The sequence below is a fragment of the Vibrio sp. 1727 genome (assembly GCF_033344415.1).
Lineage (GTDB): Bacteria > Pseudomonadota > Gammaproteobacteria > Enterobacterales > Vibrionaceae > Vibrio > Vibrio alginolyticus.
This window is the reverse complement of sequence record NZ_JAWPOT010000027.1, coordinates 1-51,143: the sequence shown is the minus strand read 5'-3', so window position 1 is coordinate 51,143 and position 51,143 is coordinate 1. Positions and strand designations below refer to the sequence as shown.

Here is a 51,143-nt window from a genome sequence, read left to right as displayed (position 1 = left end):
GGTGGCTACGACGGGATTCGAACCTGTGACCCCATCATTATGAGTGATGTGCTCTAACCAGCTGAGCTACGTAGCCAAAACCATATTTTTTGTTCTCAACGCTTTGTTGCCTTGTCGTTGGGAACGGCGCGCATTATGCGAAGTTGAGTGAGATCCGTCAACAGTTTTTTTTAATAAATTTCGGAAAAAACCTCGTTCGCTTCCTTTTTAAACAAAGAGGCGTGTTTATGATCTAAAACTGGAAATAAATTAGCTTGCAGTTGCGTAATTTATTTTTGTTTATTTACTTAAGGTATTAAAAAAGCCAGCTTAACAGCTGGCTTTTAGTGTAAATGAAGTGTTTAGAATTCATTCATTTAATTAAACATTGAAGCGGAAGTGTACAACATCACCATCTTTTACGATGTAGTCTTTACCTTCTAGACGCCATTTACCTGCGTCTTTTGCGCCATTTTCACCATTGAATTGGATGAAATCGTCGTAACCGACTACTTCTGCACGAATAAAGCCTTTCTCGAAGTCAGTGTGGATCTTACCTGCCGCCTGAGGCGCAGTTGCACCAACAGGGATTGTCCAAGCACGTACTTCTTTAACACCTGCTGTGAAGTAGGTGTGTAGAGTCAGTAGTTCGTAACCAGAGCGAATTACACGGTTCAGACCCGGCTCTTCGATCCCCATATCTGCTAGGAATTCTTCGCGATCTTCATCTTCTAGTTCAGATAGTTCAGATTCGATAGCTGCACATACAGGTACAACGACATTGTTTTCTTTTTCTGCGAACTCACGAACCGCATCTAGATATGGATTATTTTCGAAGCCATCTTCGTTTACGTTTGCAATGTACATAGTTGGCTTCAGTGTTAGGAAGTTTAGATAGCCGATTGCTGCTAACTCTTCTTTAGATAGCTCAACTGTGCGTGCCATGCCGCCTTCAGTTAGTACTGGTAACAGTTTTTCTAGTACGGTTAGTTCAAATTTTGCGTCTTTATCGCCGCCTTTTGCCTTCTTCGCGTTACGTTGAATCGCTCGCTCACAAGAATCTAGGTCAGCCATTGCAAGTTCGAGGTTGATCACTTCGATATCTTCGATAGGTGAAACTTTACCTGAAACATGAACAATGTTTTCGTTTTCAAAACAACGTACAACGTGGCCAATCGCGTCTGTTTCACGGATGTTAGCTAGGAATTTGTTACCTAAACCTTCACCACGTGATGCACCAGCAACAAGACCAGCGATGTCCACGAACTCCATCGTCGTTGGAAGAACTCTCTGTGGGTTAACGATCTTAGCTAGTGCGTCTAGACGTAGATCTGGCACAGGAACCACACCAGTGTTTGGTTCAATGGTACAGAACGGGAAGTTTGCTGCTTCGATACCCGCTTTAGTTAGTGCGTTGAACAGAGTTGATTTACCTACGTTAGGTAGACCAACGATGCCACATTTAAAACCCATGATAGTAACCTTATTCAGCTTTGAACGTGTGGAGGCGATTTTGTGCTTTAGATAGGCCATCCTTAATCAGGATATCTAGACAACGAACAGCCTCATCAGCTGCTGCATCTAAAAGCTCTTGCTCTTTAGCTGGCGCTTTACCTAATACAAAACCCGCCACTTTATCTTTGTGTCCCGGATGACCAATGCCAATACGAAGACGATAAAAATCTTTGTTATTGCCCAGTTTGCTAATGGTGTCACGCAGACCGTTGTGTCCACCGTGCCCCCCACCTTTTTTAAACTTAGCGACACCTGGCGGTAAGTCTAGCTCGTCATGAGCAACCATGATCTCTTCAGGTTTAATTTGATAAAATTTCGCAAGCGCTGCGATCGATTTACCTGATAGATTCATGAAGGTGGTTGGGATAAGCAAACGGAGATCCTGGCCATTGACCATAATGCGTCCTGTTAGACCAAAAAACTTTGGTTCGTTCTTCAGTGTAACGTTGTGAACGCGTGCTAATTCTTCTACAACCCAAGCGCCCGCATTGTGACGAGTTCTGGCGTATTCTGGTCCTGGATTAGCAAGACCAACAAGAAGTTTGATTTGTTGACTCAAGGTTAGGATCTCTCTGGAATCTCAAAAAGCGCAGTATGATAGCACAGAAAACTCGCGGTGGGCGACCAAGGGATTTTCTAGTTATCAGTACAAATAAAAAAACACCCCAAAGAGGGGTGCTTTTGAAATCAGTGTAACTGAAATGTTCGTATTAGTTGAACATTGCAGAGATTGACTCTTCGTTGCTGATACGACGAATCGCTTCAGCCAGCATGCGAGATAGGCTTAGTGTTGTCACTTTACCTGTTGCAGCCATCTCTTTAGACAGAGAGATAGAGTCAGTTACGATAACTTGGTCAAGAACTGAGTTCTTGATGTTATCCGCAGCGTTGCCTGAGAATACTGCGTGAGTAGCGTAAGCGAATACACGCTTAGCACCGCGCTCTTTTAGTGCTTCAGCTGCTTTACATAGTGTGCCACCTGTGTCGATCATGTCATCAACGATCACACAGTCACGACCTTCAACATCACCGATTAGGTTCATTACTTCAGAAACGTTTGCACGTGGACGACGCTTATCTACGATTGCGATGTCGATGTCGCCTAGTGCTTTTGCTGTTGCGCGAGCACGAACAACGCCACCTAGGTCAGGAGATACCACTACAGGGTTATCTAGACCGCGAGCCTGCATATCTTCAAGTAGCACTGGCGTGCCGAAGATGTTGTCTACAGGTACATCGAAGAAGCCTTGAATTTGCTCTGCGTGTAGGTCGATAGTTAGAACGCGGTCAACACCAACGTTAGATAGGAAATCAGCAACAACTTTTGCAGTAATTGGCACACGCGCAGAACGTACACGACGGTCTTGGCGAGCGTAGCCGAAGTAAGGGATAACTGCAGTGATACGGCCTGCTGAAGCACGGCGCATTGCATCAATCATAACAACCAATTCCATTAGGTTGTCGTTAGTCGGTGCACAAGTGGATTGAATGATGAAAACATCGCTACCACGAACATTCTCATTGATTTGAACTGCAACTTCGCCATCAGAAAAGCGAGAAACAGATGCATCACCAAGAGAGATGTAAAGACGATCAGCAATACGTTGGGCTAGTTCAGGTGTTGCGTTACCAGCAAATAGCTTCATATCAGGCACGGTGGAAACCTCGGGTTTGCGTCCAGTTTAAATAGGTCGGTGTGAGGCTGATTGGTATTCAGCCAAAGTCTCTTTTAATGGCGAAATATTGCGCCCTTGAGCGACAAATGCCGAGACTTTATCAGAGAGTTGTGCAAGGATAGTTTCTGCTTCAGATTTGCTCGAAAATTCAGCAAAAACGCAAGATCCTGTCCCCGTCAATCTTGACGGCGCGTATTGTAGCAGCCAAGAAAGTTGCTTATCAACCTCTGGGTAGAGCATTCGTACAATTTTTTCGCAATCGTTTACGCTTGGCGTATTTAAAAGTGTTTCTAGATCTCGTTTTGGGGTGTTTCGCGTCAAATCTGGATGACAAAAAACGTCGACGGTTGCGATAGATACATTCGGTCTGACGACTAAATACCACTTTTCTTCGGGATAAGCAGGAGAGAGTCTTTCACCAACACCTTCAGCAAAAGCTGCAAATCCGCGCACAAATACGGGCACGTCTGCGCCCAGTTTTAAACCAATTTCAGCCAGTTCGTCGTCAGTTAGATTCAGTTGCCATAAGTAATTCAGTGCCACTAATGCTGTAGCTGCATTCGATGAGCCCCCACCAATGCCTCCACCCATAGGCAGCACTTTCTGTAGCTCAATATGCGCGCCAAAAGGGCAGTTTGAGTAAGCTTGAAGCGCGGTTGCTGCTTTCCAAATTAAATTGTCTTGAAGAGGCAGACCTTCTATCTCTGGAGAAATTGTAATATCACCAGAATAGTTCGCTTGAATAGTGAGCTCATCGCCGTGATCGACGAATTGGAATAAGGTTTGTAACTCGTGGTAGCCATTCTCTGTACGGCCGTTGATATATAGAAAGAGATTCAATTTCGCTGGTGATGGCCAGCGTGTTGAAAGTTCAATCATTGGGTGATGTTCCATTTTGTGATCACTAGATTTATTTTGACATCAGCTGTGGTGAGTTTCAGCTTATTTGGCAGAGGGAGAGACTGTTCATGCCATTGAACGTCGCCATATCGTTGATATGCAATACTCCAATCATTTAAACCAATTTGTTTGTTTAACGCTTGCAGTGTATTGGTTGGAGACAGTTGGAATTTGTCGGCATCGGTCGGTAGACCTAATAGCCAGTCAGGCATGTGTTCGACGGGCATCATCAACCCTGTAAGACGGTAAATCAGCTGGTTAGCACTGCGAGAAGAAAGGACCTGATCGTCGTAAGTTTCTACTGTGGCGCCTTGTGGGGTGATGGTGAGCTTTAATGCCGTTTGTCCGAGAATCGTTGTTAAACGCAACTGGCTTAGTGCTGAAGAATGTTTCCAGTAGAAGTTTAAATTTTGTCTTTGGTCTGGGCCAATATAACCAAGTTTCCCCGTTGCTTGAAAATCTTGGATGGTTTCGAGTCGCTGCTCATGAGCTTGCCATTCAACGCTGGTAACACTTTCAGGAACGGACGAACAACCAGCGAGCAGTAAGCTCGACAAGAAAAAAAGAATAAAGGAGCGTAACGTCATGTTTGATGGCTTATTAATCAGTTTCATCGGGAATCGCTCACAACTATAGCATTGAAAAGTCGCACTTAGGAAAACAAATCCGGCTTACCCTTTCAATAAATGCGTGCTTACAGTAAAATTCTGGACCTATTTTATAACCTATCCCAGAGATACCACGTTAGATGTCCTTGCTTGCTATTGGAATTAATCACAATACAGCGTCTGTCGACTTGCGAGAGAAGGTGGCGTTTGGTCCGGATAAACTCGGCCCTGCACTCGAGCAACTTAGAGAGCACGAAGCAGTTAACGGCAGTGTGATTGTTTCAACCTGTAACCGAACTGAGTTGTACTGCGATGTTAAGCAAGGAGCGCGAAACAAGTTGATCGATTGGCTTGCTCAATTTCATCAAGTGAGCCGCGAAGATTTAATGCCGAGTTTGTATGTTCATGAAGAACAAGCTGCAATAAAGCATTTGATGCGCGTATCGTGCGGTCTTGACTCTCTGGTGTTGGGTGAGCCTCAAATTTTGGGGCAGGTAAAGCAAGCATTTTCTGACTCGCGAGATCATCAAGCTGTCGATGCCTCGATTGATAAACTGTTTCAAAAGACGTTCTCAGTCGCCAAACGGGTGAGAACAGAGACAGATATTGGTGGTAATGCCGTGTCCGTGGCTTATGCGGCATGTACACTGGCAAAACATATTTTTGAGTCGTTATCAGATTCAACCGTGCTTTTAGTTGGTGCGGGTGAGACGATTGAATTGGTCGCGAAGCATTTAGCGTCCAACGGTTGCACAAAAATGATTGTCGCGAACCGCACTAAAGAGCGCGCGCAAGGCTTAGCGGACCAATTTGGCGCAGAAGTGATCAGTTTGAACGAAATTCCTGAACATTTGGCGAAAGCGGATATTGTGATTAGCTCAACGGCGAGCCCATTGCCTATTATTGGCAAAGGTATGGTCGAAACGGCTCTAAAGCAGCGCCGGCATCAACCTATCTTGTTGGTCGATATTGCGGTGCCGCGAGATGTGGAGTCGGAAGTCGGTGAACTGAACGACGCATATCTGTATTCTGTTGATGACTTGCAATCTATCATCGACAGCAACATTGAGCAGCGTAAAGTCGAAGCGATTCAAGCTGAAGCGATTGTTAGTGAAGAAAGCGCTGCATTTATGACATGGTTGCGTTCACTGCAAGCCGTCGATAGTATTCGCGACTATCGCAAATCAGCCAACGAAATTCGTGAAGAGTTACTGAGCAAAAGTTTGCAATCTTTAGCGGCAGGCGCAGATCCGGAGAAAGTGCTGCGCGAGCTGAGTAATAAACTCACCAACAAACTGATTCACGCTCCAACTCGCGCATTGCAAAGTGCAGCAGAGCAAGGCGAACCAGCAAAATTAACGATTATCCGCCAAACACTTGGCTTGGATGATCTATAACTCACGCTTTTTATTAAGAAAACGACACTATGAAAGCCTCTATTCTGACTAAGCTAGAAACGCTAGTAGAACGTTACGAAGAAGTTCAACATCTTCTTGGTGATCCTGATGTAATTGGAAATCAGGACAAATTCCGTGCTCTATCAAGAGAGTACTCTCAGCTAGAAGAAGTAACCAAGTGCTTCCAAGCTTATCAACAAGCACAAGAAGATCTTGTCGCCGCTGAAGAGATGGCAAACGAAGACGACGAAGAAATGCGTGAAATGGCGCAAGAAGAAATCAAAGAAGCGAAAGCGACGATTGAGCGTCTTACTGATGAGTTACAGATTCTTCTTCTGCCAAAAGATCCGAACGATGATCGTAACTGTTTCCTAGAAATTCGTGCAGGTGCGGGTGGCGACGAAGCGGGTATCTTCGCGGGTGATCTATTCCGTATGTACAGCAAGTACGCAGAAAAGCGTGGCTGGCGCATCGAAGTCATGTCTTCAAACGAGGCAGAGCACGGTGGTTACAAAGAGATGATCGCGAAAGTAAGCGGCGACGGTGCATACGGCGTGTTGAAATTTGAGTCAGGCGGTCACCGTGTACAGCGTGTTCCAGCAACAGAGTCTCAAGGTCGTGTGCATACTTCTGCTTGTACAGTAGCAGTAATGGCGGAAATCCCTGAAGCGGATCTGCCAGAAATCAAAGCAGCAGACCTGAAAATCGATACGTTCCGTGCATCTGGCGCGGGTGGTCAGCACGTTAACACCACGGATTCTGCAATCCGTATTACCCACTTACCAACGGGTACGGTAGTAGAGTGTCAGGATGAGCGTTCACAGCACAAGAACAAAGCGAAAGCAATGGCGGTTCTTGCTGCTCGTATCGTTCAAGCGGAAGAAGAGCGTCGTGCCGCAGAAGTGTCTGATACACGTCGTAACCTTCTAGGTTCTGGTGACCGTAGTGACCGTATTCGTACCTACAACTACCCACAAGGTCGTGTGTCTGATCACCGTATCAACCTAACCATCTATCGTTTGAACGAAGTGATGGAAGGTGACCTGCAAAGCTTGATTGATCCTGTGATTCAAGAGCACCAAGCAGACCAACTTGCGGCGCTCGCAGAGAACGGCTAATCGATGAGCCAAGTTCAATCGATTGAGCAAGCACTGAAAAGTGCGACGGCGAAACTGGCAGAAGGCGGCAAAGAGTCGCCTTCTCTCGATGCAGCTGTACTCCTTTGCCATGTCCTTGGCAAACCACGAACTTACCTGCTGACCTGGCCAGAAAAAGCGTTAGAAGCAGAGCAAAAATCTCAGTTTGACGCTCTACTTGAACGACGTTTAACTGGTGAACCCGTCGCTTATATTATTGGTGAGCGAGAGTTTTGGTCTTTACCGTTCAAAGTTTCTCCCTCTACCTTGATCCCAAGACCGGATACAGAACGTTTGGTCGAGGTTGCACTCGATAAGACCTACGAGCAAACTGGGCCTATTTTAGATCTTGGAACGGGGACGGGGGCAATTGCTATCGCACTCGCATCTGAAATGCCAAAACGTCAAGTGATGGGCGTAGATCTCAAACAAGAAGCGAAAGCACTTGCAGAGTACAATGCTGAGCAGCTAAACATCAAAAATGTGACCTTTGCTCAAGGCAGTTGGTTTGAGCCTATTACAGAAGGTACGAAGTTTGCTTTAATTGTCTCCAACCCGCCATATATTGATGAAAAAGATCCACATTTATCCCAAGGTGATGTGCGCTTTGAGCCAAAATCTGCATTAGTTGCTAAAGAGAATGGCTTAGCTGATATTCGTCATATCTCGGATCTTGCTCGTCAGTATCTTGAAGTGGGCGGTTGGCTGGCATTTGAACATGGTTATGATCAAGGTGAGGCGGTGCGTGAGATAATGCGTGGCTTTGGTTACCAACAGGTCGCTACGGAAAAAGATTATGGCGGTAACGATCGAGTAACGCTTGGTTGTCTGGCCAGTTAATCATGGAAGTCAGCAAACACTAACTAAAAAGAGAAGAAAAATGTACGTAGCTCTAAAACACATACACTTAGTGACGATCGCTCTCAGCGCGACGCTACTATCGATCCGATTCGTGTTAATGATGATGAACTCACCGAAGCGAAATAATCGCTTTTTGAAAGTGTTTCCCCACATCGTTGATACTGCATTGCTAGTGTCAGGTATCGCGCTTATTTTCATTACGGGTTTCATCCCGTTTACCGATGCCGCACCGTGGTTAACAAACAAAATCACCTGCGTACTGGCGTACATTGCGCTTGGATTCTTCTCATTGAAACTTGCGAAAAACAACCTACTGAAGATATTTGGCTTTTTCGGCGCATTAGGTTGGTTGGTCATGGCTGCAAACATTGCTGTGTCTAAGAGCCCTACGTTATTTGGATAGACGTCATGTTAGAGTTTTTTGACGAAGATTTTGACAATATACCGTTGGTGGAAGGTGCGCTTGAGCTAAACAAAGCGATTAACCCAGAAACCAAAGTACATTGGGCGAAACAAGAGTTAGAGCGTCTTTACAAAGATGCAGAAGCCACGCTTGTTCATGAAACCGATGAAGAGCAACGATTTGATGCATTCCTACGACTGTTTTTCCACGAGTGGGGATTCAAAGGCGACGAGCAGGAATACTTTATTTCGGACAACAGCTTCATCGATAAAGTGCTGGAGCGTAGAAAAGGTATTCCTGTGAGCTTAGGTTCGATTTTGTTATACCTAGGCAAAAAGCTGGGTTTCCCGTTGAAGGGAGTTACTTTCCCGACTCAGTTCCTGTTAAAAGTCGACTGGATGAATAAGAAGCCAGACTACATCAACCCATTTAATGGTGAGTATGTAGGTGAAAGGATTCTTCAAGCTTGGCTTATTGGCCAGGAAGGACCGCTAGCTCAGCTAAAGCCTGAACATTTTGAGGAAGCTGACAACCCAACAATTATTGGTCGCTGGTTGGCATTGATTAAAAGTGCGATGTTGCGTGAAGAGCATTATACGCTGGCATTACGTTGTACAAATCTTGCTCTAACATTTGTGCCAGATGACCCATACGAAATTCGTGACCGTGGTTTTATTTTCCAACAGCTAGAGTGCCCTCAAGTAGCGGTATCAGATTTTCAGTACTTTATTGACCAATGCCCTGACGATCCGGCTTCTGAGCTACTAAAATCACAAGTTAATGTGATGAGTGAAACGCACGTCACACTTCACTAATTTTATCGATGTGCCGAACTGTGGCGTATCGTGGACAGAAAAAGAGAATCAAAATGGAACAGAAAATCGTTAATATCGGCGACATTCAGGTTGCTAACGACAAGCCATTCACCTTATTTGCAGGTATGAACGTTCTTGAGTCTCGTGATCTTGCGATGCAGATCTGTGAGCACTACGTAAAAGTAACGGAAAAACTTGGTATTCCTTACGTATTTAAGGCGTCGTTTGACAAAGCAAACCGCAGTTCTGTTCATTCATACCGTGGTCCAGGTCTGGAAGAAGGTATGAAAATCTTTCAGGAGCTGAAAGACACTTTTGGTGTAAAGATCATCACGGACGTTCACACTGAAGCGCAAGCTCAACCTGTCGCTGACGTGGTAGACGTTATTCAGCTTCCTGCATTCCTAGCTCGTCAAACTGACCTTGTTGAAGCTATGGCCAAAACCGGTGCGGTTATAAACGTGAAGAAACCTCAATTTATGAGCCCTGGTCAAGTGGGTAACATCGTTGAGAAGTTCGCAGAATGCGGTAACGACAAGATCATCCTATGTGAGCGCGGTTCTTGCCACGGTTACGATAACCTAGTTGTAGACATGCTTGGTTTTGGTGTGATGAAAAATGCTTCGAAAGGTAGCCCAATCATCTTTGACGTAACGCACTCACTACAAATGCGTGACCCATCAGGCGCAGCATCTGGCGGCCGTCGTGAGCAGACAGTTGAACTTGCAAAAGCGGGTCTAGCGACAGGCATCGCAGGTCTATTTATCGAAGCGCACCCAAACCCAGACCAAGCGCGTTGTGATGGCCCATCTGCACTGCCTCTAGACAAGTTAGAGCCATTCTTAGCACAAATGAAATCGCTTGATGATCTGATCAAGAGCTTTGCAGATATCGATATTAAGTAAACGCCAGATGACTGGTGGTAACAAATACTATAGCCAACCGAGTGTTGGCTATTTTTTTATCTGAAAAACTGTAAATTCTCAAACTTGTTACTGATGAATTTGTTATTGCTAAACAATGCATCATAATTATTAAATCAATGTGTTAGGGTGCACGTGGTTTTCAAATAGATCGAATGCTTAAAATGTGCTTCAGTAATCCCAATAAGAAAAAGGTAAATAAATGAATCAGCGTCTGATGATCAAAACTGTTTTGAGTGCCGCTATCTTGGCCTCGTTAGCTGGGTGTGCTACGCAACCTGCACCAGAATGGAATGCCGATACAACCTATAAATTGACCGTATTGCACACTAACGATCATCATGGTCGCTTTTGGCAAAATCGATACGGTGAATATGGCATGGCGGCGCGTAAAACGTTAATCGATGATTTGCGCGAAGAAATACAGGCTGAGGGGGGCAGCGTGTTACTGCTTTCTGGTGGTGACATCAACACAGGAGTACCTGAGTCTGATTTACAAGATGCCGAGCCGGATTTTAAAGGCATGAGCAAAATTGGTTACGATGCGATGGCTCTAGGTAATCATGAGTTTGATAATCCATTGGACGTGCTATTCAAGCAGCAAGAGTGGGCAAACTTTCCGATGTTGTCTGCCAATATTTACGATAAAAATACTGGCAAGCGTTTATTCCAACCATATGCGATGTTTAAAAAGCAGGGCATTAAAATTGCGGTCATTGGCCTTACAACCGAAGACACAGCGAAACTTGGCAACCCTGAATTCATTGAACAAATTGACTTCCGTGACCCAAAAGAAGAAGCCAAGAAGCTGATTGCAGAACTGAAAGAAACAGAGTATCCAGATCTGATTTTTGCTGTCACGCATATGGGACACTATGAAAATGGTAATAGAGGCATCAATGCTCCTGGCGATGTGGCGTTAGCTCGTTATTTGAATGACGGCGATCTCGACATGATCGTTGGAGGACACTCACAAGAACCTGTGTGCATGGAAGGTCCAAACGTTATCAAAAAGAACTTTAAACCAGGTGATGAATGTCAGCCCGATAAACAAAATGGTACCTTTATTGTTCAGGCACATGAGTGGGGGAAATATGTGGGACGCGCCGATTACGAGTTTCGTAATGGCGAACTCTCGATGGTGAGCTACGATCTAATCCCTGTAAACTTGAAAAAGAAAGTTAAAGTTGATGGTCAGTCGCAACGAGTCTTGATCCAAGATGAGATTAAACAAGACGAAATGATGCTTGAGTTTCTTCGTCCTTATCAAGAAAAAGGTCAGGGCAAACTAAACGTGAAGATTGCAGAATCTAACGGTAAGCTTGAGGGTGACCGCAATGTGGTTCGTTACCAGCAAACAAACTTAGGTCGATTAATTGCAACGGCTCACATGGAACGTGCGAAAGCAGATTTCGCCGTAATGAATTCTGGCGGCGTTCGCGATTCGATTGCAGCAGGTGAGATTACCTACAAAGATGTGCTGACTGTTCAGCCATTTGGCAATATGGTCTCTTACGTTGATATGACGGGCAAAGAAGTATTGGATTACCTAAATGTCGTTGCAACTAAACCTGTCGACTCTGGAGCTTACGCGCAGTTTGCCGGCATTGCGATGAGTATCAATAATGGTGAGGTAACCAATGTGTTCATTGGTAATAAGCAACTTCGCTTAGATGGTAATTACCGCTTTACCGTACCAAGCTATAATGCTGCTGGTGGAGATGGTTACCCTAAAATCGACGATCATCCAGGGTATGTAAATACAGGTTTTACCGATGCTGAGGTTTTGAAGGATTATTTAGAAACACATAGCCCTATTGATGTTAATGAGTATGCCCCTTCAGGTGAAATCACGTATTTAGTTGATACGGCGATTGATCAGTAACCCAACAGATAAAAAGCGATTGACTCAAACTCGCTGATATCATTAACTAAAAGCGCAGATCCAATTCAATCTGCGCTTTTTGTTTTTATGAGGAGAATCTTGATGACTCCGGCCATTAATCTTGCGAAAAAGAAAAAAATTCCACACACGATTCATCAGTATGAGCATGACCCTAGAGCCGATAGTTATGGCTTGGAGGCTGCTGAAGTACTGGGGCAGGATCCGAAAACAGTATTTAAAACCTTGCTGTTCTGCTTGAACGGGGAGCCAAAGAACCTTGCGGTTGCGATTATCCCTGTTGATCAAAAGCTGAACCTAAAACTGGCGGCGAAAGCAGCGAAGGGCAAAAAGGCCGATATGGCTGATCCGGAAATCGCCCAAAAGACCACAGGTTATGTCGTTGGTGGAATTAGCCCACTAGGGCAGAAGAAAGCCTTACCTACTTTTTTGCACGAAAGCGCAGCAGAGCAAGACACAATCTGTGTGAGTGCTGGTAAACGTGGTTTAGAAATTGAGTTAGCCCCGAGAGATTTGCTGAGCTTAACTCGCGGTCAGTTTGCACCTCTTTGTTTGTAAACTCATGACAAATAAAAAGGACGCTCATGAGCGTCCTTTTTTGATCTTGCCTGTCAGTGAAGCGTTACTTCTTCAGACTCAATGTACCACCAGTGCGTTTAGCTGGTTTACTTGGTTTCGCGGCATTTGGGTTCATGTAATGCTGCTTGGGCTTACTCGGTGATTGAGGCTTGTTTACTGAATGCGTATTGCTTGATGCATCTGGTTTACGGTGTGATTTACCATGCTCGCCTTGCGGTCTGCTGCGTTCACCTTGTGGTTTCGCTTTGTAATGTTCTTTAGCTGGACGTCCGCCTTCATCATCACACTGACGACGCTTTTGTTGACCTTTTTTCGAGTTTGGTGCATGACGGAATTCATCAGCATTGTTACCACGGAAAGTTCGTGTCTTCTGGTTACGACGAGCAGTAGAATCTTGGTTTTCTTCACGGCTATCAAACAGCTTCGCGTCGGTCGCTTTACGAATGTTGCGACCTCTAGAGTCTGTTTTTGATGCTTCTTCTGTACCTACCGAGCCTTCACACATTGCTAGGATCTCTGCCACTTCTTCGTCACTTAGATAACGCCATTTCCCATTGGGAATACCATCAAGAGAGATATTCATGATGCGTACGCGACGCAGCTTGAATACTTCATAGCCCAGCGCTTCACACATGCGACGGATCTGACGGTTAAGTCCTTGAGTGAGCACAATACGGAAAGAGAATTTAGTTTCTTTCGTTACCTTACAAGGTAGGGTGACTGTGTCGAGAATCTTAACGCCACTCGACATCTGTTTGAGAAACTCGCCTGTAATTGGCTTGTCCACGCGTACGACGTACTCTTTTTCGTGGCTGTTGCCTGCGCGAAGGATTTTGTTCACGATGTCGCCATCGTTGGTCAAAAAGATCAGACCATCAGAGGGTTTGTCTAAGCGGCCGATCGGAAAGATACGTTTTTGGTGGCCGATGAAATCAACGATGTTTCCAGGGACGTCTCTCTCAGTTGTACAGGTGATGCCTGTTGGTTTATTGAGAGCGATATAAATCGGCTTCTCTTTTGCTGCCACTGGCTTACCATCCACACAAACATCATCACCAGGTAGCACTTTTGTCCCCATTTCAGGTTTGTTGCCATTAATGGTGACACGGCCTTGCTCAATCAGTCTGTCTGCTTCACGGCGTGAGCAAAACCCCGTTTCACTGATGAATTTATTTAATCGTTTAGCGTTGTCTTGTGACATTTTTGTCTCCTAACGTTTCACAACGGCGAATGAAGCTCCCTTCCTCTAAGGGGAAGGAAGAATAAGGGCGGGCATTCTAGCATTAGGGTGGAATTTAGCCTAACCGTTTTTGGTGACGTTCGCGGGTTTCTAATTTCTTTTCCGCACTTTTTCTAAGTAGGACGTAAACGGCTCCAGTTCCACCGTGAAAGCGTTGCGCACTATGGACGCATTGGACTTCCTTTATTTGTCGTAGCCAACTGCTAACAAAGCTTTTCATCATTGCAGGTGGATTTGAGCGTTCTCCTCGACCATGGACGATAACGACGGTTCTAATGTCCATTGATAGGCATTGCTTTAAAAACGTCACGACTTCATCACGTGCTTCTTTCAATGTTTTACGGTGCAAATCCAAGCGAGCTTGGATTGGATACTTACCAAGGCGAAGTTTGCGGTAAACCCCGTCCTGTACACCATCACGTTTGAACTCAACAAAGTCCTCTGGCTTGAGCATTTCAGCGTGATCAAGTGATAGGTATTCTGGGTCATCTTCCGTTAACCAGATTGCTGCTTCGCGTTTTGCGAGCTGTGCTTCTGTTACTTGGTGTACTTTTTTGTGTTCGGTGGTGTCTTGAGTGATTGGCTTTACATCGCCCATCATCTGTTGAAATAGATCAAAATCGTCGTCGTGAGACATAGCAGTAATCTCATTAAGAACAGGGAAGAATAATAGGATTATATCAATGAGTGGTGCATTGAGATCAAATAAAAAACCGGAGTAGGCAAGTAACCGACTCCGGTGCAAAGCGTTTCTAGAGCTAAGCGAGATCTAGTGAGGAGATTTGTCGTTCATGATCTTGTATATGAAGAAACCGCCGTAAAATAACATCAGACCAATTGCCCCAAAAATTACTATCATTGACGATAGACCCACTGCATTACCAAATAGGAGATCAAGCCAAAAGTCCATACGTTTCCTCCAAGATGTTCCCGACAGGAATAAACTAAATGGCGGTGTCTTGTTGCACACTGATCTGGATCAATTATGTTGCTAAGGTTAATAAACTGTATTTTGTTGTGAGTTATCAGTCACATTTTACGTGCTAGTGTTCAGTTATTCATCAAACGAATTAAGACCTAAGGTTTTTTTGTAAAAAGCACTTGCGCCACAGTTCAGAATCCGTAATATACGCATTCGTTGACGGGGACAATTCCTCAGTTAAACATCTCGGTGAATAGCGCAGCTTGGTAGCGCATCTGGTTTGGGACCAGAGGGTCGGGGGTTCGAATCCCTCTTCACCGACCACTTTCAGAAATCCTGCTCAATGAGCAGGCTTTCGTCGTTTTAGCGGCAGCAAATTTGACTTTGATAGTAGCGAACCAAATGGGGTTCGCCTGAAGTTAGAATATGGCTCTTCATCGACACATATTGAGAAAAAGGCTCTACAGAAATGTAGAGCCTTTTTCGTATTTGGTGATATTTATTTGGAACCAGAGGATCGGGGTCAGGAATGCCAGTCCTCTGGAAGCCCAGTCGCGTCGAATCCCTACTTCACCGACCACTTTTAGAAATCCTGCTCAATGAGCAGGCTTTCGTCGTTTTTAGTGCTAGTAATTTTAGACTTCAATAGTATCGAACCAAATGGGGTTCGCTTGAAGTTAGAACATGGCTCTTCACCGATACGTATTGAGAGGAAGGCTCTACAGAAATGTAGGGCCTTTTCATTTTTTAGAGCGAGTAAATTTATTACTTGATGTCACACGAGATAGTATTGATAGGAGTTTCAGAAGTAGTGAAACAGACATAAGCGGTCTTTGGGTGATTTGGCCCAATCTTGACGTAACCCGCTTTTAAATCGTCTTCATCAAACGTTACTGAGTGAGATTTGCTTGTATTTCCATCATAGTAAACCGCTTCAAAGCCTTGGTTCATCATATGTGCAACGCGATTTCGAGTGTGGGCTGTTGAAAACGTGATGTTCGCGCAACGCATCATTGGTTTTTCGGTAATAAGAAATTGACCACTCTCTTTATCTAAAACACCGCCTTTTACTTCCGGAGTTATATCAATAGCTTGAAAAGATTCTACGTTGCATGGCGGTTTAGCATAAGACAACGAAGAAGTGAGCATAATTCCAATCGTGTATAGGAATAAATATTTAAATTTCATATGAGTTGTTTTGTATCCACTTAGCTTAACGGCGTTTTATAAGAAAGTTTGAATGAATTTTAAATGGTTGTATTTAAATAATTATATTTAAATGGCATTTTTCAAACAATCACTAGATATCACAATTTGCTTGGCGCGTCTTACCCAGTGGTTTGATGTTAAATCCCCGATTTTTAAGTAGTTCAATCAGGTTATCTTTACCTACTAAATGCAAGCCACCAACAACAACGGTGTAGCGACCCGATTGTTGAGGTAAAACACTGCCAGTGTCGAGTTTTTTAGCCCAATCTCGATTACGCTCGTATAAAAAGGCTTGGTTAAACTCTTCTGTTGTATGATCGGTCAAAGAGGCTTCGACCAACATGCTACCATCACCACTCTTCCAACTCTCTATCAAGCATTGAACTAACTCTTCTCCGCCATCATATTCTTCAATTGATGAGAGAAGTATCTCTTTACCGCCTTCTGATTGACCTGCGATTAAATCGATTTGGAATTGCACGGACTCCAGTGGAATGACCGGGATTTGCTTTTTATCAGCGAGTCCTATTAAGTGCATGTCGACCCCTTTATCAGAGACATACCCCAGTTTGTTGACTAAAGCGAGTTGGATGGTGAATGCGGCCATCCAAGGTGGGGAATTTAGGAGTTGAGTTTCTGGCAAACCTAAATCTTGGGCAATTTCAATTAAGTGGCGACGTTGAGCTCTGTCTAAAACATCTTTAGAAAGAATGGTTGTTTGTGGGTAAACCAAGCCTTCAGAATTCCTGACGTCTGCTTCAATAATCAACCCTGCGCTTTGGCTTAAATGCTGGATGACCGTTCTAGGGAGTGGGTACATCGTTTTATCCCCCACATGTACCGAGCCAATAATCATAAGTTCGGTTTCCCCTTTTTTTGCTAACCAATGCTGTGGCTCTGCATAAGATGAAAAAGGAGTCAAAGTAACAAGTAGAGATGATATGAGCGTCAAGAGACGAAACATAGAATGGTCCTCAGATAAGATACCTTTAAACTTTATACGCAAAATAGCGTGAGGTTAAGTGCAATTTCTCCAGTGGGGTATTCGACAAAATCGTCATTTCTAAAAATATTGACGAGTTTTGACGACGAATAAATGAGAGTCACTTCACGAAAGGTAAATAGGTAATTCGCTTACTAATGGCTCACAAAATAATTAGGCGTGATCCAAATCTTACAAAATCAGTCGTAACTCATGAATATAAGTGACCTAGATCGCAGCAAACTCGTCAAAACAAGTTGTTCGATTTTGACGTGTATTGTAACTCCATGAAAATTAGGTTTTTATTATTTTTTCTGAGTGTCATTTTTTGAACTGGATCACTTCCTATTTCTATTTATTTTACGCTTAGAAATAACAGGTTGTATGTTGAATGTAACGGTTAGGCACCTCGCATTTGAGGGGCCGAGATTTTTATCATTGTCGTTTTGAACCACTGACTTTTTTGGGGAAGTAAGATGTTTAAACCTAGTCTGATTGCTGTTTCTGTTATCACTACATTAGCAGGTTGCTCTGCGCTGCAAAGCTCTGAACAACAAGTTGTAAATTCGTTGGCTAATAATCTTGATATTCAATACCAAGTGTTGACTAACCACGGTGCAAACGAAGGTCTTGCTTGTCAGGACTTAGGGGCTGAGTGGGCGTCTTGTAACAAGGTAAACATGACGCTGGTTAACCAAGGTGAAGCGGTTGACTCAAAAGATTGGGCTATTTACTTCCATAGCATTCGTTTGATTCTGGATGTTGAAAACGAACAGTTTAAAATCTCTCGCGTAACGGGTGATCTACACAAACTAGAACCAACAGATAAGTTTGATGGTTTTGCTGCGGGTGAAGAGGTTGTGCTTCCTCTTGTTGCTGAATATTGGCAGCTATTTGAAACTGACTTCATGCCAGGCGCTTTCGTTGCTGCACCAAATGCAGAGCCTAAGATGATCGCTTCTCTTAACACAGAAGACGTTGCATCTTTCGTGACTGGCCTTGAGGGTAACAACCTAAAACGTACGCCAGATGACAACAACGTATTTGCAAACGCTGTGTCTCGTTTCGAGAAGAACGAAGATCTAGCAAAACAAGACGTATCAACCACGTTACTACCAACGCCACTGTCTGTTGAAGCAGGTAACGGTACGGTAGATATCGCGGCGGGTATTGCGCTGCCTAAAGACGCATTCGATGCGACTCAATACGCAGCAATTCAAGGTCGTGCAGAAGTGGTAGGTGTGGATGTTCGTGGTGATCTTCCTGTAAGCATCACTGTTGTTCCTGCTGACTTCACCGGTGAATTGGCAAAATCTGGTGCTTACGAAATGAGCATCAAAGGCGACGGTATTGCGATTAAAGCGTTTGACCAAGCAGGTGCTTTCTACGCAGTACAATCTATCTTTGGCCTGGTAGATAGCAAAAATGCTGATTCTCTACCACAACTGTCTATTAAAGATGCGCCGCGTTTTGATTACCGTGGTGTGATGGTGGACGTGGCTCGTAACTTCCACTCTAAAGACGCAATCCTTGCAACGCTTGACCAAATGGCCGCGTACAAGATGAACAAACTACACCTTCATCTAACGGATGATGAAGGCTGGCGTTTAGAAATCCCGGGTTTGCCTGAGCTGACTGAAGTGGGTGCTAACCGTTGTTTCGATTTGGAAGAGAAAAGCTGTTTACTGCCTCAGCTTGGCTCAGGTGCAACGACAGACAACTTTGGTTCTGGCTTCTTCAGCAAAGCAGACTACGTGGACATCTTGAAGTACGCGAAAGCGCGTAACATCGAAGTGATTCCTGAAATCGATATGCCAGCACACGCTCGTGCAGCAGTGGTATCAATGGAAGCACGTTACGACCGTCTAATGGAAGAAGGTAAAGAAGCAGAAGCGAACGAGTACCGCCTGATGGACCCTCAAGATACATCGAACGTAACGACGGTTCAGTTCTACAACAAGCAAAGCTTCATCAACCCATGTATGGAATCTTCAACTCGCTTTGTTGATAAAGTGATTTCAGAAGTAGCAGCAATGCACCAAGAAGCGGGCACGCCGCTAACAACATGGCACTTTGGTGGTGACGAAGCGAAGAACATCAAGCTAGGCGCTGGTCTGCAAGACATCAACGCAGAAGACAAAGTAAGCTGGAAGGGGAACATTGATTTGTCTAAGCAAGACAAGCCATTCGCACAGTCACCACAATGTCAGACGCTAATTGCAGACGGTACGGTAAGCGATTTTGCTCATCTACCAAGCCACTTTGCAGAAGAAGTGTCGAAGATGGTGGCAGAGAAAGGCATTCCAAACTTCCAAGCTTGGCAAGATGGCCTTAAGCACAGTGAAGGTGAGAAAGCGTTCGCAACAGAAAACACACGTGTTAACTTCTGGGACGTTCTTTACTGGGGTGGCACATCATCAGTGTACGAATGGTCTAAGAAAGGTTACGACGTTATCGTTTCTAACCCAGACTACGTATACATGGACATGCCGTACGAAGTTGACCCGAAAGAGCGTGGTTACTACTGGGCGACGCGTGCAACAGATACTCGTAAGATGTTTGGTTTTGCACCAGAGAACATGCCTCAGAACGCAGAAACCTCTGTAGACCGCGATGGTAACGGCTTCACTGGTAAAGGTGAAATCGAAGCGAAACCTTTCTATGGTCTATCAGCACAGCTGTGGTCTGAGACAGTACGTAACGACGAGCAATACGAGTACATGGTATTCCCTCGCGTACTAGCAGCCGCTGAGCGTGCATGGCACCGTGCTGATTGGGAAAACGACTACAAAGTGGGTGTTGAATACTCGCAAAACTCTAACCTAGTAGACAAAGCTGCGCTAAACCAAGACTACAACCGCTTTGCGAACGTACTTGGCCAACGTGAACTGGCTAAGCTAGAAAAATCAGGTATCGACTACCGCCTGCCTGTACCAGGTGCGAAAGTAGAAGATGGCAAGCTAGCAATGAACGTTCAGTTCCCAGGGGTGAAGCTTCAATACTCTCTAGACGGCAAGAACTGGCTAACTTACGCAGATAATGCTCGTCCAAATGTGAAAGGTGAAGTGTTTATCCGTTCTGTGTCAGCAACCGGTGAGAAAGCAAGTCGAGTGACCAGCGTGAAATAACTCAATTCTTGTAAGTTAATTTTTTGGCAAAGCCTCAACCTCATGTTGGGGCTTTCTTTATTTTTTGAGGAAATTAAGCGTGATCGATGTCTAATTATTTTTCATTGATAAATAAGTTTTTGGTTGTAATGGTCAAGGTTATTGTGAACTGGATCGACTTAATCTGCTAAATATCAATAAATTATCTGTTTACGATCACACTTCTATTTTTTGAATAATTTTATAAAAATACGATAAGTGCCTGTATTTCCCATGTTTTTATCAGGGTTGTTGAGCTTCGGTTTGAACAAGATCACTTTTTAAAATGTTTTATTTTTCATCGCGAATTAATTGAAACAATATTGCGAACGCCAAGGAGGCACATTCCAAAGTTTGCGATAAAAGGGAAGAGATGCCCTCTAAAACTATCGCATAACGTGAATAAATAAAGGCAGTAATTATGAAAAACATTTTTGCACTGAGTGCTCTTTCTCTCGCTTTCGCTTCTAGCGCTTTTGCTGGTTCTTCTTACGTAACAGGTAATGTTCAATTCCACGATGATGGTCGAATTCATGGTTCGGACGTTACGTCTACACTGGAAGCTGGTCATACTTTTGATAACCAATTCGGCGGCTTTACGGTTTACACCGAATTTGATGGTATTCAGTTGGGTAAACTGGAAACAGAAAACGGTGGCGCAGGTAACACAACACCAGCAATCACTGTGGGTGGTGAGCAGTCATTTAATATTACCGATCATTTATGGGTTGCCGCGGGTTACCAACACCTGTTCTCTGCTGGCGAGAATGTACAGTACCGTCCATTGGTTAAGATCGGTTACAACTTCGATAACGGCATCTCCTTAAGTAACCGTACTCGTGCGCACATTGATGCGACAGACGCAGATGCGGATACAGATTACCGCATGGACAACCGCATCGGTTACGTGATGAATGAGGATGTGACGCTAAGCTACAACAACGTCTACATGATTGAAGCGGAAACCATGGACCACGAGCTTCGTGCAACGTGGACTCGTAAAGGTGTTCAACCTTACTTTGAGTTCCGTAGTCAAGCACACGGTGCAGAAAACGCGAGTGGTGACAGCCTAGTGAATAACGCTTTTGTATTTGGTGCCTCTTACGGCTTCTAATTTTATATTTGTCTTAACTGTCCATTAAGAAAAAGCCCAGCGGTTTATCTCGCTGGGCTTTGTTTTTATTGGTCGTTGCCTTCGTGGTGGCTATATTCGAACACTTGGCCTTTTTCGTTAAAGGCGTAAACGGTGTAGCTGTCTTTTTTGTCGCCATATTCCATACCAGGGGAGCCCATTGGCATGCCCGGTACTGATAAGCCTTTTGCGTTACGTGGTGGATTTTTCAAAAACGCTTTAATGTCTTCGGCTGGAATGTGACCTTCAAACAGATAGCCGTTGATCTCTGCCGTGTGGCAAGAGTAAAGCTGTTCATTCTTGATGCCTAGATCGCGTTTGATGGCGTTCATGTCATCGTGCAATTTTTCTTCGACCGTAAAGCCGTTCTCTTCCATGTGTTTTGTCCATTCTCCACAACAGCCACAGTATGGCGATTTATGGTTAATGACATCGGCTGCCAATACGTTGGCGGACACGGTCGCAAGCATTGCAAAGGTCAATAGTTTCAACTTCATAATACCCTCAAAAAGAAGTGGTTATTTTACTGAAAACAGTCGTAGTCGATTTGCATTACTAACGACAGTAATTGAAGACAGTGCCATTGCCGCTCCTGCGACAACAGGACTGAGCAAAAATCCAAACGCTGGGTAAAGCACGCCAGCGGCAACTGGAATACCCAACGAGTTGTAAACAAAGGCACCAAATAGGTTTTGCTTCATGTTTTTAAGTGTAGCGCGAGAGAGTTCAATCGCATGTACTACCGCCATTGGTGACGTGTTCAGGATGGTCATTTGCGAACTTTCAATGGCGACATCACTGCCGCTACCCATGGCAATACCTAGGTTGGATAACGCGAGAGCAGGGGCGTCGTTAATGCCATCCCCCACCATTGCCACGACATGTCCTTGAGATTGAAGTTGCTCAATGTGCTGAGCTTTCTCATCTGGCATTACTTGGGCAATCACTTCATCAATACCAAGTTCTTGGCCGATAGCATTGGCAACGTGTTGGTTATCGCCCGTCAGCATTACCGTTTTGATGCCTTGCGATTTTAATGCAGAGAGCGCTTGCTTCGCATCTGATTTGATCGGGTCGGCAATGGCGATCAGACCGATCAGTTCGCCGTTCAATGCCACAGCTACCGGAGTCCACGCATTTTTTGCGCATTCATCGATGGCAGGTTTTAGTGCGCTGGTCTCGACGTTCTCTGCTTGCATAAATTGAAGCGAACCAATGAGCAGCGGTTTATCTTGATACGTCGCCAAAATGCCGCGTCCGCGAACGTTCTCAAACTTGTCTAATGAGACGTCTTTTGCGTCGTGTCGTTTGGCGTAATCACATACCGCTTTTGCCAGTGGGTGCTCAGACTGACGCTCTGCCGCATACGCTAAAGCCAATAGATCTTCTTGGCTGGTGGCGTGAGTAAACACTTGCTGAACGCTAGGTTTACCTTGGGTAAGTGTGCCAGTTTTGTCGAACACAACCGTGTCGACTTTGCTTGCCAATTGCAGGGCGTCGGCGTCTTTGATCAGAATGCCGAGCTCTGCGGCTTTACCCACTCCCACCGTGACAGAAAGTGGGGTTGCTAAGCCTAGGGCGCAAGGGCAGGCGATGATCAGGACGGTTGTGGTGACCACCAGCATATAACTCGCTTTTGGCTCTGGGCCAACGGCAAACCAAACGAGCGCGGCCAGTATTGCTATACCAACAACGACAGGGACAAACACCGATGAAATCTGGTCTGCCAGTTTCGCGATGGCTGGCTTACTGCTTTGCGCTGTGCGCACCATGCGGATGATACGAGCCAGCATGGTATTTGCGCCAATGCCCGTTGCCTCAATGACTAATCCACCATCGGTGTTTAATGTCCCGGCAGACACTTGAGCCTCTTGCGCTTTTAATACTGGTACTGGTTCACCAGTGAGCATCGACTCATCAATGTATGATTCACCTTGAATCACAACACCATCAACAGGCACTTTCTCGCCTGGTTTGATACGCAGTTTCATGCCTAACGTGATTTGCTCAACCGCGATTTGTTGGTCGCCTTGTTCCGTAATTACCGTAGCTTGCTGAGGTTGCAGGTTAATCAACGCTTGTAAGGAACGTGTTGTGTTTGCTTTGGCTTTTGCTTCTATATAGTGCCCAAGAGAAATTAAGCCGATGATCATTGCACTCGCTTCAAAGTACACGTGGCGTGAAGCAAGAGGGAACCAGTCTGGGAAAATCACCACAAGCATCGAATAGAACCACGCTGCGCCAGTACCGAGCGCGACTAACGTGTCCATGGTGGCGCGCTTGTGAGTAGCTGCTAACCAAGCGTTACTGAAGAAGTGTTTCCCTGCTGTGGCAAGAAGGAGTAAACATACGATACCGATCGCGCCCCAAGCTAATTGGTCGTTGGTGTTGCGAATCATCATATTGCCGCCAGCTACGCCCCAAATCATTAAAGGGGCACCGACGACAAGGCCAGCAATAGCATCCAGTTTAAAGCGTTTTTGTTGCTGACGTTGTTGCTGTGCTTGCTTTTCTTGCTGGGTTGCGGCGTCTTGTAGGATCTCTGCTTGGTAACCGGCTTGTTTTACCGATTCAACAATTGCGTTAAGGAGGTCATCAGAGTCTTGGCTTGCGAATACTAGTGCGCTTTGTTCTGCAAGGTTGACCTGTGCTTTCTCAACGCCTTCTACGTTAGTAAGTGCTTTCTCTACTGAAGATACGCAACTCGCACACGTCATGCCTTGAATCAGCATTTGCAATTGAATACTCGCTGGTGGCACCTGCGTATCTTTAATATTGCTTTGCTTTTCTACCGGCTCGGTCTCTGGTGAGCTTTCGTTCTCTACTTCAACAGAATCAAGGTTGGCGGTATAGCCGAGTGTTGCTATTAAGTCGATCACTTGTTGCTCGGAGAGGAGGGTACGAATCTCTAAGTGCGTTGTTGAAGCCTCAAAAGAAATAACGTCTTGATTAGATTCTAATAAAGATGAAAGTTTTTTGACGCAACCGCCACAGCTTAAGCCTGAAAGGTTTAGTTCGTAGTGATTTCCTGCTTGGTAACCAAGAGATTCAATCGACGAGACGAGCTCTTTAAGAGAAGACTCGGTTTTGACCTCTACTTGCGTCGGGGACAAATTGAGGATCTCCACATCGTGATTCGCATGTAAAGCATTCTCAACTTTTCTCGCACAGCCCATGCAGTTGAGCCCTGATAAAGGTATAACTAACTGATACATAATCTGCACCTCAATAGTAGTGATGCTATGAGCTTAAACCTTCCTGCAAGGGTAAGGTCAATACCCATTTGCTACTCACAACAATTTCGTCAAAATCTCTCGAATCCCACAAGTGCACGGTCATTTTACTTGCGAGTGATCTCAAGGTTTTTTCTCTTTGAATATAAAGTTCCGTTAAAACACCTAAAAGATGAATGAAGTCGCTCACGTTTTTTAGATGCTCTCAATGTCAGTTCAGTGTCAAAACGTACTTTTAACGTTTTTTATTTTTTATATTTGATGTTAACTAATTGTTTTTTATTGATTTATTTTATTTTTGACCTTCTCATTTTGAAGTCGCTCAGATTGCTGTAGGGAAAGTTTTTTAGTGCGAAAAAAGTTTGTCATATTTGCCCCGTCCAAACACTGTTTCAAGTTCCTGCCATGTCCTAGTTAGTGAATTTGAAAATGGAAAAAACTAAAAAATATAGGGGTTTATAATGTCTTACCTAAAGAAAAGCCTACTTGCCACGGCAATTACCGGCATGATGTTCAGTGGTGTTGCATTTGCTGATGGTGCAAACAGTGACGCAGCAAAAGAGTTTCTAACCAAAGATTCATTTTCTTATGAAGTTTACGGGATCATCGCGATGCAGGCCGCGTACCGCGATTACGATTCTGGCAGCAAAGCAACGGACGATGACTTGGGTGGCATGCAGCTAAACAACGAATCTCGTATCGGTTTCCGTGGTAAGAAACAATTTGCTAACTTCGACCCTACTTTTATTTGGCAAATCGAAGGCGGTTATGTAGACCCTAGCTTTGGTGGCGAGGGCGCAGGTCTTGGTGAACGTGACACATTCGTCGGTTTTGAAAGTGCATCTTGGGGGCAAATTCGCCTGGGTCGCGTTTTGACACCTATGTACGAATTGGTTGACTGGCCAGCATCTAACCCTGGCCTGGGCGATGTATACGACTGGGGTGGTGCTATTGGTGGCGCCAAGTACCAAGACCGTCAATCAAACACTATCCGCTGGGACTCTCCAATGTTTGCTGACAAATTCTCCCTAGATATCGCAGCTGGTGCAGGTGATAAAGCAGGTCTAGGTGAAGGGGATGACTACTGGGGTGGTATCGCTGCACACTACAAAATTGGTCCTATCCAGTTAGATGCGGCATATGAAGGTAACCGTAATATCAAGATGGAAAGCCAAACGTGGGAAAACAACACGTACTTGGTAGGGGCACAAGGCTGGTTTGATAACGGAATCTCTTTCTTCGCGCAATACAAATACATGGAGGCGGACGCAAGCAATGGTGTGAGTGAAAAGCAAGATGCAATGTCTGCCGCTATCATGTACACCACGGGTGATTGGCAATACAAACTGGCTTACGCCGCTAACTTTGATCTAGAGCGTGATGGTAAGAAAATTAACGATACAGCGGATGATGTGTTATCAGCACAAGTTATGTATTTCGTAGACCCATCGGCAGTGCTGTACGTACGTGCTCGTACTCTAGACTTTGGCGACGGTGCGTCTCAATTAGATAAACCAACAGAAGCACGTTGGAAGTCTGCTGACTACGACGAGTTCTCTGTAGGTGTTGAATACTACTTCTAACTAAAGAAGCAGCTAAAAGGGCGGAAACGCCCTTTTTATCTTGATACTTATTCAAATAAGCCTTTGAAATGACTGGCCTGTAAATTTTAGAGGCTTATCTAAATTGGTATAAAGTGAGAAACCATGATGAAAAAAACAACGACACTTCTCGGACTTTGCGCAATGCTTTCGGCGCCAGCTTTTGCTGCTCAACTCACTCTGCAATCTGAATTAGTTCCTCGCGTTCTCAACGGCGAGTTCGTCTACCCTGAGTGGATATCCAAGAACAACAGCATCGAGTTAAAGGATGGGGAAAACCAATTGGCGGTAACGGTTGGACAAATCGTATTTGAAGATGGAAAGCGCCGTAAATTCGATTCGCAGCCGCTGGTATTAGAGTTTGATGCAGAAAAAGACACCGAGCTTTCTCTGACTTATCAAACATTCCGTACTATTGAAGAGGCGAGAGCCTTCGAACTCGATCCTAAAGTGGTATTGAAAGACAAAAACGGAAAAGAAGTGGCATTCTCTATGGTTCAACTTCGTAAAGGTGGTTTGCAAGGTTTTCGTGATTATGAACGAGAAGTTGCCGACTATAATAACGCAATGAATAAAGAATCGACTAAGGCAAGCATTGCGTCTTCTCCAGCGGAAACCAAAACAATCAAAGCATCGTTTAATGAATTGAGCCGTGAAGAGCAGCAAGAATTTATGCAATGGGCAATGCGTAACCTGAAGTAATTTTGTCTTGTGCTTTAACAGTAAATAGTAGGGCTGTGCCTTTTTGGTTCTGCCCTGTTTTTATTTCTGTTGTCAAACCGATTGTAGAATTGACTTACGGTGGTAAAATGTCGCCACTTTTATCCTTGACATTACAACGAGAGATCTCTCGTTGCTCATTACCCCTAAGGAACTCAAATGACGGTTAAAACTCGTTTTGCTCCTAGCCCAACTGGCTATCTACACGTTGGTGGTGCGCGTACTGCACTTTACTCTTGGCTATACGCTAAAAACCAAGGTGGTGAATTCGTTCTACGTATCGAAGATACAGACCTTGAGCGTAACTCTCAGGAAGCGGTTGATGCAATTCTTGAAGGCATGGAATGGCTAGGCTTGGAGTGGGATGAAGGTCCTTACTACCAAACTCAACGTTTTGACCGTTACAACGAAATGGTTGATAAGCTTCTTGCTGAAGACAAAGCTTACAAATGTTACGCGTCTAAAGAGCTGCTAGATGAAATCCGTGCAGAGCAAGAAGCAAATAAAGAAATGCCTCGCTACGATGCTAACCATCCAAAAATCAAAGCAGCAAACGAAGCGGCAAAAGATGGCGATCCATGTGTTATCCGTTTCCGTAACCCGAAAGAAGGCAGCGTAGTATTTGATGATCAAATCCGTGGTCGCATTGAAATCCGCAACGATCAAATGGATGACCTAATCATTCGTCGTACAGACGGTTCACCTACTTACAACTTCTGTGTAGTAGTGGATGACTGGGACATGGGTATCACTCACGTTGTTCGTGGCGAAGACCACATCAACAACACGCCTCGTCAAATCAACATCTACGAAGCACTAGGTGCGCCAGTACCTACATTTGCACACTGTGCAATGATCCTGGGTGATGACGGCGCGAAACTGTCTAAACGTCACGGCGCTGTATCAGTCATGCAATACCGCGATATGGGCTACCTGCCTGCGGCACTAAACAACTACCTAGTGCGCCTTGGTTGGTCTCATGGGGACCAAGAAATCTTCTCTCAAGAAGAGATGATCAATCTATTTAGCCTAAACGCAGTATCTAAGTCAGCGTCTGCTTTTAACACTGACAAACTGCAATGGTTGAACAACCACTACATCAAGAACTCAGATCCTGCGTACGTTGCTGAGCATCTACAATGGCATCTAGATCAACAAAAACTAGACGTAACGAATGGTCCTGCTATCACTGACGTGATCAAGCTAGTGGGTGAGCGTTGCAACACACTAGTTGAGCTAGCTGAGCAAATCCGTTACTTCTATGAAGATTTCTCTGAGTTTGAAGCGGGCGCAGCGAAGAAACACCTACGTGGCGTGGCTAAAGAGCCTCTAGAACTTGCATTAGCGAAAGTGGAAGCACTAACTGAGTGGACGACAGCGAACATCAAAGATGGCGTTATCGCAGCAGTATGTGAAGAGTTGGAAATCGGCATGGGCAAAATCGGTATGCCATTACGTGTTGCTGTAACAGGAGGCGGTCAGTCTCCTTCTGTCGATGCAGTAATGGAGCTGGTTGGAAAAGAGCGTTGTATTGCTCGCATTAAGATGGCGCTTGAGTTCATTGCTGAGCGTGAAGCAAACGCATAATTGCTTTGAACTGAACGTTCTTTTGAATAAATAGTCACAAAGCCGCGGTGAGCAACCGCGGCTTTTTTGTATCTTCAATTTAGATAACGAGAAACTTTCTCTCATATTGGTGAATGAAGAGATGGTTTTACCTGTAATTTACCTCAATATGGATAAGATTTTTTAATCCAAATATCGTTGGCATGAATAAAAAACGAGCGATTATATATCAAATATCTGATTGATTTTTATCCATGTTCCTTAAAGTTCCATTTTGTTTGTCTCATTTTTAAGAAAAACCTTTGCTTTAGCTATGTTGTTTCAAAAAATAAAGCAAACGTTTGCGTCGTGATTGCGTGGGGATTTTTTTGCTTAAGATCACATGTTGTCGAGATTTTTGATGACAATAAATTGACAGAATTGGGATTTTTCTCGCGATTTCTTAGCGTTATAGTTCATCCCGTCAGCGATACCGAGATGGCGATATGTATCACTGAACAGGAAATATACGTAAGTTGCTTCCATAAAAAAAATGCATGTGCATAAAAAGAAGCTGACTAAGTATCTCACTCAAGGAATGAATAAAAAGAATTGAAATACAACGTCAGTCAGACGGCGCATTTCGGCATCTAACAAAAGAACTTCTTTAGAGGAATCAATAATGAAAAAATTAGCAGCGGTAATTTCAGCGTCTCTACTTATGGCTTCAGCAGCACAAGCAGAAGTATACGTTGGTGGTAAGATGGGTAAGTCATGGATGGAAGACGCGTGTGTAGCGGGCCAGGCTTGTGACAAAGACGATTCTACTCTTGGCGCTTTTGTTGGTTACGAAATGAATAAATACTTCGCAGTAGAAGCGGGTTTCGACAACATCGGTGATTTTAACCAAACTTCTTTCGGTGGCCACGTAGAAGCGATCACTCTTGCTCCTAAATTTAGCCTACCAATCACTGAAGACATCGCACTTTACGGTAAAGTGGGTGGCGCTTACGTAATGTTTGATGGCAAAGATGATTACTCTTACCTAGGCGCGGCTGGTCTTGAATTCAACCTAAGCCAAAACGTAACAGCTCGTGCGGAATACCAAACACTGACTGACATCAGCAACGATGTAACTCGTGCGACAGGTAACACTGCAACACTAGGTGTTTCTTTCAAATTCGGCGGCAACGATGAGCCAGTAATCGTAGAAGAGCCAGTTGTTGTAGAAGAAGTGGTTGTAGAAGAAGTGGTAGAAGAGCCAGTTGTAGTTACGAAAACATTCGAAACTCAAACAATTGGCACAGGTAGCTTCGATCTAAACAGCACAACTCTAAAACCAGAGAGCGCTGCAAAACTTGATAACCTAGTTGCTTTCCTAAACGAGCACCCACAAGCGAACGTTGAAGTTGTAGGTTACACAGATACGTCTGGTCCAGCAGCTTACAACCTAAAGGTTTCTGAAAAACGTGCTGAGTCTGTTGCTAACGCACTCGTTGAAAAAGGTATTGATTCATCACGTATCCAAGCTCGTGGCGAAGGTGAAAATAACCCAATCGCTTCAAACGACACTCGTGAAGGTCGTCAACAAAACCGTCGCGTAGAAGTCGTTGTTCCAGAATTTGAATACCAAGTTCAGCAATAAGCTCCTATTCGACCGTAGTATAGAAGACTGAAGCTGAAAGCCCCAAAGAGTTCGCTCTTTGGGGCTTTTTATTTCTCTTTAAAAACTGACTGAAATGTTCAAAGTGGCTAGGTATTACTTAAGATCAATGCTGTTTAAACGCCCCATGAATGTCAGGATCTCCAAGTTATCTTTATGTGCTTCTAACAACGCTTTTTTGGTTTGCATGTAGGCGGCAAGTTTGCCGTACTTACTAATAGAGCGAACCACCGTTTTATATTTATACTCACCGTCATCATTGAACTCTCGCCACTTGGCGATATAACACGTATCTCGGTTGTCAGGGTTTTCAAGAGTAGGGTTAGGCTTGTGAACGATTTTAGGCTCAACGCTATGTGGAAGCCTAGTCATTAGGTAAGGGTCTTTCAAAAGACGTCGCCAGAATTTGCCCCACATTTGCCGGCCTAACTCGTTTCTCAGCTTAATGGCTTTTTGTAAGCCTTTCTTTTCTCCAATACGAACAAATCCTACCGAGCGGTGTAGTACCGTATCCTCGGGGGTATGGATATGTATCTTAAAGGCTGTCTTGCCTTTAGAAATAAAGCGGTGTCCAGTGTTAGTTATTAAATTGCTCTTAGACATAGTGCTAACTAATAATTTTATTAATAGCTAAAAGGGTAAGCAAAACTCATAGATAATTAAAGTAATAAAATACAAAACTGTAAATAGGGCTTGTTGAAATGATTTCAAGGGGAAGAAGTCAGATCAGTAGAAGGCTTTATCCCGTAACCGAAACACCCGATCCGATCATATTGATTACTGGGAAGATTATCTAACACGGTGTACTAGGGGGAGCAGTGCGAGGCTTGAAATTGAAGATACAAAAAAGCCTTAGCTCAAGTGGGAGCTAAGGCTATGATATGGCGCCCCCAGTAGGATTCGAACCTACGACCTGTCCCTTAGGAGGGGACTGCGCTATCCAGCTGTGCCATGGGGGCGTAATACCAATAGTTGCAGTTCATTGCACTGTTTTACTGAGTTCAAATCTAGCAATCTACTTAGATCTGTATCAGCATCACGTTGAACGATTCGCTACGGTCATTGGTATAATCAAATAAGATGCGCTGCCTATAATATTCAAAAGTGAGCATATCTCAAGACTTAATGTTTGCTTTTATAGGATCTTGTTCATTACGTCGCCAATTTGAACGCTAGACGCTAAATTTGGCTGATCAATCGTCAGTTCCGCTTCGTGTTCGTATATGCGTGATACCGTTAATGTAATTTCGCTTTGCGAGACTTTGTTTCTTGGCAATCCATTTTGGTCGATAAACGACGCGGTGTGCCAAAGCTGCAATTTGTCTCCCTCTTTTACGCCGTGCATACGGCCGAGATCTATCGTTACGGTATTACCGAAGACTGCCACAACCTCTGGCAATGTAATTTTGCAAGACAGCTCCGACTCCAGATCCAACATAATATTGCGACTAACGCGAAGCATCATCTCGCCATAGGTCGATGCCCAAAAACGTGCACTACGAGTGTCCACTTGACTCGTCTTAGCAAATGGCCAACGCGCGACCTCACGGTAGGCTTTGTTGAAGATTTCATGGCCAGTTTTACCATCAAATACTTTCATTTCTAACGCAAACTGACGATTGATGATGTCATCTTGCAATAGTTGAGATTCGACCGTTGCAGTGAGATCGGTGATGACCCCTCCAATGATGTATTGTGCGCCATTGTCTTGCGCGATCATTTGAGTGCGAGCAGGATAGTTGCTGCTTATTGAGTAGTCCGTTGTACCAACAGACACAAAGCTGCGTGAGGTTTGATCAAGTTGACGGTTCACTACGTGGCTAAAATCGTCACCAACTTGATAAATTTGTCCCATCACTGCTTGTTGTGGTGATGCGACCTCAATATTGCCGACCAGCATTGTCTTTTTGTATTGATCGGTGTGGCAACCCGTTGCCGATGGATAAATATCAACGCGGATTTTTACCTCGACTTTACCGCGACGTTTGCGTTCAGATTCGACCAAAATGTAACGGACTTCATGATTGGTAAACTGGTATTCGTTGCGGCTTTCTTCTAATAGCGGCATCAAGTTGCTAATACTGCCAATATCTGCGCCCGAAAAATTGACGGCTTTGAACAGCGCGTCTTCCAACGCATGGAGCCTTGCCGTCTCTTCTGAAGAAACGATGGTGGCAACGCCTGTGACTTCATACCAAGATGCCATTACCTTAAAAGGCACAAGCATCACTAAAGTGATTGAAAACAGACTGTTTAATATTTTTTTCATTGGTTACAACCGTTCGGGTATAAATATTGCTTTAACAAATTCAGTGAAGTTTGGTGGGTTTTTCTTCGTTAGGCAAACAAAGAAAAGCAAAGACTGTTCCAATATTCACTTTCTTGGAAAGGAATTAATAAAGAACGGTATCACCTAAGATTATCTGGAGAATCAAACCATGAAAAAGTGGCTTGTCGCCGCATCGATGATGACGCTTCTGACATCGTGCGCGTACTCACCGATTTACAATGGTAAAGAACCGTACTCGGGAAGCCAGTTCATGCTGATGGATAGTCCGCGTCATACGATGGACTTTTTCATTGAGAGCATGACAGAAGACCTGATGGTTTCTAATGTGGCAGTATCAGCGCGGACACCGATTGCGATTACCTCGTTTGTTGATCTACAAAATATGGATGCAACAAACTGGTTAGGTAACTCGGTCTCTGAAGGTTTTATCCATCAGTTTCAGCGCCGAGGATTTAAAGTGGTTGATTTCAAAACTACGGGCTCTATTCAAGTGACGCAGCAGGGCGATTTTGCTTTAAGTCGTGATTGGCAAGATTTAGCTCAAGAGCAGCAAATTCAGTATGTACTGACCGGAACAATGCTGCGCCAAGAGGGCGGAGTGCTTGTCAATGCACGCGTGGTTGGCATGCAAAGCCGTGTAGTTGTAGCGACAGCGCAAGGTTTCCTTCCGGCTGACCGTATTGGGCGTGACTTAGATACGTTAAATAGCATCCGCACACAAGATGGTGTGTTGATTCGTTCTGACCCTACTATTCGTCAGCCGTACACTGTGATTCTCCGTCCATAGGATAGAAGCATGAAGAAGTTATTATTTATTGTTGCCACACTGATATTGGTTGGGTGTCAGCCATTACAACAGATGCGTCAAGATGAAATCTTAGTGGCGGTGGGTTATGCCAGCGTCAGTGAGCAAACAGGCCGCACAGTTGAAGAAAAGCGTGTACGAGCAATGCGCGCATCAAAAATTGATGCTTATCGTGAGCTAGCAGAGCAAGTTTATGGCATGCGTGTTAGTGGACGTGCAGAGCTGCAAGACCAGCGTTTGGGTATTGAAAGCACCACTGGTGCCGTCGATGGTGTAATTCGTGGTGCAGAAGTTGTGCGTAGTTATCTTGTTGAAGACAGTTATGTGACTGAGCTGCGCCTGGATATCCGTAAGATGGATAAGCTACGTGATTATGGAGAAGTTCAGCAGGTGCCTGAGAAGCGTCAGCAAACCTTGTTTTAAACCATTTCACTAGACAGATAATCTTTTTGAGCGGCTGATTGGTAACAATGAGTCGCTTTTTTATATCTACGTGAGCGCGGGAATTGAGGGTAAGAGTGACGTTTAAGCTTTTATATTGGTGCCAAGCGTCGAGATGGTGTGGGTTTTTCCGCCCGCATTGTAGGTCATGCCAACTTTGCCATGAGTTCGCTGAAGCATGTTGTTGAGTTTATTGAAGCTCAGCTGTGCGCGACTAAGCGATTCGCCATTTACTTGGTTAACTTGTTGACAGTCGAGGACGATCGATTGGATCTGAGCAACAACCTGACTTAGGTGCTCATCTTCAGTAAGTTGATTGACGTGCGGGTGAGAGGCGATTCGCTGATCAGTTGTTCTGAGCTGATCAATGAGCGTCATCTTCTGTTTGGCAATGTTCTCAATCTCGGTAGAGACACGCGCCGTGATTGCTTGTGTTTCTTGGCGTAAAACAGCGGAAAGTGCCTTAGCATTTTCTAGCTGGAAATTAACGAGATCGACTAATGCTGCCATAAAATACTTACCTTCGGCCTAAGTCAGTTAGCTTTTGCCTTGCAATTCGTTTTCAAACTTAATCATGTTGTCAGCCAATTTTTCAGGATCGACTTTGTATGAACCGTTTGTGATAGCTTCTTTGATTGCTGCAACTTTGGCGCTGTCATATGCCGGAGAAGCTGCCATATCCTTCTGGAGTTTACTGACGGCTTTACTTTGCTGGCTGAGTGATACTGCGTCTTGTTGCGCTGGCGCCTTTTTTGATTCTGTCGTGCTGGTAGCATTGGAATCGTTACGTGCAGGTGCGCGACTTGTTGTCGTCATCATTTGCCCTGAACGTATATTATCTATACCTGCCATGTTTAACCTTTGCCTTGTATCGTAATACTGGTATCCAGACTATCGACCAGCGCAAAAATAACTTTAGTCATTTTTTGCATTTTTATTGATCAGTTTAAACACGCTACCAGTGGGTATTAAAAATTAACAGTGATTTCCGAAATGTCTGTCACTATGCCTTCTATTATACGTTGTGACTTATCATTTTTCACTCTTACTTGATCGCCAGCTGAACCATCCTGCAATGCTGTGCCTTGCGTTGTGATCGTCATGCCAGAATTCACCGCTTTGATAATGACCTTTTCATTTCGGCATACCACACAAACATCATTTCTCTCTACGACATCGCCTAAGCGAACATTACGCTTTAGCTTTGCCCCAACCACTTGATCGTAGCTAGAAAATCCATCTTTACGAAAGCGCTGTAGCTCGATCATGGAAGTGGTAACATCCGATGCGCTGACGATTTCTCCTCTCCCTAGTGTTCGTGTCGCGACGATCATTGGTACTGATACCGAGATCCTCACAGGGACATAGACTTTCCAGTCATCCGGTTGGCATTCCACTAACACATTGATGTTACTTCTCGTGCTGCTGGTGGAAGAGGCAGATGTATCTAACGGAACAGGGCAATCCGTTGCTTTTATTCTCGAGTCGATCTCTGCCGCATTAACAGATAGCTCGCCACCATCAGGCTGATCAACCGTAGCAAGAATATGTTGTTCTGCTGCTGTTTTTATTTGCTCGATCTGATTATCTGAAGCTGAATGAACAAAAAAGCTAAACATACTGAGCAAAATGCCGATAGACTTAGCGTACTTTGTAATTAGCGCTCTACATATTGTCATAGTCAATGGTGTCGAAGTGAAAGTGAAATACGCCATACTGTCTCCCTGGTATCGTGCTTGCCAGTGGTAGAGTATCATTTAAAAACAAAAAGTTTGAGATGGAGATGAGCATATGACGGGGATTCTTGACTCGGTGAATCAGCGTACGCAACTCGTCGGTCAGAACCGATTGGAATTATTGACCTTTCGACTGATGGGCCGACAGCGCTACGGCATTAACGTATTCAAAGTGAAAGAAGTACTACAGTGCCCTAAGCTGACTTCAATGCCAAATCTACACCCTCTGGTTAAAGGTATCGCTCATATCCGCGGCCATACCGTGTCCGTTATTGATTTGAGCCTGGCAATTGGTGGCCGCCCAACCACTGATTTAGATAAATGTTTTGTTGTTATTGCAGAATTTAACCGTACGATCCAAGCATTTTTGGTATCATCGGTTGAGCGTATTATCAATATGCATTGGGAAGCGATTTTGCCACCGCCAGACGGTGCAGGTAAAGCGCACTACTTGACTGCCGTGACAAACATTGACAATGAGCTGGTTGAAATCCTTGACGTTGAAAAAATCCTGGCAGAAATTGCGCCAGTTGATGAAACGATGGATTCCGCTATTGGCGAAGAAATCGCACAAGCAGAACAAGAAAAGCCTATTGTACGCCGCATACTGATTGCTGATGACTCGACGGTCGCGCGTAAACAGGTAGAGCGTGCGATTACATCCATCGGTTTTGAGGTCGTATCTGTCAAAGACGGCAAAGAAGCGTACAATAAGTTGATTGAAATGGCTCAAGAAGGCAATATCTACGATCAAATTTCGTTGGTTATTTCCGATATTGAAATGCCAGAAATGGACGGCTATACCTTAACGGCTGAAATTCGCAGACATGCCGATTTGAAAGACCTTTATGTTATCCTCCATTCTTCATTAAGTGGTGTATTCAACCAAGCTATGGTTGAGCGTGTAGGTGCCAACACCTTCATTGCGAAATTTAACCCAGATGAGTTGGGTAACGCGGTTAAATCTGCATTAACACAATAAAAGAGACATTAATGACTGCTATTACAATCAGTGATCAAGAGTATCGTGACTTTAGCCGTTTTCTAGAATCGCAATGTGGCATCGTGTTAGGTGATAGCAAGCAATACCTCGTGCGTAGCCGACTGAGTCCTTTAGTGACGAAGTTTAAGCTCGCATCGTTATCAGATTTGCTACGTGATGTTGTTACAGGGCGTAATCGAGAATTACGAGTCGCCGCTGTGGATGCGATGACGACTAACGAAACCTTGTGGTTTCGAGATACTTATCCGTTCACGGTTTTAGCTGACAAATTATTGCCAGAAGTAGCGGCAAGCAAGCGCCCAATTAAGATCTGGTCTGCTGCCAGTTCATCGGGCCAAGAACCGTATTCTATTGCAATGACGATCCTGGAAACGCAACAGCGCAAGCCGGGCTTGTTACCAAACGTGTCCATTACAGCCACAGATATTTCGGCAAGTATGCTCGAGATGTGTCGTGCAGGGGTGTACGACAACTTGGCTTTGGGTCGCGGGCTTTCACCAGAACGTCGTCGCACCTTCTTTGAAAATGCGGACGGTGGTCGCATGAAAGTCAAAGATAACGTCAAGCGTTTGGTGAACTTTCGTCCACAAAACTTGATGGACAGTTACGCACTGATGGGTAAGTTCGACATCATTTTCTGTCGTAACGTATTGATTTACTTTTCTCCAGAAATGAAATCTAAAGTGCTTAACCAAATGGCGAGCAGTTTAAACCCTGGTGGCTACTTGCTGTTAGGGGCATCAGAGTCGCTAACTGGTCTGACTGATAAATTTGAAATGGTGCGCTGTAATCCGGGCATCATTTACAAGCTTAAATAGCGGTATCTCTTCATTGATAGAAAAGCCTGACTTTGTGTCAGGCTTTTTTGTTTTCAGCCCTAAACCACCTACTTCAGTAGGTGGTTATCATCCGTTTCGGCTTTGCCTGTAAAACTACTCATGCTAAATGCGTCTTTGATTTTTCCAGAAGTCAAAGAGGACAAATAACATGAGTAGATACAATCAAGCTTCCCACGTATTTTGGCGTTGTCAATACGCCAAAGTATCGATTTAGGATCTTGAAGAACAATATAGGTAAAGAAGTTTATCGATGTATTTATGTTTACTGTAATCAACTTGGATGTGAAGTCGTAGAGCTAAACGTACAAGTTGACCACGTCCATTTAGTTGTAAAGGTCCCACCAAAGCTTTCGATATCCAAGTTGATGGGGGTATTGAAAGGCAAAATAGCCTTAAAGCTATTTAGCAAGTTTCCTCACCTTAGGAAGAACAGGCTTTGGGGTAATCACTTTTGGCAAAGAGGCTATTTTGTCGATAGTGTTGGAATCAATGAAGAAATAATACGCCGATATGTAAGACATCAAGAGAAGCAAGAGCGAGTAGAGCAGCAGCAATTGGCGCTGGACTAAACAAAGGCCCCCTTTTAGGGGGCTCACACAAAGCCACCTTCTTTAGAAGGTGGTAATTTACTTGTTACCTTTCTGCGCCGAGCGCTTCATGTATCACTCAATTAGTTGAAGCGCGTTTTTGCCTTGTGCCCTCAACACGGTGTATCTTTATTAAGTGAACAAAGTGATACGACATGACATTCCAGTTACTTTGGCTCACTTATTGCTATTTCAATTCACGGTAACCACTAGGTTGGTGTAATGCTTTAGGTTTTGGCATGCTAATTGCTTTTTGGTTATCAATCACGGTCAGTTCTTAATTGTAGAGGCAAACATGGCTATATCTTTTGACAATGCACTAGGCATCCACCAGCACACGGTGGGCGTACGTGAGCGCAATGCAGAGGTGATTTCCACCAACATCGCACAAGCAAACACGCCTGGTTACAAAGCAAGAGGTTTAGACTTTGCGAAGGAATTGCAAGCGGCAACATCTGGGGCAAGCATTGGTCTTAGTCGCACAGATGGTCGGCATATTCCTGCCACTACAACGTTGGTTGGGGACAAGTTATATCGTCTTCCTACGCAACCAGATACGGGAGATGGCAACACGGTAGACTTGGATTTAGAGCGTAACTTGTTTATGCAAAACCAAATCAGACACCAAGCATCACTCGACTTTCTAGGCAGCAAATTCAAGAACTTAACCAAAGCAATCAAAGGGGAATAATTTAGATGAGCTTATTTAACGTTTTCAATGTGACAGGTTCCGCAATGAGCGCTGAATCCGTTCGTCTGAATACTACCTCAAGCAACTTGGCGAACGCCGACAGTGTCAGCAGCTCTGCGAAAGACACTTACAAAGCGCGTCATGCAGTGTTTGGTGCAGAGTTAAGTAACGCCATGCGTGGCGGTGATACGGTGCCAGTGAAAGTGATGGGTATTGTAGAAAGTGATAAACCGCTGAGTGCGGAGTACAACCCAGACCATCCCCTTGCAAACGAAGAAGGCTACATTTACAAGCCTAACGTCAATGTAATGGAAGAAATGGCAAACATGATTTCAGCTTCTCGTGCATACCAAACTAATGTACAGGTCGCTGATTCTAGTAAACAAATGCTGCTGCGTACGCTGCAGATGGGTCAATAAGGATAAGGGGGTAGCGTATGGCCGGAATTAACAACGTTGGTCAAAGCGGCTTGTCCTATATCGACCAGCTTAAAAGTCTACAAGAGAGTAACAAGAAAGCGGAAGAGAGCACGGGTAAGCAGGACCTAAAACAGGAAGACTTCTTATCATTGCTCACGAAGCAACTGTCTCAGCAAGACCCTTTTAAGCCGGTAAGTAATGACCAGATGATTGCGCAAATGGCTTCATTTGCGACCGTTGATGGCATTGGCAAGATGAACACTCAGTTTGAGAGTTTGAATTCGTCAATGACATCAAATCAAGCGTTACAAGCTTCCTCTTTGGTAGGGCGTGACGTATTGGTCCCAGGAGCAGCAGGTGTGAAGCAGGACGACGCACCAATGGCGGCAATGGTTAAGCTTTCACAATCTATCGATAATTTGTTTGTTCGTGTAGAGGATGAAGCTGGCCAACTGGTTCGTACCTTTGAGGTAGGGGCGAAACCAGCCGGCGACACGCGTGTGCTTTGGGACGGTAAAGATGAAAGCGGAAATCCACTGCCAGCTGGCAAATACAAAGTGAAAGCGTCTGGCTTAGTTGAAGGGGAGTCGCAAGAGTTCCCAGTATCGACGTATGCCAACGTAAACAGCGTATTGCTTGGCAAAGGTGACGGAAACGTATTACTCAATCTGGCTGGTTTTGAATCGCCAGTTCGACTTGCAGAAGTATTGGAAGTCGGCAAAGCGTAGTCATAGCTCGCTAGATTAGGAGATTTTGGAATGTCATATGTATCTTTAAGCGGTTTGTCCGCCGCCCAACTGGATTTGAACACCACCAGTAACAACATTGCGAACGCCAACACGTACGGCTTTAAAGAGTCCCGTGCTGAGTTTGCTGATGTTTACTCTAACTCTTTATTTACTAACGCAAAAACCACACCGGGTGGTGGTGCGCAAGCAAGCCAAGTGGCACAGCAGTTCCATGAAGGCTCTAGCATTTACACCAACAACCCAATGGATTTGCGTGTTTCGGGGACAGGTTTTTTCGCTGTAGCGAAAGAGCGTCTAACTCCACAACAGAATGAACTGACACGTAATGGTGCATTTCACTTAAATAAAGAAAACTACATGGTGACCGCGAACGACGAGTTCTTGTTAGGTTACCAAGTGGACCCAAGCTCTGGTGAGGTTTCTTCATACGAGCCACAACCCATCAATATTCCTGCTGAATTTGGTAAGCCAAAACAAACAGCAAACATTGAAGTGGGTGTGAACTTGCCAGCGAACGGCGATTTGAAAGATCCAACGCAGTTTGATTTTTCAGACCCAGATACATACAACCGTTCAACCTCTTCGACAATTTATGACTCGATGGGTCAGTCTTACAAGCTAACGACGTATTACTTGAAAGATCAGACTCAGCCAAATACATGGAACACTTACTACACCGTGACAGATAAAGAAGGTGAAAAGCCTTTAAATGTTGCGGCTGGTGATGCGCAAACGCCAACAGGTCATGTGGGGCATACCATGAAGTTCAACAACGATGGTACGTTGGCGAGCTTGAACAATGGTCAGCCAATCACTTCTGTGGCTCTGGGTGATCCGGCGACGAACACGACACCAGTCGATATGAATGGTGCCGATCCTGCGCAGACGCTTAACTTCGGCTTAGGCTCAGCAACACAGTTTGCGGCTCCGTTCGAACTGACTAAGTTTGACGAAGACGGTGCAACAACGGGCTTCCTAACCAAAGTTGACTTCGATGAAAACGGCAGCGTATTGGGAACTTACTCAAACGGTGAAAACGTTACATTGGGTCGTGTTGCTCTCGTACGTGTTCCAAACGAGCAAGGTCTGGATAAGAAAGGCGGTACTCAATGGGATTCAACGCAGTTCTCTGGTGACAAGATCTGGGGTGAATCAAATAAAGGCTCTTTCGGCACCATCAATAACGGTATGCTGGAACAGTCAAACATTGATATGACGCAGGAGTTGGTGGACCTGATCTCTGCTCAGCGTAACTTCCAAGCAAACTCACGTTCGCTCGAAGTACACAACCAACTACAACAGAATATCTTACAGATCCGCTAGAGCACTAGCTGGGTCATTCGATACTCTGCTTGAGTAAGCAATGGCGTGTGATTGCTTCTTAGTAATTACCGCTTTGTTCATTTTCATCATGACATTCATCTGATGCTTAGCCTTAATACACCTCACTCAGGCTAAGCATGCTTTGATCTACGATTTGCCGCTGTTGCCGCCGTATGGATCAAAACCTTGCCTCTCGTTACAGTTTTCTGCCCCTATTGACCTCTTTTAATTGTTGATTGTTAATTCAAAGTATTGATTGATAAGCCTATTTTTGTTTTGGCATAACTATTGCTTTTACTCCGTGTACAGAGAGATTTTTTGGAGTAATTTATGGATCGCGCACTGTTTCTCGCAATGAGTGGCGCCAAGCAAAATATGCAGGCACTACAATTGCGCGCTAATAACTTGGCTAACGTAAGCACGACCGGATTTCGGGCTGATTTAGCACAGGCTCGCTCAATGCAGGCTTATGGTGAAGGCCATCCTTCACGTGTATTCAGCATGACAGAGCGTCCAGGGCATAACTTTGCTCAAGGTAGCGTGATTACAACAGGGCGTGATCTGGATGTGACGATTGAAGGCAGCGGTTGGATATCGGTACTCGATCATACAGGGAAAGAAGGGTTGACCCGTAACGGCAACCTAAAAGTCGATCAAAATGGCATGCTTACCAACGCAAGTGGTCATTTGGTGCTGGGTGAAAACGACGCGCCGATTACTTTGCCTATCCCTCTCTCCAAAATTGAAATCGGTCGGGATGGCACCATCTCTGTACTTCCTCAAGGTGCCCCGGCAGAAGAATTCCAAGCGGTTGATCGCATTAAGCTCGTTAAGCCTAATGATCAAAGCTTGTTTAAAGACACCAATGGCTTATTTCGCCATAAAACTCCAAACCAACCTTACGAAGCAGACGCGACTGTTAGTCTCCAGACGGGAGCGATAGAAGGCAGTAACGTGAATGCCGTAGGTGAAATGACCGCATTGATTGACTTACAACGTCAGTTTGAAATGCAAGTCAAGATGATGAGCACAGCTGAAGAAATGGATAAATCTTCAGATTCACTGCTTCGTATGAGTTAACAGAGTTAGAGGTTCACTATGCATCCAGCACTATGGGTAAGTAAAACAGGTCTAGACGCCCAACAAACCAACATTGCCACGATTTCGAACAACTTGGCGAACGCTTCTACTGTCGGCTACAAAAAGAGCCGTGCAGTATTCGAAGATTTGTTCTATCAGAACATCAACCAACCTGGCGGCCAGTCATCTCAGAACACGGAACTGCCAAGTGGTTTGATGTTAGGTGCGGGTTCTAAAGTGGTTGCGACGCAAAAAGTGCACACGCACGGCAATGCACAGACAACGACCAACGCACTGGACATGATGGTGGAAGGCGACGGTTTTTTCCAAGTGACATTGCCGGACGGCAACATCGGTTATACCCGTAACGGTCAGTTCACGCTAAATGGTGAAGGCACGTTAGTCACGTCGGGTTCTGGCTACCCTGTAGAGCCTGAAATTGTGATTCCAGAAGATGCGATTTCTATTACTGTCGGTACGGATGGTGAAGTGTCGGTTCGCGTCCGAGGTCAGCAAGACAACCAAGTCGTTGGTCAGCTAACCATTACAGATTTTGTTAACCCGGGCGGCCTAGAGCCAATTGGTCAGAACCTTTACTTACCAACGGGTGCCAGTGGCGATCCACAAGAGGGTGTTCCTGGTTTGGACGGTTTGGGTGAAATTCGTCAATCCATGCTGGAAGCGTCCAACGTGAATGTAACGGAAGAGTTGGTCAACATGATCGAAGCCCAGCGCGTTTACGAAATGAACTCAAAAGTGATCTCGTCAGTCGATAAAATGATGAGCTTCGTTAACCAGCAATTGTAACGATTAAGAGCAAGATTTGAGGAGCTCACGATGAAACGTATTTGCCTACTCGCTTTGATTGCTACGATGTCGGGCTGTGCCATGTTGGAACCGATTGAAACGGATGAAGTGACACAAGCAACCACTGTGGTCGACGCAGTAGAAGGCGATAAATCGAAAGAAGAGAGCAGCGGTATTGTAGATACTTTACGTGGTAGAAGCGATCCGGTTGCTGGCGACCCTGCTTGGGCTCCAATTCATCCGAAAAACAAACCTGAGCATTATGCTGCTGCAACAGGTTCGTTGTTTAGCGCCGAGCACATTACCGATCTCTACGACGATTCTAAACCACGTGGTATTGGCGACATTATTACCGTAACACTGGATGAGACAACCAGTGCGACGAAAAGCGCAAATGCCGATTTATCGAAAACCAATGAAGCGCAAATGGACCCGCTTCAAGTGGGCGGAGAAGAGCTGCAAATTGGCGGAAAATATAATTTCTCTTATGACTTAAACAATTCCAACTCATTTGCAGGTGACTCTTCTGCAAAGCAGAGCAACAGCATCAGTGGTTACATCACTGTTGAGGTGATTGAAGTACTGGCAAACGGGAACCTCGTGATCCGCGGTGAGAAGTGGATGACGCTAAATACAGGTGATGAGTACATACGTTTAAGTGGCACTATTCGTCCGGATGATATTAATTTCGACAACACCATTGCATCAAATCGTGTTTCTAACGCAAGAATTCAATACTCAGGGACTGGTTTGCAACAAGATATGCAAGAGCCAGGCTTCTTGGCACGATTCTTTAATGTAGCGCTATAACACGCCGTTCTGACGGCAATTTGACTGCAAGAGATAAGTAAGCATGAAAAAACTCCTTTTAGTACTGATGAGCGTTGCTCTGTTTTCTACCGTAGCCCAAGCCGCACGTATCAAAGACGTCGCGCAAGTGGCAGGTGTACGAAGCAACCAACTCGTGGGTTATGGTTTGGTTTCAGGCTTACCTGGTACGGGTGAAGCGAACCCGTTTACAGAGCAAAGTTTCGCCGCCATGCTGCAAAACTTCGGCATTCAGATGCCGCCGGGCACAAAGCCAAAAATTAAAAACGTTGCCGCAGTCATGGTTACGGCAGAGTTGCCGCCTTTCTCTAAACCGGGTCAGCAAGTGGACGTGACTGTCTCTTCCATCGGAAGTGCTAAAAGTTTGCGTGGTGGTACGCTACTACAAACGTTCCTCAAAGGTCTCGACGGTCAAGTTTACGCGGTTGCTCAAGGTAACTTAGTGGTGAGCGGCTTCAGTGCTGAAGGCGCTGACGGTTCTAAAATCGTAGGTAACAATCCAACCGTTGGTCTTATCTCTAGTGGTGCGACAGTAGAGCGAGAAATTCCAAACCCATTTGGTCGTGGTGATTACATCACGTTCAACTTGCTTGAGTCAGACTTCACAACGGCTCAACGTATGGCGGATGCTGTAAACAACTTCCTTGGCCCACAAATGGCGAGCGCTGTTGACGCGACATCAGTGCGCGTGCGTGCTCCTCGTGACGTCAGCCAGCGTGTTGCGTTCTTATCGGCAATCGAAAACCTAGAGTTCGACCCAGCAGATGGTGCAGCCAAAATCATCGTTAACTCTCGCACGGGCACCATCGTAGTTGGTAAGCATGTGCGTCTTAAACCAGCAGCAGTAACGCACGGCGGCATGACGGTTGCGATCAAAGAAAACCTGAATGTTAGCCAGCCTAACGGCTTTTCTGGTGGGCAAACCGTAGTCGTACCAGACTCGGATATCGAAGTCAGCGAAGAGCAAGGCAAAATGTTTAAGTTCGAACCAGGCTTAACGTTGGATGATTTGGTCCGTGCCGTGAACCAAGTCGGGGCTGCGCCTTCGGACTTGATGGCAATTTTACAAGCATTGAAGCAAGCTGGTGCCATTGAAGGCCAGTTGATCATCATTTAATGGTTAGGAGGTAGGTATAATGAACAATCCTAACGACATTGGTTTTATCCATGACATCAGTTCTCTGGACACTCTGCGTCAAAAAGCAGTGAAAGAGGGAAAAGATGGCGAGCAAGAAGCATTGCATGCGGCTGCTCGTCAGTTCGAATCGATCTTCACCTCCATGATGTTGAAATCCATGCGTGAAGCCAATGAGGGCTTTGAGTCCAACATGATGAACAGCCAAAACGAGAAGTTCTACCGACAAATGTTGGATGAACAGATGGCGAGTGAATTGAGTTCGTCTGGTTCAATGGGACTGGCCGATATGATTGTTAAGCAATTAACGGCTGGGCAAGGGAACGACAAAAAAGAAACGGCTATGCGTGATGCGGCAAACAATGCTGCGGAATATCGTCGTGTTGACCCGAAAAAAGCGCGCGAGATTGAACAGCGCTTGATTGAATCTGGTCAACTATCTCGACCAAGCAATGAACCCACTCGATTCGATTCACCAGAATCCTTTGTTAACTCGATGAAGCCATACGCGGAGAAAGCTGCGAAAGCCCTAGGAGTCGAGCCATCTCTGCTACTTGCGCAAGCCGCTTTGGAAACGGGGTGGGGACAAAAGGTCGTGAAGAACGCGCGTGGCAGCAGCAACAACTTATTTAATATCAAAGCAGATCGAAGCTGGCAGGGTGACAAAGTGACGACTCAAACTTTAGAGTTCCACGATAACACGCCAGTGAAAGAGACGGCAGCGTTTCGCTCCTACTCAAGTTACGAAGACAGCTTTAATGACTTTGTACGATTTTTGAATGACAACCCACGTTACGAGACAGCATTGCAGAAACGCGGGAATTCAGAGTTGTTTATTCGCGGTATCCACAGTGCGGGTTACGCGACCGATCCGAATTACGCAGATAAAGTCCTGCAGGTGAAGGATAAAATCGAAAGTATGTAATGTCTCTGCGACAATTTATGACGTTCTCGAAGGCTTGCCATAGTGCAAGCCTTCACTTTATCTGAACATTTACGTCTTTCTATCACTTGGCACATCTTTTGCTTTTAATGTGTCTAGGTGATCGGTTTTGCCGATTTATATTTCGTTTTCGGGGGCATGTATGGCGTCAGATCTTCTGAATGTAGGTACTCAAAGTGTGCTTACTGCTCAGAGACAATTAAACACCACTGGTCATAACATTTCTAATGTTAATACAGAGGGTTATAGCCGTCAGTCTGTTATCCAAGGCACGAATGATCCGCGCATGTTTGGTGGTTCTACCTACGGCATGGGTGTGCATGTGGAAAATGTTCGCCGCTCGTGGGATCAGTTTGCCGTGAATGAACTGAACCTGTCGTCGACCAACAATGCCAACAAAACGGATACCCAAGACAATCTTGATATGCTCTCTAGCATGTTGAGCTCTGTGGCATCGAAGAAAATTCCTGAGAACCTGAATGAGTGGTTCGATGCGGTAAAAACCATGGCAGATACCCCGAACGATTTAGGGGCACGAAAAGTGGTATTGGAAAAGGCGAAAATCTTCTCTGATACATTAAATGATTTCCACGAAACCGTGCGACTGCAATCTGATGTCACCAATAAAAAATTGGATATGGGCATTGAGCGCGTTAATCAACTTGCGTTGGAAATTCGCGATATTCATCGACTGATGATGCGTACTCCCGGCCCACATAATGACCTGATGGATCAGCATGAAAAGCTGGTTACTGAGCTGTCAGAGTACACCAAAGTTACCGTAACCCCACGCAAAAATGCGGAAGGGTTTAATGTTCATATCGGCAATGGACACACTCTTGTTTCTGGCACGGAAGCAAGCCAGCTTAAAATGATCGATGGCTATCCGGATGTTCATCAAAGACGATTAGCAATGGTGGAAGGGAATGGCATTAAAGCAATCAAGTCTGATGATATGGATGGCAAAATCGGCGCTTTACTTGAAATGCGCGACAAACACATCCCACAACTGCAAGATGAAATGGGCCGTTTAGCAACGGGCTTCTCCTACAAAATTAATCAGCTGCAATCTCAAGGTCTGGATCTCAACGGTAAGATAGGTAAAGACGTATTTACTGACGTGAACTCTGAGCTGGTGGCAAAATCTCGAGTTTTTGCTGCGCCTGACTCTCAAGCTGATGTTGCGGTTTACATCGAGGACATTTCCGCGATCAAAGGTGGTGAATATTCGCTGCGTTATGATGGCGACCAATACAGCGTGACAACACCGAAAGGTGAGCAAATGTCGTTGAACATCGACCGTTCGGATTCGTCGTTTGTTCTGGATGGTATGAAAGTGCAAATTGGTGAAGGCCTTGCCGCCGGTGAGCGCGTATTGCTACGCCCAACGAGAAGTGGTGCAGCCATCATAAAGATGGAAACCAATGACGCAAAAGCTATTGCCGCACAAAGTTATGAAGCCTCAACCACTTTTGCCCAAGGTAACGCCAAGTTTAAAATTCGTGAGGCGGGGGATGTTAAAGAGTTTGAGGTTACCGTACAACCAGCCGACGAGAAGCATGATAAGCCGTGGTTAAAGATCACGGATAACAAGGGTAATTTACTATCGGACAAATACTCATACCCGTTAGATAAAGATAACCCGAAGATTGAAATATCAGTGCCGAAAAGCCATCCGCTGTATAAAAACGGCGATGCAACCGTGTTTGAGTTGAGCGAAGGCGCACTGATGAATGATAAATTCACCGCAAACTTGGTGCCTTCTGAAGGTGGTAACGGCAACTTGAGAAAAATGCAGAAGATCCAAACAGACAAGATGATGGATGGAAAATCCAGCACCTTGATCGATGTTTATCATAACCTCAATACTGAAGTTGGACTGAAGTCTTCTACAGCAAACCGTTTAGCCTCCGTCGCTCGTTTAGAGCATGAAGCGGCGCAAGAGCGCGTTGCTTCTATTTCTGGTGTTAACCTCGATGAAGAAGCGGCCAACATGATGAAGTTTCAACAAGCGTACATGGCTTCATCACGTGTGATGCAAGCGGCGAATGATACCTTCAATACCATTTTACAACTGAGGTAAGGAGAAGAGATAAGTGCTAACCCGAATTTCTAGTTTCCATAACTATCAGTCCGTACAAAATGATCTGCGTCGTCAAGAGAATAAGGTTCACCACAACCAAGAGCAACTTGCTTCAGGGAAAAAGTTACTGAAACCTAGTGACGACCCCCTCGCTGCGCATTACATCCAAAACATTAGTCAGCAACAAGAACAGCTACAACAATATCTTAGCTCGATAGTGTTGGTGCGTAATCGTCTAGAAAACCACGAAGTTAATATCGCCAATGCGGAGAATTTTGCCGACGAGTCGAAGCGCTTAACGATGGAGATGATTAACGGTGCCTTTTCTGCTGAAGACCGACAAGCAAAGAAGCGTGAGTTAGAAGAGATTGCGAACAACTTCCTTAACTTGGTGAACTCGCAAGATGAATCTGGTAACTACGTTTTTGCTGGCACTAAGCCAAAAAGTCAACCATTCTATCGCGATAAAGACGGTAGTGTTCAGTACGCTGGAGACGATTATCAGCGCAAAATGAAAGTCTCTAGCATGCTCGAGATGCCAATGAACGATCCTGGCAGCAAGCTGTTTATGGAGATACCAAACCCATTTGGCGACTATCAGCCGAATTACGATCTACAAAACGGCTCTGAGCTGTTGCTAAACAAAGCCACTAACGTTGACGCGAAGGATGATGCGGCGTATCGCGTGACATTTGTCGATATGAATAACGGCAAATTTGGTTACCAATTAGAGCGTAACGGCAAAGTAGTGGATGCCGATGAGTTTTCTCCAGAGAAAGGGATTGAATACAAAGGCCTGAAAGTGCACGTAAAAGGCCAAATTACGCCTGGTGACAGCATTGAGATCGAAAAGCGGGCAGAGTTCAGCATTTTCGATACCTTCAAGGATGCAATGGCATGGTCAGACAAATCGGTTTCGGATACGTCGGCGACTGCTAAATTGCACCAAATGACAGAAGAATTCCACGCTGCTTTTATCCATTTGAATAAAGCGCGTACAGATGCCGGTGCTCGATTGAGTACGCTGGATATCCAAGAGCAAAATCATGAAGACTTTAATTTGTCTCTCGCAAAAGCGAAGAGCAACTTTGAGGACTTGGATTACTCTAAAGCCGTGATCGAGTTCAGTGAAAACTCGCGAGCGTTACAGGCATCGCAACAAGCATTCGGTAAGACCAAAGATCTAACGTTGTTTAACTACATCTAGTATGACACTCATACACATTGTCTGATTTTGATGCCTTATGTGCAAAGCCTTAAGCGCGATAAGTCGACGTAACCTGAGAGTCTGAGATGTCATGCGGCACGATTTTACCCAAAGCGGCAATGATGCGGGAGGCAAGTCGGGCGGCAACAGGGCAGCGTTCAATACACTTGGGGTGAGGTGAGTCTTACAAACCGGAAATAGCTTAATGATAAAGCTAACTTATTGTTTATTTGATTCTTTTAAAAGTAGTTAAATAATTTACGCAAGTTGGCACACAAATTGTATTGAAAATATCAGAACAGATTTAGAGATTCTAAACCCTGCGTTTAAGGCAGATTTAGCAAGTAACTTTTACGGTCAGTGCTTATCCAAATGAGAGTAAAGCTGGCCGCTTCGCAAAAGCTTGCGAACTCAACAGGAGAGCAAAATGGCTGTAACAGTTAGTACTAACGTCTCCGCGATGACCGCGCAGCGTTACCTAAACAAAGCGACTGATGAATTAAACACGTCGATGGAGCGCTTATCTTCAGGACATAAGATTAACAGTGCAAAAGATGATGCGGCAGGTCTACAGATCTCTAACCGCTTAACTGCACAGTCTCGTGGCCTAGATGTCGCAATGCGTAACGCGAACGATGGTATCTCGATTGCACAAACCGCTGAAGGTGCGATGAATGAGGCAACCTCTGTCATGCAACGAATGCGTGACCTTGCGATTCAATCATCGAACGGTACTAACTCTCCAGCTGAGCGTCAGGCGATCAACGAAGAGTCAATGGCATTGATTGACGAGCTAAACCGTATTGCAGAAACCACTTCATTTGGTGGTCGTCGTCTATTGAACGGCTCATTCGGTGAAGCGGCATTCCAGATTGGTGCGAGCTCAGGTGAAGCCATGATCATGGGACTCACCAGCATTCGTGCGGACGATACTCGCATGGGCGGTGTGACCTTCTTATCTGAGAACGGTAAAGATAAAAACTGGAGTGTTGACCCAGCTAAATCTGACTTGAAGATCACGCTACCAGGTATGGGTGAAGACGAAGACGGCAATGTTGATGATCTAGAAATCAACATTAATGCCAAAGCGGGCGACGACATCGAAGAGCTTGCCACTTACATTAATGGTCAGTCTGATATGATTAATGCGTCTGTAAGTGAAGATGGCAAGTTGCAAGTTTTTGTCGCGCATCCAAACGTTCAGGGTGAGATTTCTATTTCTGGTGGATTAGCATCTGAGCTTGGCCTGAGTGATGAACCTATCAGAACGTCAGTACAAGATATTGATATGACCACGGTACAAGGTTCTCAAAACGCGATTTCTGTGCTGGATTCGGCACTGAAATACGTAGACTCGCAACGTGCAGACTTAGGTGCGAAGCAAAACCGTTTGAGTCACAGCATCAACAACTTGGCGAATATCCAAGAAAACGTTGACGCATCGAACAGCCGAATTAAAGATACAGATTTTGCGAAAGAAACCACGCAAATGACCAAAGCACAAATTTTGCAACAAGCAGGTACATCGATTCTTGCTCAAGCGAAACAGTTGCCAAACTCTGCAATGTCACTATTGCAGTAGTTTACTTAGCCTGTACTCAATACATTCAGACGTGGATGGGAATGCAGGCTTTTGGCAAGCAGCTTTACAATAGAATGAGCGGCTCTCTCATCTCTCACCTGCCAATCATTTTCAATGTAAAGTTGCACTCGGTATGCCGGAAATGTGTTCATTTCTCTTGATCTCCACATAGGCTCTGGCGACCAACCTAGCCCCAGTTCTCTCAAAGGAAAAGGGGCTTTTTCTTTTCTAATCTTCACGTCTATCGTCTGCGAACTTACCTTTAATTGTTTCCTTTTGCTGATTTTCTATACAATTTAGCCCTCTCGGCTCGATTTGTGGAAACTTGAGCACTTTTTCTTACTTTTCTTCAATTTTATTAGCTAAATCTCGCAATGTTATTTTTTTAAACTTTTTTCTAAAGCTTCTGAATTTGGTGTCGTTAATAGAGGTAACTTTGAGAGAACTACTTGGTTTTCCGAGACGTCGGAAACCGCTACACCGGAAAATCAATTGGAGAAATCACCA

At 44.8% G+C, this 51,143-nt stretch carries 47 protein-coding genes, 3 tRNA genes and 1 pseudogene; 32 read left to right on the top strand and 19 right to left on the bottom strand.

What is annotated here, in order from left to right:
• Nucleotides 1–2: 2 nt before the first annotated feature.
• The 6 genes from R8O10_RS20760 to lolB form a co-directional block, all read right to left on the bottom strand.
• A tRNA-Met gene (locus tag R8O10_RS20760) sits at nucleotides 3–76 on the bottom strand.
• Nucleotides 77–360: 284 nt separating this feature from the next.
• Nucleotides 361–1,452 carry a redox-regulated ATPase YchF gene (ychF, locus tag R8O10_RS20755; protein WP_005393178.1) on the bottom strand — a complete coding sequence of 364 codons (1,092 nt, stop codon included), beginning with the start codon at nucleotides 1,450–1,452 and terminating at the stop codon, nucleotides 361–363.
• A 10-nt stretch (nucleotides 1,453–1,462) separates the two neighbouring features.
• Complete coding sequence (gene pth / locus R8O10_RS20750) at nucleotides 1,463–2,053, bottom strand: aminoacyl-tRNA hydrolase (protein WP_005384112.1); 591 nt, start codon at nucleotides 2,051–2,053, stop codon at nucleotides 1,463–1,465.
• Nucleotides 2,054–2,204: 151 nt separating this feature from the next.
• Complete coding sequence (locus R8O10_RS20745) at nucleotides 2,205–3,149, bottom strand: ribose-phosphate pyrophosphokinase (RefSeq protein WP_005393176.1); 945 nt, start codon at nucleotides 3,147–3,149, stop codon at nucleotides 2,205–2,207.
• A 27-nt stretch (nucleotides 3,150–3,176) separates the two neighbouring features.
• Complete coding sequence (gene ispE, locus R8O10_RS20740; protein WP_374041272.1) at nucleotides 3,177–4,064, bottom strand: 4-(cytidine 5'-diphospho)-2-C-methyl-D-erythritol kinase; 888 nt, start codon at nucleotides 4,062–4,064, stop codon at nucleotides 3,177–3,179.
• Entirely contained in the window at nucleotides 4,046–4,684 is a 639-nt protein-coding gene (gene lolB / locus R8O10_RS20735; protein ID WP_085570134.1) for a lipoprotein insertase outer membrane protein LolB, read from the bottom strand. Before lolB ends, ispE begins: the two co-directional genes overlap by 19 nt.
• Nucleotides 4,685–4,818: 134 nt before the next feature.
• On the opposite strand from lolB, the gene hemA reads away from it, so the two are divergent.
• The 8 genes from hemA to ybaK all read left to right on the top strand — a co-directional run bounded on the left by hemA (nucleotide 4,819) and on the right by ybaK (nucleotide 12,674).
• The gene (gene hemA / locus R8O10_RS20730) at nucleotides 4,819–6,075 is read left to right on the top strand and encodes a glutamyl-tRNA reductase (protein WP_005384104.1); all 1,257 of its coding nucleotides are present in this window, start codon (nucleotides 4,819–4,821) and stop codon (nucleotides 6,073–6,075) included.
• 29 nt (nucleotides 6,076–6,104) lie between these two features.
• The gene (gene prfA, locus R8O10_RS20725; RefSeq protein ID WP_005382222.1) at nucleotides 6,105–7,193 is read left to right on the top strand and encodes a peptide chain release factor 1; all 1,089 of its coding nucleotides are present in this window, start codon (nucleotides 6,105–6,107) and stop codon (nucleotides 7,191–7,193) included.
• Nucleotides 7,194–7,196: 3 nt separating this feature from the next.
• On the top strand, nucleotides 7,197–8,051 hold the full coding sequence (prmC, locus tag R8O10_RS20720; RefSeq protein WP_017634841.1) for a peptide chain release factor N(5)-glutamine methyltransferase: 855 nt from the start codon (nucleotides 7,197–7,199) through the stop codon (nucleotides 8,049–8,051).
• Between the two features lie 40 nt (nucleotides 8,052–8,091).
• Nucleotides 8,092–8,475: a SirB2 family protein gene (locus R8O10_RS20715; RefSeq protein ID WP_005382225.1), complete on the top strand. Its 384-nt coding sequence runs from the start codon at nucleotides 8,092–8,094 to the stop codon at nucleotides 8,473–8,475.
• A gap of 5 nt (nucleotides 8,476–8,480) precedes the next feature.
• Nucleotides 8,481–9,290, top strand: a complete 810-nt coding sequence (locus R8O10_RS20710) for a SirB1 family protein (protein ID WP_318191694.1) — start codon at nucleotides 8,481–8,483, stop codon at nucleotides 9,288–9,290.
• 53 nt (nucleotides 9,291–9,343) lie between these two features.
• Nucleotides 9,344–10,195, top strand: a complete 852-nt coding sequence (gene kdsA / locus R8O10_RS20705) for a 3-deoxy-8-phosphooctulonate synthase (protein ID WP_005384095.1) — start codon at nucleotides 9,344–9,346, stop codon at nucleotides 10,193–10,195.
• 220 nt (nucleotides 10,196–10,415) lie between these two features.
• Entirely contained in the window at nucleotides 10,416–12,098 is a 1,683-nt protein-coding gene (ushA, locus tag R8O10_RS20700) for a bifunctional UDP-sugar hydrolase/5'-nucleotidase UshA (RefSeq protein ID WP_005382230.1), read from the top strand.
• 102 nt (nucleotides 12,099–12,200) lie between these two features.
• On the top strand, nucleotides 12,201–12,674 hold the full coding sequence (gene ybaK, locus R8O10_RS20695) for a Cys-tRNA(Pro) deacylase (protein ID WP_005382231.1): 474 nt from the start codon (nucleotides 12,201–12,203) through the stop codon (nucleotides 12,672–12,674).
• A gap of 64 nt (nucleotides 12,675–12,738) precedes the next feature.
• Here the strand turns inward: ybaK and rluF are convergent, their stop codons facing one another.
• The 3 genes from rluF to R8O10_RS20680 form a co-directional block, all read right to left on the bottom strand.
• Complete coding sequence (gene rluF / locus R8O10_RS20690; RefSeq protein WP_213908009.1) at nucleotides 12,739–13,896, bottom strand: 23S rRNA pseudouridine(2604) synthase RluF; 1,158 nt, start codon at nucleotides 13,894–13,896, stop codon at nucleotides 12,739–12,741.
• 94 nt (nucleotides 13,897–13,990) lie between these two features.
• Complete coding sequence (gene smrA, locus R8O10_RS20685; RefSeq protein WP_005382233.1) at nucleotides 13,991–14,572, bottom strand: DNA endonuclease SmrA; 582 nt, start codon at nucleotides 14,570–14,572, stop codon at nucleotides 13,991–13,993.
• A gap of 132 nt (nucleotides 14,573–14,704) precedes the next feature.
• On the bottom strand, nucleotides 14,705–14,845 hold the full coding sequence (locus R8O10_RS20680) for a DUF3149 domain-containing protein (protein WP_005382236.1): 141 nt from the start codon (nucleotides 14,843–14,845) through the stop codon (nucleotides 14,705–14,707).
• A gap of 259 nt (nucleotides 14,846–15,104) precedes the next feature.
• Here R8O10_RS20680 and R8O10_RS20675 point away from each other — a divergent pair.
• A tRNA-Pro gene (locus R8O10_RS20675) sits at nucleotides 15,105–15,181 on the top strand.
• A 441-nt stretch (nucleotides 15,182–15,622) separates the two neighbouring features.
• Here the strand turns inward: R8O10_RS20675 and R8O10_RS20670 are convergent.
• Together R8O10_RS20670 and R8O10_RS20665 are read right to left on the bottom strand one after the other, a co-directional pair.
• Nucleotides 15,623–16,006, bottom strand: coding sequence for a hypothetical protein (locus R8O10_RS20670; protein WP_372009610.1), 384 nt, complete (start codon nucleotides 16,004–16,006; stop codon nucleotides 15,623–15,625).
• Nucleotides 16,007–16,157: 151 nt separating this feature from the next.
• Nucleotides 16,158–17,030: a TraB/GumN family protein gene (locus tag R8O10_RS20665; protein ID WP_005382001.1), complete on the bottom strand. Its 873-nt coding sequence runs from the start codon at nucleotides 17,028–17,030 to the stop codon at nucleotides 16,158–16,160.
• A gap of 494 nt (nucleotides 17,031–17,524) precedes the next feature.
• Between R8O10_RS20665 and R8O10_RS20660 the strand changes: the two genes are divergently transcribed.
• Together R8O10_RS20660 and R8O10_RS20655 are read left to right on the top strand one after the other, a co-directional pair.
• Nucleotides 17,525–20,176: a beta-N-acetylhexosaminidase gene (locus R8O10_RS20660; protein WP_318191693.1), complete on the top strand. Its 2,652-nt coding sequence runs from the start codon at nucleotides 17,525–17,527 to the stop codon at nucleotides 20,174–20,176.
• 439 nt (nucleotides 20,177–20,615) lie between these two features.
• Entirely contained in the window at nucleotides 20,616–21,308 is a 693-nt protein-coding gene (locus R8O10_RS20655) for an oligogalacturonate-specific porin KdgM family protein (protein ID WP_005382004.1), read from the top strand.
• 65 nt (nucleotides 21,309–21,373) lie between these two features.
• Here the strand turns inward: R8O10_RS20655 and R8O10_RS20650 are convergent, their stop codons facing one another.
• The gene (locus R8O10_RS20650) at nucleotides 21,374–21,823 is read right to left on the bottom strand and encodes a DUF411 domain-containing protein (RefSeq protein WP_005382005.1); all 450 of its coding nucleotides are present in this window, start codon (nucleotides 21,821–21,823) and stop codon (nucleotides 21,374–21,376) included.
• A 21-nt stretch (nucleotides 21,824–21,844) separates the two neighbouring features.
• A complete protein-coding gene (locus R8O10_RS20645) occupies nucleotides 21,845–24,541 on the bottom strand; it encodes a heavy metal translocating P-type ATPase (protein ID WP_017819979.1) in 2,697 nt (898 codons plus the stop codon).
• Nucleotides 24,542–25,020: 479 nt separating this feature from the next.
• Here R8O10_RS20645 and chiP point away from each other — a divergent pair, with 479 nt between their 5' ends.
• The 4 genes from chiP (at nucleotide 25,021) to R8O10_RS20625 (ending at nucleotide 30,070) form a co-directional block, all read left to right on the top strand.
• Nucleotides 25,021–26,142: a chitoporin gene (gene chiP / locus R8O10_RS20640; protein WP_017819978.1), complete on the top strand. Its 1,122-nt coding sequence runs from the start codon at nucleotides 25,021–25,023 to the stop codon at nucleotides 26,140–26,142.
• A gap of 123 nt (nucleotides 26,143–26,265) precedes the next feature.
• Nucleotides 26,266–26,862 (top strand): DUF2057 domain-containing protein, encoded by a 597-nt coding sequence (locus R8O10_RS20635; RefSeq protein WP_005382008.1) that lies wholly within the window; start codon nucleotides 26,266–26,268, stop codon nucleotides 26,860–26,862.
• 177 nt (nucleotides 26,863–27,039) lie between these two features.
• A complete protein-coding gene (gene gltX, locus R8O10_RS20630) occupies nucleotides 27,040–28,467 on the top strand; it encodes a glutamate--tRNA ligase (RefSeq protein ID WP_005384075.1) in 1,428 nt (475 codons plus the stop codon).
• A gap of 640 nt (nucleotides 28,468–29,107) precedes the next feature.
• Nucleotides 29,108–30,070, top strand: a complete 963-nt coding sequence (locus R8O10_RS20625; RefSeq protein WP_005382010.1) for an OmpA family protein — start codon at nucleotides 29,108–29,110, stop codon at nucleotides 30,068–30,070.
• Between the two features lie 114 nt (nucleotides 30,071–30,184).
• Here the strand turns inward: R8O10_RS20625 and R8O10_RS20620 are convergent, their stop codons facing one another.
• The 3 genes from R8O10_RS20620 to R8O10_RS20610 form a co-directional block, all read right to left on the bottom strand.
• Nucleotides 30,185–30,691 (bottom strand): hypothetical protein, encoded by a 507-nt coding sequence (locus R8O10_RS20620; RefSeq protein WP_005382011.1) that lies wholly within the window; start codon nucleotides 30,689–30,691, stop codon nucleotides 30,185–30,187.
• 279 nt (nucleotides 30,692–30,970) lie between these two features.
• A tRNA-Arg gene (locus R8O10_RS20615) sits at nucleotides 30,971–31,047 on the bottom strand.
• Nucleotides 31,048–31,223: 176 nt separating this feature from the next.
• Nucleotides 31,224–32,357, bottom strand: coding sequence for a flagellar assembly protein FlgT (locus R8O10_RS20610; RefSeq protein ID WP_318191692.1), 1,134 nt, complete (start codon nucleotides 32,355–32,357; stop codon nucleotides 31,224–31,226).
• 169 nt (nucleotides 32,358–32,526) lie between these two features.
• On the opposite strand from R8O10_RS20610, the gene R8O10_RS20605 reads away from it, so the two are divergent.
• On the top strand, nucleotides 32,527–33,165 hold the full coding sequence (locus R8O10_RS20605) for a FlgO family outer membrane protein (protein ID WP_005382013.1): 639 nt from the start codon (nucleotides 32,527–32,529) through the stop codon (nucleotides 33,163–33,165).
• A 9-nt stretch (nucleotides 33,166–33,174) separates the two neighbouring features.
• Nucleotides 33,175–33,606, top strand: a complete 432-nt coding sequence (flgP, locus tag R8O10_RS20600) for a flagellar assembly lipoprotein FlgP (protein ID WP_005382014.1) — start codon at nucleotides 33,175–33,177, stop codon at nucleotides 33,604–33,606.
• A gap of 102 nt (nucleotides 33,607–33,708) precedes the next feature.
• Here flgP and R8O10_RS20595 read toward each other — a convergent pair whose 3' ends face one another.
• The 3 genes from R8O10_RS20595 to flgA all read right to left on the bottom strand — a co-directional run bounded on the left by R8O10_RS20595 (nucleotide 33,709) and on the right by flgA (nucleotide 35,339).
• Nucleotides 33,709–34,134, bottom strand: coding sequence for a flagella synthesis protein FlgN (locus tag R8O10_RS20595; protein ID WP_005382015.1), 426 nt, complete (start codon nucleotides 34,132–34,134; stop codon nucleotides 33,709–33,711).
• A 27-nt stretch (nucleotides 34,135–34,161) separates the two neighbouring features.
• Nucleotides 34,162–34,476 carry a flagellar biosynthesis anti-sigma factor FlgM gene (gene flgM / locus R8O10_RS20590; protein ID WP_005382018.1) on the bottom strand — a complete coding sequence of 105 codons (315 nt, stop codon included), beginning with the start codon at nucleotides 34,474–34,476 and terminating at the stop codon, nucleotides 34,162–34,164.
• A 116-nt stretch (nucleotides 34,477–34,592) separates the two neighbouring features.
• Nucleotides 34,593–35,339 (bottom strand): flagellar basal body P-ring formation chaperone FlgA, encoded by a 747-nt coding sequence (gene flgA, locus R8O10_RS20585; RefSeq protein ID WP_115385801.1) that lies wholly within the window; start codon nucleotides 35,337–35,339, stop codon nucleotides 34,593–34,595.
• A 76-nt stretch (nucleotides 35,340–35,415) separates the two neighbouring features.
• Here flgA and R8O10_RS20580 point away from each other — a divergent pair, with 76 nt between their 5' ends.
• The 15 genes and pseudogenes from R8O10_RS20580 to R8O10_RS20510 all read left to right on the top strand — a co-directional run bounded on the left by R8O10_RS20580 (nucleotide 35,416) and on the right by R8O10_RS20510 (nucleotide 50,636).
• Entirely contained in the window at nucleotides 35,416–36,342 is a 927-nt protein-coding gene (locus R8O10_RS20580; RefSeq protein WP_005382022.1) for a chemotaxis protein CheV, read from the top strand.
• 11 nt (nucleotides 36,343–36,353) lie between these two features.
• The gene (locus R8O10_RS20575) at nucleotides 36,354–37,181 is read left to right on the top strand and encodes a CheR family methyltransferase (RefSeq protein WP_005382024.1); all 828 of its coding nucleotides are present in this window, start codon (nucleotides 36,354–36,356) and stop codon (nucleotides 37,179–37,181) included.
• A gap of 169 nt (nucleotides 37,182–37,350) precedes the next feature.
• Nucleotides 37,351–37,771 (top strand): annotated as a pseudogene (gene tnpA / locus R8O10_RS20570) (IS200/IS605 family transposase).
• Between the two features lie 313 nt (nucleotides 37,772–38,084).
• The gene (gene flgB / locus R8O10_RS20565; RefSeq protein ID WP_005382026.1) at nucleotides 38,085–38,480 is read left to right on the top strand and encodes a flagellar basal body rod protein FlgB; all 396 of its coding nucleotides are present in this window, start codon (nucleotides 38,085–38,087) and stop codon (nucleotides 38,478–38,480) included.
• 5 nt (nucleotides 38,481–38,485) lie between these two features.
• Nucleotides 38,486–38,899: a flagellar basal body rod protein FlgC gene (gene flgC, locus R8O10_RS20560; RefSeq protein WP_005393132.1), complete on the top strand. Its 414-nt coding sequence runs from the start codon at nucleotides 38,486–38,488 to the stop codon at nucleotides 38,897–38,899.
• A 17-nt stretch (nucleotides 38,900–38,916) separates the two neighbouring features.
• On the top strand, nucleotides 38,917–39,627 hold the full coding sequence (flgD, locus tag R8O10_RS20555; protein WP_005382029.1) for a flagellar hook assembly protein FlgD: 711 nt from the start codon (nucleotides 38,917–38,919) through the stop codon (nucleotides 39,625–39,627).
• Nucleotides 39,628–39,657: 30 nt separating this feature from the next.
• A complete protein-coding gene (gene flgE / locus R8O10_RS20550) occupies nucleotides 39,658–40,971 on the top strand; it encodes a flagellar hook protein FlgE (RefSeq protein WP_005382030.1) in 1,314 nt (437 codons plus the stop codon).
• Between the two features lie 330 nt (nucleotides 40,972–41,301).
• Nucleotides 41,302–42,051 (top strand): flagellar basal-body rod protein FlgF, encoded by a 750-nt coding sequence (flgF, locus tag R8O10_RS20545; RefSeq protein WP_005382031.1) that lies wholly within the window; start codon nucleotides 41,302–41,304, stop codon nucleotides 42,049–42,051.
• A gap of 18 nt (nucleotides 42,052–42,069) precedes the next feature.
• Complete coding sequence (gene flgG / locus R8O10_RS20540; RefSeq protein ID WP_005382032.1) at nucleotides 42,070–42,858, top strand: flagellar basal-body rod protein FlgG; 789 nt, start codon at nucleotides 42,070–42,072, stop codon at nucleotides 42,856–42,858.
• Between the two features lie 30 nt (nucleotides 42,859–42,888).
• The gene (gene flgH, locus R8O10_RS20535; RefSeq protein WP_005382033.1) at nucleotides 42,889–43,668 is read left to right on the top strand and encodes a flagellar basal body L-ring protein FlgH; all 780 of its coding nucleotides are present in this window, start codon (nucleotides 42,889–42,891) and stop codon (nucleotides 43,666–43,668) included.
• Between the two features lie 43 nt (nucleotides 43,669–43,711).
• Nucleotides 43,712–44,803, top strand: a complete 1,092-nt coding sequence (locus tag R8O10_RS20530) for a flagellar basal body P-ring protein FlgI (protein WP_005393118.1) — start codon at nucleotides 43,712–43,714, stop codon at nucleotides 44,801–44,803.
• Nucleotides 44,804–44,819: 16 nt separating this feature from the next.
• Nucleotides 44,820–45,746, top strand: a complete 927-nt coding sequence (gene flgJ, locus R8O10_RS20525) for a flagellar assembly peptidoglycan hydrolase FlgJ (protein ID WP_042522768.1) — start codon at nucleotides 44,820–44,822, stop codon at nucleotides 45,744–45,746.
• A gap of 160 nt (nucleotides 45,747–45,906) precedes the next feature.
• Nucleotides 45,907–47,847 (top strand): flagellar hook-associated protein FlgK, encoded by a 1,941-nt coding sequence (gene flgK / locus R8O10_RS20520; protein WP_115385803.1) that lies wholly within the window; start codon nucleotides 45,907–45,909, stop codon nucleotides 47,845–47,847.
• Nucleotides 47,848–47,860: 13 nt separating this feature from the next.
• The gene (gene flgL / locus R8O10_RS20515) at nucleotides 47,861–49,054 is read left to right on the top strand and encodes a flagellar hook-associated protein FlgL (protein ID WP_005382037.1); all 1,194 of its coding nucleotides are present in this window, start codon (nucleotides 47,861–47,863) and stop codon (nucleotides 49,052–49,054) included.
• Nucleotides 49,055–49,481: 427 nt separating this feature from the next.
• A complete protein-coding gene (locus tag R8O10_RS20510; RefSeq protein ID WP_005382038.1) occupies nucleotides 49,482–50,636 on the top strand; it encodes a flagellin in 1,155 nt (384 codons plus the stop codon).
• Nucleotides 50,637–51,143 lie beyond the last annotated feature (507 nt).

Excerpts from the sequence above, each read along its gene's own strand:
- chiP (WP_017819978.1), top strand. The coding sequence starts at position 25,021 with ATGTCTTACCTAAAGAAAAGCCTACTTGCCACGGCAATTACCGGCATG.
- lolB (WP_085570134.1), bottom strand. The coding sequence starts at position 4,684 with ATGAAACTGATTAATAAGCCATCAAACATGACGTTACGCTCCTTTATT.
- R8O10_RS20710 (WP_318191694.1), top strand. The coding sequence starts at position 8,481 with ATGTTAGAGTTTTTTGACGAAGATTTTGACAATATACCGTTGGTGGAA.
- flgM (WP_005382018.1), bottom strand. The coding sequence starts at position 34,476 with ATGGCAGGTATAGATAATATACGTTCAGGGCAAATGATGACGACAACA.
- flgE (WP_005382030.1), top strand. The coding sequence starts at position 39,658 with ATGTCATATGTATCTTTAAGCGGTTTGTCCGCCGCCCAACTGGATTTG.
- ybaK (WP_005382231.1), top strand. The coding sequence starts at position 12,201 with ATGACTCCGGCCATTAATCTTGCGAAAAAGAAAAAAATTCCACACACG.
- R8O10_RS20645 (WP_017819979.1), bottom strand. The coding sequence starts at position 24,541 with ATGTATCAGTTAGTTATACCTTTATCAGGGCTCAACTGCATGGGCTGT.
- flgH (WP_005382033.1), top strand. The coding sequence starts at position 42,889 with ATGAAACGTATTTGCCTACTCGCTTTGATTGCTACGATGTCGGGCTGT.
- R8O10_RS20655 (WP_005382004.1), top strand. The coding sequence starts at position 20,616 with ATGAAAAACATTTTTGCACTGAGTGCTCTTTCTCTCGCTTTCGCTTCT.
- R8O10_RS20595 (WP_005382015.1), bottom strand. The coding sequence starts at position 34,134 with ATGGCAGCATTAGTCGATCTCGTTAATTTCCAGCTAGAAAATGCTAAG.
- flgK (WP_115385803.1), top strand. The coding sequence starts at position 45,907 with ATGGCGTCAGATCTTCTGAATGTAGGTACTCAAAGTGTGCTTACTGCT.
- flgA (WP_115385801.1), bottom strand. The coding sequence starts at position 35,339 with ATGGCGTATTTCACTTTCACTTCGACACCATTGACTATGACAATATGT.
- ychF (WP_005393178.1), bottom strand. The coding sequence starts at position 1,452 with ATGGGTTTTAAATGTGGCATCGTTGGTCTACCTAACGTAGGTAAATCA.
- gltX (WP_005384075.1), top strand. The coding sequence starts at position 27,040 with ATGACGGTTAAAACTCGTTTTGCTCCTAGCCCAACTGGCTATCTACAC.
- R8O10_RS20680 (WP_005382236.1), bottom strand. The coding sequence starts at position 14,845 with ATGGACTTTTGGCTTGATCTCCTATTTGGTAATGCAGTGGGTCTATCG.
- prmC (WP_017634841.1), top strand. The coding sequence starts at position 7,197 with ATGAGCCAAGTTCAATCGATTGAGCAAGCACTGAAAAGTGCGACGGCG.
- R8O10_RS20635 (WP_005382008.1), top strand. The coding sequence starts at position 26,266 with ATGATGAAAAAAACAACGACACTTCTCGGACTTTGCGCAATGCTTTCG.
- flgD (WP_005382029.1), top strand. The coding sequence starts at position 38,917 with ATGGCCGGAATTAACAACGTTGGTCAAAGCGGCTTGTCCTATATCGAC.
- flgC (WP_005393132.1), top strand. The coding sequence starts at position 38,486 with ATGAGCTTATTTAACGTTTTCAATGTGACAGGTTCCGCAATGAGCGCT.
- R8O10_RS20625 (WP_005382010.1), top strand. The coding sequence starts at position 29,108 with ATGAAAAAATTAGCAGCGGTAATTTCAGCGTCTCTACTTATGGCTTCA.
- R8O10_RS20670 (WP_372009610.1), bottom strand. The coding sequence starts at position 16,006 with ATGCTCACTTCTTCGTTGTCTTATGCTAAACCGCCATGCAACGTAGAA.
- rluF (WP_213908009.1), bottom strand. The coding sequence starts at position 13,896 with ATGTCACAAGACAACGCTAAACGATTAAATAAATTCATCAGTGAAACG.
- R8O10_RS20530 (WP_005393118.1), top strand. The coding sequence starts at position 43,712 with ATGAAAAAACTCCTTTTAGTACTGATGAGCGTTGCTCTGTTTTCTACC.
- flgB (WP_005382026.1), top strand. The coding sequence starts at position 38,085 with ATGGCTATATCTTTTGACAATGCACTAGGCATCCACCAGCACACGGTG.
- R8O10_RS20610 (WP_318191692.1), bottom strand. The coding sequence starts at position 32,357 with ATGAAAAAAATATTAAACAGTCTGTTTTCAATCACTTTAGTGATGCTT.
- ispE (WP_374041272.1), bottom strand. The coding sequence starts at position 4,064 with ATGGAACATCACCCAATGATTGAACTTTCAACACGCTGGCCATCACCA.
- R8O10_RS20650 (WP_005382005.1), bottom strand. The coding sequence starts at position 21,823 with ATGAAGTTGAAACTATTGACCTTTGCAATGCTTGCGACCGTGTCCGCC.
- smrA (WP_005382233.1), bottom strand. The coding sequence starts at position 14,572 with ATGTCTCACGACGACGATTTTGATCTATTTCAACAGATGATGGGCGAT.
- prfA (WP_005382222.1), top strand. The coding sequence starts at position 6,105 with ATGAAAGCCTCTATTCTGACTAAGCTAGAAACGCTAGTAGAACGTTAC.
- R8O10_RS20660 (WP_318191693.1), top strand. The coding sequence starts at position 17,525 with ATGTTTAAACCTAGTCTGATTGCTGTTTCTGTTATCACTACATTAGCA.
- kdsA (WP_005384095.1), top strand. The coding sequence starts at position 9,344 with ATGGAACAGAAAATCGTTAATATCGGCGACATTCAGGTTGCTAACGAC.
- R8O10_RS20510 (WP_005382038.1), top strand. The coding sequence starts at position 49,482 with ATGGCTGTAACAGTTAGTACTAACGTCTCCGCGATGACCGCGCAGCGT.
- R8O10_RS20715 (WP_005382225.1), top strand. The coding sequence starts at position 8,092 with ATGTACGTAGCTCTAAAACACATACACTTAGTGACGATCGCTCTCAGC.
- flgP (WP_005382014.1), top strand. The coding sequence starts at position 33,175 with ATGAAGAAGTTATTATTTATTGTTGCCACACTGATATTGGTTGGGTGT.
- flgF (WP_005382031.1), top strand. The coding sequence starts at position 41,302 with ATGGATCGCGCACTGTTTCTCGCAATGAGTGGCGCCAAGCAAAATATG.
- R8O10_RS20665 (WP_005382001.1), bottom strand. The coding sequence starts at position 17,030 with ATGTTTCGTCTCTTGACGCTCATATCATCTCTACTTGTTACTTTGACT.
- R8O10_RS20620 (WP_005382011.1), bottom strand. The coding sequence starts at position 30,691 with ATGTCTAAGAGCAATTTAATAACTAACACTGGACACCGCTTTATTTCT.
- flgG (WP_005382032.1), top strand. The coding sequence starts at position 42,070 with ATGCATCCAGCACTATGGGTAAGTAAAACAGGTCTAGACGCCCAACAA.
- hemA (WP_005384104.1), top strand. The coding sequence starts at position 4,819 with ATGTCCTTGCTTGCTATTGGAATTAATCACAATACAGCGTCTGTCGAC.
- R8O10_RS20605 (WP_005382013.1), top strand. The coding sequence starts at position 32,527 with ATGAAAAAGTGGCTTGTCGCCGCATCGATGATGACGCTTCTGACATCG.
- R8O10_RS20580 (WP_005382022.1), top strand. The coding sequence starts at position 35,416 with ATGACGGGGATTCTTGACTCGGTGAATCAGCGTACGCAACTCGTCGGT.
- ushA (WP_005382230.1), top strand. The coding sequence starts at position 10,416 with ATGAATCAGCGTCTGATGATCAAAACTGTTTTGAGTGCCGCTATCTTG.
- R8O10_RS20575 (WP_005382024.1), top strand. The coding sequence starts at position 36,354 with ATGACTGCTATTACAATCAGTGATCAAGAGTATCGTGACTTTAGCCGT.